Raw genomic sequence first — 55832 nt, 5'->3', positions numbered from 1 at the left:
GCGCCGACGACCCTCAAGTGGCCGTCCACGCGATCCGCAACCTGGCCCGCATCGGCTTCGGGCAGACGCGCGTCCGCTGGTCCCAACTCGGCTTCGGGCGGACGTCGTCCACGTCGAGGTCACAGGCCACCCCGCGGAACCTTTTCGGCTTCAAGGACGGCACCAACAACCTCAAGGCCGAGGACACCGCTTTGCTCGAGGAGCATGTGTGGGCAGGCCAGGGAACGCGCCCGGAAGAGGGCTGGATGGCCGGCGGCACGTACCTTGTGGCGCGCCGGGTCCGGATGCACATCGAAATCTGGGACCGCACCTCACTGCGGGAACAGGAGGCGTTGATCGGGCGCACCAAGGGCGCAGGGGCCCCGCTCTCCGGCGGCGAGGAATTCACCGCTCCCGACTTCCAGATCCAGGGTCACGGCGGGGAACCGCTGATCCCGATGGACGCCCACGTCAGGCTCGCGCACTCGAGCCAGAACGACGGCGTCAAGATGCTCCGGCGCGGCTACAACTACGCCGACGGCTCGGACGGCCTGGGGCACCTCGACGCCGGACTGTTCTTCATCGCGTTCGTCACGGACCCCAGGACCCACTATGTGCCCATGCAGCTGGCCATGGCCAAGGAGGACACGCTGGCCCTGGAATACCTCAAGCACACCGGCTCGGGCCTGTTCGCGGTTCCGCCTGGCATCCGGGCGGGAGGCTTCATCGGCGAAGGTCTCTTCGCATGATGGCGGCAGTCACCGGTGCCCGCAGGCCGCCGGGCCCAGCGGAACCCGGCGAACTCCACGGCCCGATCTTCCGGACCCCAGCACCAGCGGACCCGGCAGGCTGACAGGCAGCCAGAAAACTTGACCCGTAGGAAATATCCTACCTATTATTGGTCCGTGCCAGTCAGAACGAAGGATTCTCCCGCTGACCTTCTCTTCGGAGCGTTGGCTAACCCCACCAGGCGGGACATTCTGACGCTCCTGCTGGAGGGGCCACGAACCGCTGGCGAGATTGCCAAACGATATGACATGGCCCGACCAAGCGTGTCCGAGCATTTGAGGGTGCTGCTCGATCGGAACCTCGTCTCGGAGGAGCGGAGGGGACGGACAATTCGATATTTACTGACACCCGAGCCTCTTGCCGACGTTGCCTCGTGGCTGTCGCCTTTCGAGAAGTTCTGGCGCGCCCGCCTAAAAGACCTGAACCATACTCTCGAAAACCTGAAGGACACCTGATGTCATTGACGTTGACGGCCATAGAGCTCGACGAATTTCTCCCCCACCCGCCCGCAAAGGTGTGGAGGGCGCTCACGGAACCGGCCCTGATCGCGGCGTGGCTGATGGAAAACGACTTTGAACCCGTCATTGGGCACCGCTACACCATGCGCGGGACTCCTGTCCCGGCCGTAGGCTTCAGCGGTCTTGTCGCCAGTGAAGTTCTTGAAATTGACCCCGAACGGCTTCTGCGGATCTCCTGGCGGGACGCAGAAGCGGGCAACAACCTGAACAGCACAGTCACATGGACCCTGGTCCCCGAGGGGGCAGGGACACGACTGTTCCTCATCCACGAAGGATTCGACCCGGAAGAGCCGAGTCATGTGATCGCTCACCGCATTATGGGTGGCGGCTGGCGCGGACAGATCCTCAAGAAGCTGACGGAAACGTTGGCCCAGATCGGGGAGTAAAGAATCGGGGAGTAAAGAATCGGGGAGTAAAGACTCGTCAGGTTGAGGCGCTGGCTCTGAACACGGCGCTGGACGGGAGCCTGACGCCGGGGAGTCCTCGGCTAGCGCCCGGCGGGGAGGATCCGGCTGTGGCGCTTCTCGGCCACCGCCGGATCGAATCTCGTATCTTCCAGAGCCCCTCCGTCGTCGAGCCAACGGCGGTTGGTGTAGAAGCTGATAGCCCGATCGTTGCCCTTCTCCACCCAGAGAAATGCCCGTTCATAGCCGAGTTCGATCAACTGTTGTTCCGCGGCCGCGAACAGGACGGAACCTACGCCCTGCGCCCACCAGTCCGGATGCACGTTGATCGCGTGGAGCTGACCGGTTCCCGGGTCCGGGTCGCCGGCAGCAGGGCCGAGGATGGCGAACCCGGCAACCGCATCGGCGCTTTGGACGACGAGGTGAATGGTCCCTTGCCTGGGTTCAAGGATGTTTCGGCGCCAGGCGGATGCCGCGCGGTCGACGTCAAGGCCGTCCAGGTAATCATCGGTCAGGACGCCGCGGTAAGTGGCCCGCCAGGCCGCGATGTGGATCTCGGCCAGCCGTGCGGCGTCGTGCACGGTTGCGGCCCTGACACTGATGTCCGGAGTGGTCATGGTCCAGAATCTATCAACTGCGGTCACCGGGGCCGGGCGGCGCGCGCGAGGCGGCGGGCAAGGTAGCCGATGACGAGGACGCTGGCTGCGGCGAGGAGCCACGTGCCCGCGGATCCAAGGGCCGGGCCGCTCGTGCAGGTGCTGGCGGCGCCGGATTCCGCCGTGTAGTCGATGCACTCGCCTGTCCGAAAGCCGAGAAGCAAGGCGTCGACGGCGATCACCAACAAGATGGCACACACCCAGGGCCACATCGGACGCCGGCCGGGCCGAGGCGTTTCTTCCACGGCCCTCCTCCGCATCTCCGTAAATGGGCTAGCCCTTGGAACTCCTGGCAGACATCACACTAGGGTCGATTCCGTCAGCGCGGTACCCTGCATTAACACCGTGTCGGCCTCCACCGGCCACGTCGACCGCTGCGGACCGGGCCGGCCGAACGGAACCGTTTTCTGGAAAGGTCCACGCAATGTCAGAATCTGATCTTTCGGCACTCCGGGAGCGGGCTGCCCGCGGTGACAACGACGCCATCGGCGAGCTCATCGAGCTGGCCGCGGAGCGGGAAGATTTCGAGGAGCTGCGAAAACTTGCCGACGGCGGCAGCCGCGACGCTGAGGATCAGCTGGTTGAACTCGCAGCTGAGAAGGAAGATCTGGATGAGCTTCGGCGTCTGGCAGTTGCCGGCAATACGGACGCCGCAGAAGTGCTGGCCGAACTCACTGAGTAAGCACTCCCGTATTTCGGCCGGGTCACCACAGCTGAAGTTGACTACGTCAATAGTCGCTGCAGCCTCTATGCTGCGCTGAGTCGCAAACGCGTCATCAACTCTGGGGGTTTGAAATTGGACCTTGGTCTGCTTGTTGCGGTTCTTTACTGGGCCTTTCCGGTGGCGGCGGTATTCGTCCTGGCGCGAACCGTATTCCGGCTGAACACGTATCTGAGGCTGCGGATCGCACAGCTTCGCGCAGAGGCCCCGGCCATTGACGCGGCAGAGCCACGACCCCTCCGTCCACAGGATTGATCAAATGTCGTCGATGATTCAAGGGAAAGTGCCCACGTGACGCAGATAAGGCTGGTGGTGCGCGCAGCGAGGCCGGAAGACGCGGCCGAGGTGCGCCGGTTGTCCATTGCCTTCACTCCAGCCGCACAGGAGGTTCCGCCGGAGGTTTTCGATAGCCGTTTCGCCCGGTTCCTGGCCGACGCCTCATGGTGCCTCCCGGTGGCTCTGGCACGCACCAGGCTGCTCGGCTATGGCCTCGCTCAGGATTTCGGGCCAGGCCTGCGGGCTGACTTCACGACGGGCCGGGTCCATGACGTCTTTGTAGACCCAGACTCGCGGCTGGCCGGCACCGGCCGGGCCCTCATGAACTTCATCTTCGACTGGTCACGGGCCAGGCCACAGCCAATGATCCTGGACTGGCAGGCAAGTCCCTCCGAAAGCGCACGCCGGTGAGGCCTCAGGAGTTCAGACCGAGCGGTACCGGAGCGAGCCGGGAATCTCTCCCCGGGATCCGAGGCCTTCCCCGTAGGCGAACCGTGCCCACAGCGCCCGCATCGCCCGGCCGTGGGCATTGACCTCGTCCCACGTCGCCCCCGCCAGGAGTCCGGCACCTTCCCACGTGCGCTGGTGGCCGAAGAGCAGGGGCAGGTCAACGGTGTGCGCGGCGCCATAGAGATTTCCCGGTGCGCGCCAGGACAGCACGTAGCTGTGGGCCCGCCCGCCCGCCCGGACATGCCGCCTGGCAAATTGCCTGGCCGCTTTGCCGTACACCAATTCCGTAACCACCCATGTGACCGTCTTGAGCACTGCGCTGCCGACCACGGGAATCCTCGCCACCCGGCCCAGGCGCGGGCTGCGCGGCAGAAACAGCCGGGCTTCCTCCGCTGTGTAGCCGATCAGGATGTCGATCGCCGGGGCAGCGGCATTCCAGGCCCGGTCAAGCCCGGATTCCTCGGGCAGGGGTGAATGCCCGTACTGGATCCCGAACGGCATGGCAGCCATCAGACCGAACTTCCTCGCCGCCCGCGCCACGTCTTCTTCAATAGCGACGACGTCCATCGCCGGAGTCGCGGCGGTAACCGCCTCCGCGGCCACCCCCATGGCGGCGGTCATCCTTTCCCGCCCCCGGGTAATGCCCAGCGGCGCACTTTGAATGATGGCGCGCTGGAAGAGTGACGCCGCGTCAGGGGTCGCCATGAGGTGCGCGACGGCGTCTCCGCCCGCGGATTGCCCGAACGCGGTGACGCGGCCCGGATCGCCGCCGAAGGATGCGATGTTGCGCTGCACCCACCGGAACGCCTCGATCTGGTCGAGCAGGCCGAGGTTGGCGGGACGGCCGGTGCTGGTGGCCAGATATCCGAAGAGGCCCAGCCGGTAGGTCACCGAAACGACGATCACCCGGGTTTCGGCAACCAGCGCTGCGGGGTCGAAGATCGCCAGATCCCCGGAACCGGACGTGTAGGACCCGCCGTGCAGCCACACCATTACCGGCAGCCGTTCACCGTCGTGGAGATCGGCCGGCAGGGTGATGGTCAGGCGCTGGCAATCCTCGCTGCCCGGAAGTTCGCCGTAGCGGGTGCCGAGCACGTCATCCAGGAAGGGCACCGGCGCCTGCGGGCACGCCGGAGACAGGGATGTCGCCTCGAGCGTCTCGGACCAGTCGGGTGCCGGCGCGGGCGGCTGAAAGCGTTCCGCGGTGGCGTAGGGAATGCCGGCGGCACGCACGACGGCGCCGTCGCGCCATCCGGTGATCGGGCCACACGGCGGATCGAAGGAAAGGTTCACGTTTGTTCCGGTCTAGCTGTTCTTCAGGAGGGCAACGTCGGAGACAAGATCAATGTGCTCCAGCATCGCCGCCGCGGCGGCCGCCGAGTCCCCGGACCTGATCGCGTCGGCGATCTTGCGGTGGGAGGCGAGCGACTGCTCCGGCCGGCCGGGCTGTCCGAGCGATTCGAGGCGCGTTTCCAGGACCATGCCGGCAATGAAGGTCATGAGCTGGGCCAGGACCGCCGAGTGGGCCGCGGCGGTGACGGCCTGGTGGAACAGCTCGTCGCCGCGTGCGCCGCGGTCTCCCGAGGCGACCTCTGCCGCCATGGCTTCAAGGGCGTGATCGATCGCGTCCATGTCCTGCTCCGTGCGGCGGGCCGCGGCCAGTTCGGCCAGCTTGACCTCCAGCGTGCTCCGCGCCTCAACGATCTCGGGCAGACGGCTCCGGTGTTCGCGGAGGCCTTTGATCACGGATGGAACGTTCGGCCGGTAGACCAGCACCGCTCCGGTGCCGTGCTGGACGTCGATCACGCCAAGCACCTCGAGGGCCACCAGGGCCTGCGCCAGAGTGGCACGCGAAACACCCAACCGCTCGGCAAGTTCCCGTTCGGCCGGCAATGTGTCCCCGGGGCCCAGCTGGGCGGACTCGATGAAGTCCATGATCTGCTCCACCAGCTGCTCGTAAAGCCGGGGCCGCGAAACGCGGGAAATCTGATGCGTTGCCGCCTGCTTTGCCATGCGCGTCCTTCCAGCCTGTCCTGACCCCTAAGACTACCGGAGAACTATTGACAAAGACACCTAGTGTCTAGGAGGCTAGGCCACTAAGCCAGTAACGACCCACTTCGATCCGGAGGAACAACGATGTCCGCTCCCGYCCTGTCCATCATCATCCTGGCGGTGATGTTCCTTCTGGCCACGGTGCTGCCACTCAACATGGGTGCCTTGGCCTTCGTCGGCGCCTTCCTGCTGGGCTCCGTGGTGCTGGGGATGTCCACCAACGACATCCTGGCCAACTTCCCCGGCGGCCTGTTCCTGACCATCGTCGGGGTTACCTACCTGTTCGCCATCGCGCAAAACAACGGCACCATCGACCTGCTGGTCCGGGGCGCCGTCCGGCTGGTCGGCAGCAAGGTCGCCCTGATCCCGTGGGTCATGTTCGCCATCACCGCGGTGATTACCGCCGTCGGCGCCCTCTCCCCGGCCGCCGTGGCCATCATCGCGCCGATCGCCCTCAGCTTCGCCGCCAAACACAAAATCAATCCGCTCATGATGGGCATGATGGTGATCCACGGCGCGCAGGCCGGCGGCTTCTCCCCCATCGCCGTTTATGGCGTCACCGTCAACAGCATCATTGCCAGGACGGAGCTGGACGCCAACCCGATGGCGATCTTCCTGGCGAGTTTCCTCTTCAACCTGGCCATCGCGCTGGTGCTGTTTGTCGTCCTCGGCGGTGGCAAACTGCTGTCCACCCCGGGCGGGCGGCTGGTGGAACAGGCCGCAGAAAAGCGCCTGTCCGTCAGCGTGGGTGCCCGCGCGGCCGGCGTCACGCTGCAGGGATCCGGATCCGACATCTCCGCCGCCGGCGTCTCGGCCAAGGGCACCTCAGGCTCTGGAACATCCTCGGCCGCCGGTCCCGCCCCGGCCGGCGCACCTCCGGCCAGCGGCGCCCGTGCATCCATGCCCCAGCTCATCACCATCCTTGGCCTGATCGCCCTGGCCGTCATCTCGCTCGGATTCAAGGTGGACGTCGGCTTTGTTTCAATCACCATCGCGATCGTCCTCGCCCTGGTGTCTCCCGCAGCGCAGAAGGGCGCCGTCAACAAGATCAGCTGGTCCACGGTCCTGCTTATCTGCGGCATGCTCACGTTCGTGGGAGTCCTCGAAGAAGCCGGCACCATCGCATTCGTGTCCGGCGGAGTGGCGGATCTCGGCATGCCCCTGCTCGCCGCCCTGCTGATCTGCTACATCGGTGCCCTCGTCTCGGCCTTCGCCTCCTCCACTGCCATCCTCGCGGCCCTCATTCCATTGGCGGTGCCGTTTCTGGCCACCGGCGAGGTCGGCGCCGTCGGCGTGATCGCCGCCCTGGCCGTGGCCTCCACGATCGTGGATGTGTCACCGTTCTCCACCAACGGCGCCCTGGTCCTGGCCAACGCGCCCGAGGACGTGGACAAGGACAGGTTCTACAAGCAGATCCTGGCCTACAGCGGCATCGTAGTCGCCGTCGGACCGGCCGTCGCCTGGCTGGTCATGGTAGTCCCGGGCTGGATGTGACCGCTGGATGTAGCCGACAAATCAACCAACCCCGCAAGCCCACCGCGCGCCCGCCACGACCGACCAAAGAAGGAACACGTCCATGAGCACCGAACCCATGCCCGACGCCGAAGGCCCCCTCACCGGCTATCTCGTAGTGGACCTGAGCCGCGCCCTCGCCGGCCCGCATGCCGGGATGATGCTGGCTGACCTCGGCGCGCGGGTAATCAAGGTGGAGAACCCCGGCACCGGCGACGACACCCGCGGCTGGGGGCCGCCATTCGTGGGCCTCGAGGATGATCCGCAGGCCACGTATTTCCTGTCCTGCAACCGCAACAAGGAATCCATTGCCCTGGACTTGAAGAGCGACGACGGGCGGGCAGTGCTGCGGGAGCTGCTGGAACGCGCCGACGTGGTCATCGAGAACTTCCGTCCCGGCGTCCTGGACCGGCTCGGATTCTCCGCCGCGCAGATGCACACCCTGAATCCGGCACTGGTGGTCCTCTCCATCACAGGATTCGGGCACGACGGGCCCGAATCCCAGCGCAGCGGCTACGACCAGATCCTCCAGGGCGAGGCCGGGCTGATGTCCCTGACCGGATCCGGGCCGGACGATCCGCAGCGGGTCGGGGTCCCCATCGCCGACCTCCTCTCTGGCATGTACGGGGCGTTCGGCACCCTCGCGGCGCTGCTCCAGCGTGAGCGGTCCGGCCAGGGCCAGATCGTCCGCACCTCATTGCTCGCGGCCCTGATCGGGGTCCATGCCTTCCAGGGCACCCGGGCCACGGTTGCGGGCGAAGTGCCGCAGGCGCAGGGCAACCACCACCCGTCCATTGCCCCCTACGGACTGTTCCACTGCCGGCAGGGCAGGGTGCAGATCAGCGTGGGAAGCGAGAAGCTCTGGAAGACGTTCGCCTCGACGTTCGGGATCGACGCCGCGCGGCCGGAGTTCGCCACCAATGCGGACCGCGTGCGCAACCGCGAGAAAGTCATCGAAGAAGTGGAGCAGGTGTTCTCCGATTTCGAGGCCGAGCCGCTGCTCACCAAACTCAACGACGCCGGCATCCCGGCCGGCAAGGTCAGAACCCTGGACGAAGTCTACGAATGGGAACAGGTCCACTCGCAGGGTCTGGTGATCGACGTCGAGCATAAGATCCTCGGCACCGTGAGCCTGCCCGGCCCGCCGCTGCGGTTCTTCAGCGCCGCCGGTACCACCGAAACCACGCTGACGTCCCACACCGCACCGCCGCTGCTGGACCAGGATGGGGAGCAGGTCCGGCGGTGGCTGGGGCTGACACCCGGCACCCCAGCCGGCGCCCGAGCAGGCGCGGCCACAGTCGCCGGCCAGGAAGGCCCCCGGGCATGCTGACCCGGCAGAAGGTCCGGCACCTGGACGCCACCGAACTCATCGCCGCGGTCCTCGATCCCGGGTCCTACCGCAGCTGGGACGCGCCCGTGGTGGACCCCGATCCCGGCCCCGAGTACCGGCAGGAACTGGCCGCCGCCCGGGCCAGGACCGGCGTGGACGAATCCGTCCTTACCGGCGAAGGCCTGATCCGGGGCCGCCGGGTGGCCGTCATCGTCAGCGAGTTCCGGTTTCTCGCCGGCTCCATCGGCCAGGCCGCCGCGGAACGGATCGTCACCGCCGTCGAACGGGCCACCCGCGAAGGCCTGCCCCTCCTCGCCGGCCCCGCGTCGGGCGGGACCCGCATGCAGGAAGGGACCATCGCGTTCCTCTCCATGGTCAAGATCAGCGCCGCCGTCCGCACCCACCGCAAGGCCGGACTGCCCTACCTGGTCTACCTGCGTCATCCCACCACGGGAGGCGTCATGGCCTCGTGGGGGTCCCTCGGCCATATCACCGCCGCCGAGCCCGGCGCCCTGCTCGGCTTCCTCGGACCCCGGGTCTACGAGGCACTCCACGCCACACCGTTCCCGGAGAACGTTCAGACGGCCGAGAACCTTTTCGACAAAGGGCTGATTGACGCGGTGGTCCCTCCCTGGCAGCTGTCCGACGTCGTCGACCGCGCCTTGGGCATCCTGGTCACCGGCCCCCGCCCGCCGGTCGCCGCGCCCGCCACGCTGTCCGTGAAGCCGTCCGGCGCCGGCGCCTGGGAATCGATCGGTATTTCCCGCGACCCCCGCCGGCCGGATGTCCGGCAACTGCTGGCGCACGGGGCCCGGGACGTTCTGCCGCTCAACGGCACCGGCCAGGGCGAAAAGGAGCCCGGCCTCCAGCTGGCCCTGGCCCGTTTCGGCAGGGAATCCTGCGTCGTGATCGGCCACACCCGGCCCCGGGCGACGCGGCCGACGGGCATGGGACAGACCGCGGTGGGGCCGGCGTCCCTCCGGGAGGCCCGGCGTGGCATGCGCCTCGCCGAGGAACTCGGGCTCCCGCTGGTCACCATCATCGACACCGCCGGTGCCGCCCTGTCCCAGGAGGCCGAGGAAGGCGGCCTGGCCGGCGAGATCGCCCGCTCCCTGCACGACCTCATCGGACTCAACGCACCCACGGTGTCCGTACTGCTCGGACAAGGATCCGGCGGCGGGGCACTGGCCCTCTTGCCCGCGGACCGCACCATCGCCGCCCAGCACGCCTGGCTCTCTCCTTTGCCGCCGGAAGGCGCGAGCGCGATCGTCCACCGGAGCACGGGCTTCGCCGCGGCCATGTCCGAGGCCCAGGGCGTCAACGTCGCGTCGCTGCACGCCAACGGACTTGTGGAGCACATCGTGGACGAACGGCCCGATGCCGCCGACGAGGCGCAGGCCTTCTGCCAGCGCCTCGGCCGGGCCATTGAATACGAACTCGCCATGCTCTCCACCGCAGGAGTCGACGAACTGCTCCCCGGGCGTCTGGCGAAGTACCGCAATCTGGGCAGCGTCCTTGCGCCAGTGGCGGGACGCCGCCCGGCGGGGTCACCGCTGGATGAGGCTCAAAGCAGGCTCGAGAACTCCGCGTAGCTGAGCGGGGCGTAGCGTCCGTAGGCGGCGATCACCGCGGCCTCGACCGCATCGACGTCGAGGCCCGGCACCAGGTCATCGGCCGCGCCGGCCGTCGCGGGGTCCCATTCGAGGCCGAGGGCGGCGTAACTGGCCTCCAGGACCGCGCGGATCGGGGCGGAGTCCGCCACCACGATCACGGAGCTGAAGAGCCAGCCGCCGGCGACCACCCGCTGGGCGGTGCCGACCAGCTTGATTCGGTGTTCGGGGACCTCCGGGTCGCTGCCGTGCACGCTGAACTCCCCGGGGCAGTACTCCCCCGGGATCTCGCCGACGCCGGCATCCACGCCGGCGTCGCGCAGTGCCCCGGCGAGCAGTTCGCCGAACCGCGAAAACCTCCCCTTGGCCCCGGCAATCGCGTCCGCATCGGGTTCCAGGTGATCGATGACGAGCGTTCGTTCGTGGTAGGCCGCCGCGCGGCCTCCGGCCTTGCGGACCAGCGGCTCGAAGCCCAGCTGCCGGCAGGCGTTGGCGGCGGCCTCGAAGCCGGGCAGGTGCGTGTCGCGCTGGCCGAAGGCGACCGTGGGGACCGGCCGGTACAGCCGCAAGGTGGGACCGAGTGAGCCGGTCTTGACCTTCTGGAGGAGCCCGAGCGCGAAGTCGAGGTCGGCCGCGGCGCCAAGTGATTCCTGCTGCCGCACCACCGTCAGTGTCCGGGACCCGGCTGGCGCCTGCGGCATGTTGTTATGCTCCCTTATGGTCATTCTGCAATTCCTCGTCGTAGCCGCCGCATTCGCCGTCATCGACGCCATCTGGCTCAAGACGATGAACCCGTTCTACCGCCGCCAGATTGGTGACCTGATGGCCGACAAGCCCAATCTAGGTTACGCGGTGGTGTTCTACGTGATCTACATTGCCGGGATCGTGTTCTTTGCCCTGACGCCAGCGCTCGACGGCGGCAGCTGGCTCAGCGCTGTGGGCTACGGTGCCGCGCTGGGCGTGTTTGGCTACGCCACCTACGATCTGACAAATGCCGCCACGCTCAAGACGTGGCCGTGGCAGCTGATCGTCGTGGACATCCTGTGGGGTGCCGTGTTGACGGCGCTGGCCACGTTGGCCGGCTGGCTCGTCTTCCACTGAGCTAGGACCTGCGCAGCGTCAGTATCTGTTCCGCGCGTCCGAACGGGCCTGTGAGGTCATGCAGCACCGTGGAGGTGAGCCCGATCCCGTCCGTACCGAACGTGACTTCGTTGTCCAGCCCCAGCCACTCCCCCTCCGGCTGCCGGTACATGTGGATCTGCAGGTCCAGGTTGGGGAAGGCGTAGCTGCCCTTGCCCGGCGGGACCCGGGCGGCAATGCCGTTCGCCGTGTCCACGAGGCCGACCAGCCGGGCGAGGTCGCCGCTGTCCGCCCGGTCTGTCAGCGGGTAGTCGGTGCGCAGCCAGACGGTTCCCGAGCCCGCCCGGTGGCCCTCGGCGATCCGCATGTGCAGGGAGGCGATGTAGCCGCCGGGCCAGACGGCCGCGGCGTCGTACGGCTCGCAGTCCTCCGGCGCCGGAATCCTGGGATCCTCGAAGGCCGCGATGGCGGACGTGTCAGAGGTGATCATCCGCCAGGCCGTGGCGCGAATGGCCGTGCGCCCGCCGGAAACGAGCTCGGCCTGCACCAGTTCAATGGTCCGGCCCGGGCGCAGGGTGGAGGTCACGATCTCGAACTCACCGCCGGGGATCAGCCCGAGGATTTCGTAGCTGAGCCGCGCCATGCGCATATCTTCGCGGGGCTCATGCCGGGCCAGGCGGTCGGCCATGATGCCGGACGCGGGGGCCATGTGCTGCTCGTGTTCGTTCCAGGCGCCTTGGGCGTGGATGGTGGAGCGGAACCGCCCGTCCCCCAGGACCTCGTAGTAGAAATCGCCCTCGGCAAGTTCCGGTAGTGCAGCAGTCAACGTCCGCCCTTTCGCATGGCTGGTGATTCCAGAACACACTATCCTGCTGCGCTTTCCGTGTTCCCGGCCGCTGTGTTTCCGGCTCCGATCCGGCGCGGACCCCGGACGCGCGCTGCGCTTGTTCCCAACCGATCCGCTCGGACTGGGTAGACTCGGGTGAGGTTTTAACGACTATTCACCGAAGAGGTGCTCCCCCTGCTTAGAGTCATCAGCTACAACCTCCGCAAGCACGCGGCCAGCGGCGAGCTGGTCGATCTGGCACGTGATTTCGAGATTGATGCTTTGTGCCTCCAGGAGTGCGATACGGACGATCTGCCGGAGACCATCGGGGATCTGCACCTGGCCGATTCCACCAAGGGCAACCGGCTGGGCCTGGCGATCTATTACCGCATGAGCCGTTTCACGGCCTACGAGACCAAGACCTTCGCCCTTAAGAAGTCCATGCACGACCGTGTCCTCTCCCCCGCGCACGAGCGGCTCATCGGCACTCGTGTGACCGACAACGAGACCGACCACGAACTCGTCATCGCGTCCTTCCACGCGGCGCCGCTGACGGCGTCGAACTCTCTGCGGCGGAACCAGATCCATGCCGCCCACGCCGAGCTGCTCAGCATGGGTGGCGGGCTGATGTCACTGATGGTGGGCGACTTCAACTATCCGTTCTTCACCAAGTCCCTGACCGAGAAGATGAAGGACGCCGGCTACGACCTCACGATGAGTGACCGCCGGACCTATACCCGGTACAAGGTCTTCAAGGGCCATTTTGATTTTGCCACTTCCCAGGGGCTGGAGATCGAAAGCGTGGAGACGCTGCCCCGCGGCGCCTCGGACCACCTGCCCATCCTGATCTCGGCCGAATACGGCCAGGAGGCGCCCCCCAACGGTTCGGGACCTGCGGAGCATTAGCGGCCGGTCCTGCCGGGTCGGTGCTGACCGCCGGCGCTGCCGCTAGGAGATAGGTGACGCGCTAGGACCCCGCATTGAAGACGTCCCCGCCGAAACTGTCCAGGCCCGGCGCCCCGGCGTATCCGAGGCGCGGGAGCGAGAAGGCGTCTTCGATGCTGGCCAGGAGGCTGAAGTGGTTGTACGGCCGGTCCGACGTCGTGCCGCCCTTGGTGAGCGGCGAGAGGACCAGTGCACCAATCCTGCCGCCGGCCGTTCCTCCGGGCAGCAGCCCTGAGGGCCCAACTGTCTTGCCCTCGGACTCGTCGAAGGTGATCACCAGCATCCCGTCCTGTTTGAAGGCCGGGGAGTCCAGGATGGCCGGGACCTGCTGGCTCAGCCAAGTGTCGGCGGTGGCCAGTCCGCCTGCGCTGCCGTCGACGCAGGGGTTGTCGTGGCCGTCATTGCAAAGATTGGGTGAGATGTAGGACAGGTTGGGGGTGGTGGCTACGGACTGGAGGTCACCGCGGAGTTCGCTGAAGTCCACCACGTAGCTCTGGCAGTCCGGTGACGAGGTGATGGCCTGGAAATACACGAACGGGTTGTGCCGCGTTGCGTACTGGTCACCCACCTTGGCGCCCTGGCTGGTGTCCTGCCCGCCGAGGTCGGGATGACGGCACGGCGTGCCCATGTCTTCCATGTAGCCCTTCCAGGTCTTGCCTGCGGCACTGAGCTGCCCGGCGACCGTGGGGACCGAGGCCGGATAGACGCAGCCGGCGCCCTCCGCCAGGCCGAGCGCGCCCGTCCCCGTCAGCTCAAACGCGGCGTAGGTGGGGCAGTCCTCCCGCGTCATGGCGTTGGACGGCTGGCCGGAGATCTGGGCCAGGTAGTTCGGGTTCGAATTGTGGGCGATCCCGTAGTACTTGGAAAGCAGGACACCCTGGCTGCGGAGCGTCTGCGACAGGTAGGGGGCCTCCGAGCCTGCGCCCCACACCTTGTTGTAGCCCTTGTTCTCGAGATTGATGACGAACACGTGCCCGGGCTTCGACGCCGCCCCCGTGGTGGCAGTGCCCCCGGCAGTGGGACCCGGATTGCCGCCCGGCGGCCCCGGCTCGCACGCCGCCGCCGATGCCACCAGGACTGCTGCAACAAGCAGACGCGCGGCGATTCGTCGATGATTTTTCGTGGCAGTCCGGCTCATGGATTCCGGCTTTCTGATTGACCTGTCAGCGTGGCCTTGGCGGCTTCGGTGTCTGCACTCTTTCACACCGCGGTCAAGAATACCCGCGAGGACCCTGCACAGTTGCTGGGAATGAGTTCAGTAGTGAATGCTGTGGTGGTAGTTTGCACTCATGGGCGCACCATCGGATTCCATTCCGCTCCTGGACCTGAGTACCGCCAGGGGGCTGGGCGGCACGTTTGACCCGGCGTTTATTGATGCACTGCGCGACGCCACGCACCGGGTGGGCTTCTTCCAGCTGACGGGTTACGGGGCCCCTGCCGCCGAGGTGGATGAGCTCTTCGACGTCACGCGGCGCTTTTTCGAGCTTCCGCTTGAATCACGGCTGGAACTGGACAACCGGCTCTCGCCCCATTTCCGCGGTTACACGCGGCTGGGCCACGAAATCACCCAGGGGCGGCCGGACGCGCGGGAGCAGCTGGATTTTGGACCGGAGCGCCCCGCCGTCGAGGACTACCCGCCGGATCAGCCGTACTGGCTGGTCCAAGGGCCGAACCTGATGCCGGACCGGGCGTTGCCCGAGCTGCGCACCGTGTGCATGGCCTGGGCGGAACGGATGTCCGGCGTCGGGGCCGAATTGCTCAGCGCCATCGCCGTGTCGCTGGAACTGCCCGAAGGATACTTCGATGAACCCTTCCGGGACTCACCTGCCTGGATGGCCAAGTTGGTCCACTACGTCGGCGGCGTCGTCGCTGATGCCGGTCCGCAGGGTGTCGGCGCGCATGCGGACTACGGCTTCGTCACCTTGTTGCTCCAGGACCAGGTCGGAGGCCTGCAGGTACTCCCGCCGGGCACGGACAGCTGGATTCCGGTCGAACCCATTCCAGGGGCCCTGGTCATCAACCTGGGCGAAATGCTCGAAGTCGCGACTCAGGGTTACCTGGCCGCCACCATCCACCGCGTCGAGGCGCCCCCGGCCGGCGTCGACCGCTACACGGTCCCCTTCTTCTTCTCGCCCCGGCTCGACGCCGTCATTGAGCCAGTGCCCCTGCCTCCCGCACTCGCGGCCCGGTCCCGGGGGGTCACCGATGATCCGGACAATCCGATGCTCGCGTCCTACGGCGCAAACGTGCTCAAAGGCTGGCTGCGGGCCCACCCCGAGGTCGCCCGGATTCATCACCCGGAACTGGTCCGGACCACCGGGCATGCCTGAACGGCAGCAGCACACCGGCCAGCGTGCCGGGAATGACGAGCCGCCCGGCACGCCCGGCGGCGTCCCCCCCGTTCAGGCCTGTCGCTGTTTCACGGCGCCGGCCAGCGCGGCCAGGCCCTTTTCGAAGTCGGCGCCGACCATTTTGTCCATGTTCATGAACAGGGCGAACACTTTGCCGATGCCCTTGTTCTCCCCGGTCATCGTCCAGGTGACCTGGGTCCCGTCACCGGAGGGCGTGAACGTGAAGGAGGTGGGGTTGACCGCTTTGAAGGGCTTGGTGAATTCCAGACGGATCTTGATGTTGCGCGGCTCGGCCGTGTCCACGATTTCCATGGTGCCGGAGCCGGCCTTGCGGTTTCCGCTCCAGGTGTACTTGGCACCGACGCCGGAGTCGCTGCCGGAGTAGCTCCGTTCCATGGCCGGATCAACGGCCTCCCAAGGGGACCATTTGGTCCATTCGTGGAAGCTGTTGACCAGCGGAAAGATGTCCTGCGCCGGGGCTGGAATGACTGCGCTGCGGGTAACTTCATAAGTAGACATGCGGCAATCCTAGGCGGTGACCGGCCCAACCGGACGCGTGCCCTGCGGGTTCACCCCTTCTCAGCGGTTGCCTCCGTCAGATCGACCACCGGCGAGGCCGCGTTCTTCTTGACGGACTCGACCCCGCCCATGGCACTCGCCTTGGTCTTGTAGCTCTCCGAGGAGGCGATCACCTCGCCGTTGGAGGCCTTAAGCCGGAACCGGAATCCGCCGGACTTGTCTTTGTAGACCTCATACTTGCCAGCCATGGTGCATCCCTGATTTCTCCGTTGTTGTGGCCGGCCGGGGAGCCGGCACGGATCAGATTAGCGCCGCCGCAACCGGCTGACCAGAGTCCTTCGGTTGCCTGGCCCGACCAGGCTCAGGACAGGCCGGTCAGCCCTGCAGCGGGATGACGTCAATTCCCCCGTGCTGATCGGCAACGACCAGAACCCGGGGCGCCGCCACACCCTCCAGTGCGGCCGCCAACCGCTTCTCCTGGGCCCCGGCATGGCCCGCGACGTCCCCACCGGCAACACCAGCACCGGCAAAACCGGCGGCGCCGGCTCCGCCGTCGGCCCGTTTCCAGACCGTGACGCCGGCCCCGGTGACCTCGCCGATGACGCGCCGCAGCGGTGCGGGGTCCGATCCCGCCACGAGGAACACGTGGCCGATGGTTCGCGGACGGACCGGACCGGCCGCGGCGAGCACGGCGCGGTCCTGCCGCCACACGGCAAAGTGGTACCCGAACACGAGTCCCGTGGCGACCAGGAGCCCCAGGGGTGCGCGGATCCGGTCCACGAGGCTTCCCCCGCTGACCTCGCCCAGGACGAACTCGAACATCCGGAACCCGATCACCAGCAGCGTGACCACCGCCACCACCGCGCTCAGGCCGAACACGGCCACCAGGTAGATCCGGCGCGCGTTCAGGCCGGCGCCGGTCGCCGCCGCCTGCTCCACGCGCCGCCACGCAAGCCACCAGACCGGCCCGCCAACCAGGAGTGAGCTGATTCCCGCAAGGAGCAGCGTCCGCGCCCCGGCGCCGGCCAGCGGCGTCGCCGTCATGGCGAGGGCCGAGTTGACGATCACGCCTATCCCGGACGCTGCCGCGACCAGGGCGACGCCGGAGGTCACCAGCCTGCCGCCCTGAAGCGTGGCCTCTGAGCGGCCGCGCGCGACGTTGCGGTGGTAGACCCAGACGAGGCAGCCGATGGCGGCCGCGGACACAGCCGGCGCGAGGGGCTCCAGCAGGAGCTCCAGCGGTTCGGAACGGTCAAACAGCAGGCGAAGGACCACGAAGAGCGCCACGCCGGCTCCGCCCAACGTCAGAACGCCCGCGCCAAGCACCCCGACCGTGATGAGCGCGACGTCGGCCAGCCCGGTCCGCAGCCTCCGGCCGCCGTCGTGATTCCAATGCCACCACCAGATAATGGTTCCGCCGACGGCCCAGACCAGGGATTGCAGCGCCGACACCCACCACGGTTTGCCCACCGACACTTCCGTCGCGGCCCCCCGCAGGGCGGCATCCAGCAAGGTGGATAAGGCTGCGACGGCGCCGCCCACGCCCAGCACGAGCCCCAGCACCGAGCCGAGCACCGTAGGGACCCCGGAGAGGTCTGTCGGATTCTTCCGGGGGTCACGCCACATCCACCGGTGCCAGGCCCAGACCGCAGCCCACACCAGACCGGTGGCCAGGGACAGCCGCCACTGAAGGCCCTGCCCGCCGATCAGCGAGGACAGAGCGTTCAGCACGTTGGTGGCCGCGATGAGCAGGGCGAGCAGGTAGGCGCCTGCCAGGTAGAGACCCCAGCCGATGGCGGACCGCTCCTCCGGGTCCTCTAGCCGCCGCCAAACCGCCCACCACAAAAGGGCCGCGAGCGGCCCGCCAATCAGGGCGAACGCCAGCGAGCGCGCGAGCCCGGCGACGTCGTCCGGGGCCAGCTCTGTCCCCGCCACCAGCAGGCGGCCCAGCAGTCCGCTGAGCCCGACGGCGGTTGTCACCACCAGTGCGAACAGCAGCGCGTAGGTGATGAGCCGGCGCACTGTCCCTTGGGCGCTCATTGCTTCGCCTCGCCGGTGCACCCTGCCAGCGGCCAGGGCACGGTGTCGATCAGCCAGCCATTGCCCGCCCGAACGAGATCGAACGCGTCCTCCACCTGGTATTCGGCGCTGCCGAAGGGACCGCCCGGCTCGGACACAGTGATGAGCACCCTCACGTCCGCGGATTCCGGCCGCTCGGTGGTGGACACCAGCGAGACTCGCAGGTTCCGGGCCGAAGGGCGGGCCCCGGTTGTGCACTTGCTCCGGGCGGCCGGCGTCAGGTAGGCGGAGGCGGCCGTCTCATCCCCGGCAATGACGGCTGCGGCATAGCGCTGCGCGACGCCGGCGGGCGTTGACTCGGCCAGGGGCGCGGGCTCCCCGCGGGTGAAGACCACTGCCAGCGCGATGATCACGATCACCGCGATCGCGGCCATGATGGCCAGCAGGGTCCGGCCAGGCCTGGTGCGGCGCGGCTCCCCCGCCTCCCCCGGCTTTTCCGGGCCGGGCTCCTCCGGCGGTCCTTCAGGCGGCGGCCTCATGGCCAAAGTATGGACGCCGTCCAGCGCACGGTCACGATGCCTTTCGTCCCCTTTCCGCGGCGTCCGCGTCGACGCGGCCGAAGCCAGCCACTACGCTCGGAAAATGGGAATCATGCGCAACGCCCTCGCCGCTGCTGTTGTACTGATGGCCGGCCTTCTCGGCGGCGCCCCGGCCGCGCTCGCCACGACGCCGACCGCCGTCGTCGTCGAAGACCGCGCCGGGGTGTTGGACCAGCGGACGCTGCTGCCGGCGGTACAGGCCACCGACTTTTATGAGCCCACCAAAGTTGCGGTGTACACCTATAACGGCACTGCCGCCGACAATCTGAACGAAGAAGTCCTGCGGTTCGCCCGCACCGAACATCCCGAATGGATCAGTGCTGACGGGCAGAAGTGGGCAGACGGACTGTTCATCTTCGCCCTGGATCCGGTGGGCCGGCATGTGGGGACGTACATGGGTGAGGACCGGAAGGTCTCCCCCGAACAGCGCGAGGACATCCAGAACGCCGCCAAAGAGCTGCTTCGCGACGCGCAGTGGACCGAGGGCACCATTGCCGGGATCCGCCGCGGCGCCGAACTCATCAATCAGCCGTGGTACCGTTCCACAGCCTTCCTCGTCACAGCCTGGGCGGCGGTGGCCGCCGCGGTCTGCGCAGCCGCGGCGTGGCTGATCGTGCGGTGGCGGACCCGGGTGTCCAGCCGGAAGGAACTGGCCCGGGGCGACGCCAGCTACGCCAGTGTCAGCATGGACCTGCAGGTGACCGAGCTCAACGCCAGCACCATTCCCGAGTCCTCCCGGTACGGGAGCACGGTGCTGGAAAAACACCGCACGTTCGTGAACCGCTACGGCACGGCCACCGAACTTTCCAACCAGGTACACGCCCTTGGCAGCCGGGACCTGAGCCGCCGGCCCAACCTCAAACTGGTCCGGAGTTACGCCGATGCCGCGGCCGAACTCGACGCCCTGGACGACGTGATCGCCGATACCAATGCCCTGCTCAACCGGGGCTCGTCCTGGGCGGCCGCCTGGGACCGCCAGCTCGCGCCGTTCCGCAACGATCTGGACGGCGTAGAAGACCTGCTCAGCCAGCGCCGGGCCGAGGGAACCTCAGCGACAGCGGTGGCACTGCGGTCCTTCCGCGATGAAAGCCGGCGTAACATGGAGCGCTGGTCGACGGAACTGGCGGACGGCTCCATCACACCCGAAACGGCGCTGGACCGGTTGCGTGACGCCCGGACCCACCTCTCGGAGTTGTTGAAAAGTCACGCCGACACCCTGATCCAGGCCTTTGCCCGCAATGAGAAGGAAGCCGGGCTCATGCGCGAGGAAATGGACAGCGCGCAGGCGGGAACGAAGGCAAGATACGGCCGCACGTACGAGCCGAGCATCCTCGGAACGGTGTACCCGTCCTACTACTTCTTCTCGGTCCCGAGCTTCAACACCGGCTTCAGCAGCGGCGTCAGCAGTGTCAGCAGCGCGCGCGGCGGCGGCACCACCACCGGGTACGGGTCCAGCGGCGGAAGCTTTTCCGGGTCCGGAAGTTCGTCGAGTTTCTAGGGCGCGCTAACGGACTTAGGGCCCGCTCGCGGCCTTTTCGACGGCGAAATCTCCACCGGGGAACATGATCGTCTCGTGGCCGTCGTCGAACCGGACCAGGTACGGCGGCGCACCGTCGGCACCCTTCACTTCAAGGATCAGACCGTGCCGGTCCGTGGATTCGACCGTGGTCCCCCGGATGACGATGCGGTCCCCTGCGACTGCTTTCATGGCGATCACCTGTATCTCTATTGACGCCTGTGTGCCCGAAGATCATTATGGCTCTTATCGGCTGGGGGGCGCTATGGCCTGAGGTTGAGGAGCCGCGCCGTGAACCGTAAATGTGCAGTTGGCCAAGCAGGAAAAGCAGTCAGCACCCTTTTCCCGGTGATCGGTTTCGCGGCAGGACCGCTCCACGACCCGCTCCGTCCCTCCGCCCATCCCGACGGCCCGGGCTGCCGACGACGCCGAAGCTTCACCGACCTTGACGTGCACACTCCTGTGGGGCTTGCGGGGTACCGGCCATGATGCGGGCAATCGTGCGCTGGACGCTGCAGTTCAGGCTCCTGGTCCTGGCAGCAGCCGCGGGAATCCTGGCCTTCGGGCTCACCAGCCTGCCGAGCATGTCCGTGGACGCCTTCCCGGAATTTGCCCCGCCCCAGGTGGAGATCCAGACCGAAGCCCTGGGACTGTCGGCCGCCGAGGTTGAGCAGCTCATCACCTCACCCATGGAAGCCGACCTGCTGAACGGCGTCGCCTGGGTGGAGGCCATCAGGTCCAAATCCGTCCCTGGCCTGTCCTCGATCCAGATGGTCTTTAAGCCGGGGACCGACCTCCTCCGCGCACGCCAGCTGGTCTCGGAGCGGCTGACCCAGGCTCGCGCACTGCCCAATGTTTCGGCGGCGCCCGTGCTGATGCAACCGCTGTCCTCGACCAGCCGGGTCATGATGATCCGGCTGACCTCCAAGGACATGTCGGCCATCGACATGTCCGTCCTGGCCCGCTGGACCATGAAACCCGGGCTCCTGGCCGTGCCAGGCGTCGCCAACGTGGCGATCTGGGGCCAGCGCGACCAGCAACTCCAGGTCCTGGTGGACCCCGCGCAGCTCGAAGCCAAGGGCGTCACGCTGGATGAAATCATCAAGACGACCGGCAACTCCGTGTGGGTCTCGCCACTGAGCTACCTGGAGGCGTCCACACCCGGCACCGGCGGCTTCTTCGAGACGGGACACCAGCGGATCGGTGTCCAGCATGTCCTGCCGATCACCACGCCGGAGGACCTGGGCCAGGTCCCCGTCCAGGGTGCGCCAGGCAATCTCCTGCTCAAAGACGTGGCCACGGTGTCAACAGACCACCAGCCGCTGATCGGCGATGCCCTGCTGAGCAAGGAAGCCGAGTTGTTGCTGGTCATCGAGAAGTTCCCGGAGACCAACACGATGGACGTGACCCGGGGCGTTGACGAGGCCCTGCACGCACTCCAGCCCGGCCTGCCCGGGGTCGCGATAGATACAAGCGTCTACCGGCAGGCGTCCTTTATCGACGAAGAAATCGGGACGCTCGGCGCCGCCCTGCTCGTGACACTGCTGCTCATTGTTGCCCTGTTTGGGGCCTTCTTCCGCTCCTGGCGCACCGCCTTGATCAGCCTGATCACGATCCCGGTGTCGCTGACCGCGGCGGCCCTGGTGCTCGACTGGCGCGGCACCGGGATGAACACCATGGTCATGGCCGGCTTGGTGCTGGCACTGGCGGTCATCGTCGGAGACGTCGCGGAAGACCTCAGCGGCATCGCCCGGGCACGAAGGGCCGAGGCCAAGTCCCGCCGCGAAACGGCCGACGGCGGGACTGAGTCCACGCCGGCACAGGATGGGCAGCCACGTGATTCAGTGATCCCGGGCGCCCTGCGGGCAGCCCGCACGCCAATGCTCTACTCACTGCTGATCATGGCTTTGGCCCTCGCGCCCGCACTGTTCATCCCGGGTGAGAACGGCGCCCTGTTCGGACCCTTGGTGCAGAGCTACCTGATCGCCCTGGTTGTCTCGATGATCGTCGCCCTCACCGTCACGGCCGCCCTCGCGTTCGTCCTTCCCGCGGGTTCCAAGGCCCCGGAGAGGCGGTCCCTCAGGCGGCTTGAAGGCGCCTACGGCGGCTACGTGAAGCGACTGGCAGGGAAAACCCGGTGGGTGTTCGCCGCCGCCGCCGTTGTGGCGCTGGCCGGACTGGCACTCGCACCCCAGCTGGCCGGAACCCATCCCGTGGTGCCCGTCCTGGCGGACAAGACCCTGGTGGTGCACTGGAGCGCGATCGCCGGAACCTCGGACCAGGAAATGAGCCGGATCACCGAGGCGGCGGCCGACGAACTGCGCACGTTGCCGGGCGTGGCCAACGTTGGCGGACACATCGGGCGCGCAATCACCTCCGATCAGGTCGGCGACGTCAGCTCCGGCGAGCTGTGGGTGACCGTGGCCCCCGAGGCGGCCTACGCCGACACGGCCGCCGCCGTCGACCGCGTGATCGCCGGTTATGCGGGCCTGACCAGCAAGGTCTCCACCTACCCGCAGGAACGCATCGACCAGATCCGGGAAGAAGCCGACAGCGGCTTTGCCGTCCGGGTGTTCGGACTCGACCCGGCGATCCTGCGGCAGAAGGCGGCGGAGGTCAAAACAATCCTGGAGCACACGGCCGGGGTGGCTAATCCCCACGTCGACCTGCCCGCCGAACAGCCCATCGCCGAAGTCAAGGTGAACCTCGCCGCGGCCCAAAAGGCCGGCGTCGTCCCCGGCGACGTCCGGCGCGCGGCAGCCGCCCTCCTGCAGGGCATTGAAGTCGGCAACCTGTACGAAGAGCAGAAAGTCTTCTCCGTCATCGTCAAGGGCGCCGCGGCCACCCGCAGCAGCCTGGACAGCGTCCGCAACCTGATCATCGACACCCCCAACGGCGGGCACGCCCGCCTCGGCGACGTCGCGCAGGTGACCATGGTCGGGAATGAATCCGTGATCCTGCACGATGACACCTCGCGCCGCATTGACGTGAAGGCTGACATCCAGGGTCGCCCGCTGGGCGACATCCAGCGTGACATCAACGCGGCCCTGCAGCAGATGCAGTTCCCGATGTCCTACCACGCCGAGATCCTCACCCAGTACGCCCAGCAGCAAAGTAATTACCAGTGGCTCTGGCTGCTCGCGGCAGTCGCCGCAGCCGGCATCCTGGTGCTGCTGCAAACGGCGACGGGGAGTTGGCGGCTCGCCGCCCCGCTCTTCCTGGGCCTGATCCTGGCACTGTCCGGCGGCGTGCTGGCCGCCCAGGCCACCGGGGGCGTCAACGCCCTGGTCGCCCTGGTCGCCTTCGCCGCAGTCCTTGGTATCGCCGTCCGCGGCGCCCTCCTGCTGGCAAGCCACGTACGGGACCTGCGGGCAACCGATGCTGAAGCGCCCTGGCCCGCGCTGGTGGTCCGCGGAAGCAGGGAGAGGCTGGGACCCGTCCTGATGTCCACCGTGATCACGGCCCTGGTGCTGTTGCCCCTGGTCCTGCTGGGCGGCGTCGTCGGAGCGGAAATCATCCTGCCGCTGGCCGTGATCATCTGGGGAGGCCTGCTGACAACTTCCTTCTTCACCCTGTTTGTCGTGCCCGCTGTGCTGCTTCGGTTCGAGCCGCAGCAGGCACCCGGCGCGCCGGCCGGCCCGGGCACCGCTGCACCAACTGAAAGCCGGGATGGGTCATGAACTCCACACCTTCGCCGCGGGGCAACAAGGTCGCGGTTTTCATCACTGCATTGATCGTGACGGCGTTCACGGCGCTCTCCGCTACAGGTTGCGCCCAGGCACCGGAGGCCGCACCGTCCGAAGGCGAACCGGCGGCGATCGCTGAAGTCCCGGGCACGGACCTTCACCGGCTCACCCTCACCGACCACGCCGTCGAACGGGTTGGGATCGCGACAGCGGTGATTGCAGTGGATCCCAAGACCGGGAAGCTCACTGCCCCCTACGGGGCCATCCTGTACGACAGCTCGGGCAAGGCGTGGGTCTACACCAACCCTGAGCCCCGGGTCTATGTCCGCCAAGCGATCACGGTCCAGCGCATCAACGGCGACGTTGCCGTCCTGACGGACGGGCCGCCGGCAGGGACCGTCGTCGTCACGACAGGTGCCGAGGAACTTCTCGGGACCGAATTCGATACGGCCGAGTGACATGCGCTGGCTCATCGGGATCAGCCTCCGTTTCAAGACGGTTGTTGTCGCCCTCGCGTGCGCCGTGATGCTGCTCGGTTCCCTGCAGTTGGGCGCCGCATCCGTGGATGTCTTCCCGGAATTCGCCCCGCCGCGCGTCGAAATCCAGACCGCATGCCTCGGGTTGACCGCCCAGGAAGTCGAAGAGCTCGTCAGTGTGCCGATCGAGGCCGCCGTGAGCGGCATGCCGGGCCTGGACGAGATACGGTCCAAGTCCGTGCCCCAGCTGTCCTCGATCGTGCTGCTCTTCCATCAAGGCACTGACCTGCTCAACGCCCGTCAGCTCGTCTCGGAACGGATGGCGTCGGTGACCGCGGCGCTGCCGACGTGGGCGGCCCCGCCGGTGATGCTGCAGCCGCTGTCCGCGACCAGCCGCGTGATGAAGATCGGGATGACGTCGTCGGAACATTCGCTCATCGAAATGTCCATGCTGTCCTACTGGACCATCCGGGCCCGTCTGCTGCGGGTCCCCGGGGTGGCCAACGTGGCCATCTGGGGCGAGCGGCTCCAGATGCTGCAGGTCCAGGTGGAGCCTGACAAGCTCAAGGCCCAGAACGTCTCCCTCAACCAGGTCATGGAAGTCACCGCCGGCGCCCTCGACGCCGGGCTGCTGAAGTACTCGCCGGGACGCTTCATCGGCACCGGCGGCTTCATTGACAGTCCGACCCAGAGGATGGGCGTCCGCCACGTCCAGCCGATCCAGACGCCCGCGGATCTGGCCCAGGTGACGATTCGGGAAAAGGACGGCGTGGCGCTGCACCTGGGCGACGTTGCCCAGGTTGTCGAGGACCATCAGCCGCTGATTGGTGACGCCGTGATCAACAACGGTCACGGGCTCATGCTGATCGTCGAGAAGCTGCCTTGGGGCAACACACTGGACGTGACCAAAGGCGTGGAGGAGGCCCTCCACGAGCTGCAGCCGGGCCTGCGCGGCATCAACTTCGACACCACGATCTTCCGGCCCGCCAGCTTCGTCGAGGAGGCGATCTCCAACCTCAGCATCGCGCTGTTGCTGGGCTGCCTGCTGGTGGTCATGATCCTCGTCGCGTTCCTCTTCCAGTGGCGCACGGCCCTGATCAGCATCATCGCCATTCCGTTGTCCCTGCTTACAGCCGCACTGGTGCTTTACTTCACGTCCAGCTCCATCAACACGATGGTCCTTGCGGGGCTGGTCATTGCGGTGGGCGTCGTGGTCGATGACGCGATCATCGACGTCGAGAACATCATGCGCCGCCTGCGGCAGCGACGCGCCCGGGGCAGTGACGAATCTGCGGCATCGGTGGTCTTGAAAGCCTCCCTGGAGATGCGCAGCCCGATCGTTTACGCGACCCTGATCATTGTGGTCGCCGCCGTACCGATCTTCTTCCTGGACGGTCTGACCGGCGTCTTCTTCCGGCCGCTGGCCGTCTCCTACACCCTGGCTGTCCTGGCCTCGATGTTCGTGGCGCTGACAGTGACGCCGGCTCTTGCCCTGATTCTGCTGGGCAACGCCAAACTCGAAGAACGCGATGCGCCGCTGGTCCGGGTGCTCAAACGCGGCTACCACGCCGCCCTGTCCAAGGCCATGAACCGGCCCCGGTTCGGCTACGCGGGCTTTGGCGTGCTGGCGGTGGTGGGTTTGGTCCTCGCTCCCCTGATGGGTTCTTCCCTGTTCCCCACGTTCAAGGAACGGGACTTCCTGATGCACTGGATCTCCGAACCGGGTACGTCTGCCGCCGAAGAATTCAGGATTTCCCAGCGCGGCTGTGAGGAATTCCTCAAGGTCCCCGGCGTCCTGAACTGCGGCACGCACATCGGGCAGGCATTTGCCGCGGACGAGATCGTCGGTGTCAATGCCGGCGAACACTGGATCAGCATCGACCGCCACGCCGACTACGACGCGACAGTGGCCGCCGTGGAGGACGTGGTCAACGGCTACCCGGGGCTGCACCGTGACGTCCAGACTTATCTGAAGGAGCGGATTGAAGAGGTCATCACCGGCGCCAGCGAACCCATCCTGGTCCGGGTCTACGGAGACGACCTCAATGTGCTCCGGGAACAGGCGCAACGGGTCAAGACCATCATGGACTCGATTGAGGGCACCGAGGACCCGCATGTGTCCCTCGAGGTGGAAGTCCCCCAGATTGCCGTGACGGTTAATCTGGCCGCGGCGCAGAAGTACGGCCTCAAACCGGGCGATGTCCGGCGCGCGGCCGCGACACTCGTGGCAGGCGAGGAGGTCGGCGACGTCTTCCGGGACGGCCGGGCCTACGACGTCCAGGTCTGGAGCACCCCGGCCACCCGCTCCTCCGTCACCAGCATCGAGGATCTGCCCATCGATACGCCCAGCGGAGCGCGGGTGCGCCTCGCCGACGTCGCGGACGTGAGCCTGCAGGCTACGCCGAACCAGATCGACCGCACCAACGGATCCCGCCGCGTCGAGGTGGGATCCTTCCTGGCCAACGGTGCGGACATGGGAACAGTGGTCGGTGAGTTGAAATCGCGGCTGGAGAGCCTGGAGCTCCCCACCGGCTACAGCGTGCAGCTGCTCGGCGAATACACCGAACGCGAGGCGGCAACGAACCGCCTGATGATCTACTCCGCGGCGGCACTTGTCCTGATCCTCCTGCTGCTGCAGGCGTCCTTCCGCAGCTGGCGGCTGGCCGTCCTGTCGCTGCTGACGCTGCCGGTCGCCCTGGTGGGCGGGGTCATAGCCGCCTACATGACCGGCGGCGTCCTGTCCCTCGGGTCCCTCGTTGGCTTCCTCACGGTGATGGGGATCGCCGCGCGCAACGGCATCCTGCTGATCAACCACTGCCAGCATCTGGAAACCTTTGAAGGCCAAACCTTCGGCCGCGACCTGGTGATGCGCGGGGCGGCGGAGCGGCTCTCGCCCATCCTCATGACCACCCTGGCCACCGGGCTTGCCCTGGTACCCCTGGTTGTCATGGGCAACATCCCGGGCCATGAAATTGAACACCCCATGGCCGTGGTTATCCTGGGCGGCCTGGTCACCTCCACCTTGCTCAATCTGTTCATCGTGCCCTCGCTCTATCTCCGGTTCGCCAAGTCCAGGAAGACCAGGGAGAAGGAACGCGCTGCCGCCGGGCCGGTGTCCGTCTAGCCGGTGTCCGTCTAACAGCGGCTGGCGTCAGAACCTCAACCCATCAGAACAGGGCGGCGGTCACAGTCCGGGTGAGCTGCTGAATGATCTGGGTGCGGGGGCCCATATCGGAGTAATTCCTGCCGCGGGTGTACACGACGAACACGAAGGCCCGGCCGTCCTTGTCCAGGACGGCCGCGTCATGCAGGTTTCCGAACAGCAGTCCGTACTTGTGGTGAACCCCTACTCCGGGCGGAACCGCCGGCGGGATCAGTGTCTCAAAGTTGGTGTTCTGCATATAGGACAAGAGCTGGGCGGTGTTGCGGGCATTGAGCAGCTGTCCCGTGTAGAGCAACTGGAGGGTCCTCGCCATTTCTGCGGGCGTCAGAAGGTTGACCGTGCGGTCGTAGGTGATCCCGATCGAGGCGGCGTAATCCGTGATGCCCCGCGCGCCGACCGCCCGCAGGATCAGCGCCCACGAGTCGTTGTTGCTCTGCTGGACCATCCGGCGGATCTGGGTTCCGGCCGTCGAGTTGCCCATGGGGGCGGTCAGCGAGGCGCGGCCGGTCTCAACGAGGTGGTAATACGCCGACGCGGCCAGAATCTTTGCCGTGCTGGCGGCCACAAACTTGTCCTGGATCCCATAGCCGTGGACCACGCCGTCGGAGACATCGATCAAGGACACCCCCAGGGCATAGGCACTGTTGGCCGCGATGATCCCGTTGATCTGGCTGTCCAGTTCCGGGTCAATGGCCGGGACCGCGACGGCAGGCACGGCGGGGATCTCAGCGGGCTTCCCGGCGGCCGCCGAGACGGCGCCGGCCGCGGGCGAAGCAGTAGTTGGCGAAGCAGTTGCGGGCAGGTCAGACGCAGGCGGAACGGTCCGGCCGGCATCCGTGACCGGCGCCGGCGGCGTCGCTGCAGCGGCCGGCGGGTCAACGGGTAGCGCCGCCTGGACGCCTGCATAGACGCCGGCACCCACAAGGGCAAGTGCGACGGCGGCCGCCGTCAGATACTGTCGCCGGGTCCTTCCCGCACGCCGGGCGAGGGACCGCGGACCGGGCCGGGAACCGTCGTTGGCCCGGTGCCCGCCGGAGCGGTAGTGGCGCGGCGCCGGCTCAGGCTTCGGGACCGGCCCCGTGCTGTTGTTCGAATCGTTCGCAGGCATCATGCTTCCCCGAAGGTGACTGACCGCGGTGGGGCCATAGACTTCCAGCATTCTTCCCCCTGGCGGCTTCCCGCGCAAGGGTACGGCTCCGGGAAAAAGTGGGTCTGCCCTCCGAAGCAGCGGCGTACGCTGGTGAAAACGTAAGGAGCGGCGATGCGCAAAATCATCCTGGCCAGCAGGTGTCCCTCGACGGATTCTTCGAGGGCCTGGACCGCGACATTAGCTGGCACATGGTCGACGACGAGCTGCACCGCCATTTCAACCAACAGCTCAGCACCATGGGTGCCTTCCTTGACGGCCGCGTCACCTACGAGCTGATGGAAGAGTTCTGGCCCACCGCGGACCAGGACCCGGCCGCCGGCTCAGTGATGGCCGAGTTCGCCCGGATCTGGCGGGACATGCCCAAGATCGTCTACTCCCGGACGCTGACATCTGCCGCCTGGAACACCACCGTGGTCCGGGAGGTGGTGCCGGAAGAAGTGCTGGCCCTGAAAGAGCAGCCGGGCGGGGACCTGGCCCTGGGCGGGGCAGAACTGGCCGACACCTTCCGGCGGCTCGGGCTGATCGACGAATACTGGCTGTACGTCCATCCGGTCCTGATCGGACGGGGCCGGCCCCTGTTCAAGGCTGCGGACAGCATGGCCCAGCTCCGGCTGCTGGAGACGCGCGCCTTCGGCAACGGGGTGGCGCTGTTGCGCTACGCCGCGTAGCCGGCACGGAGCAGCCGGGCTTGCGGCACACCGCTGCGGCCGGCGACGCGTCACTTTCTTAAGCGTTTCTTAACGGGCTGGCGGAAGAGTGGGAGTCGTCGCCTGTCCGGGCGCCCTTGTCCCGAGCCGGAGGATCCCATGACTGGACCTGCCCCTGTTAAGAGCGATGCGCCGCTGGGCGGTGCTGGAGCACTCAGCCGAAGTGGAGCACCAAGCCGTCCCGACGCCGTGCGCCCCGCCGCGGGTCCCGGGCTGTGGGCCCTCCCCCAGGTCCGCCACTGGTTAGTGCTGGGCGTCCTGCTGTCGGCCGCCGTTGTGGCACTGGGCCTGGCGGCGCAGCTGACACCCGGCTTCAGCGCCGCCGAGATCGGGGTCGATCAGGACCTGAGCCAGCACCACGCCGCCGCCCTGACCGCCGTCGCGATGGCGCTGAATGTCGTGTTTGGCCCGGTGGCGGGTCTCGCGCTGATCGGCGCCGCGGCGCTGTACATCTGGCTGTTCCGCGGCGGCCTGGCCAAGGCGATTGCCTTCGGCCTCGTGGCATCATCCGGCTGGGTGGCAAGTGAATTCTTCAAGCTCCTCGTGGCCCGCCAGCGGCCCAGCCCTGCCCTGCTGTTCGATCCCCTGGCTCCGGAAACGGGTTCCAACAGCTTCCCGAGCGGCCACGTGTCCTTTGCTGTGGCACTGGGATTCGCGGTGTACTTCCTGGCCCGTGGAACCCGCTGGGCCAAGGTCACGGCCGTCGCGGCGTGGTTCCTGGCCCTCGTCGTAGCCTGGTCACGGCTTTACATCGGCGTCCACTACCCCACGGATGTCGCGGCGTCGTTCCTGGCCTCGAGCGCAGCCGTGGTCGTGCTCGCGGGACTGTGGAACCGTCTCGCGCCACGGATAGCGGAGCGGATCCGGGCCCGTTCGGGCAGCCGGCCGCTGGGCGCCGAGGAGAAATGAGAATGCCCGTCCTGGACGTTTTTGCCTCCCTTCCGGCCGTCCACGCCGCCGGAACATTGTCCCTGCTGGACCCGGCAAGCCTGCTCGCCGGGTTGGGCCCGGCCGCACTGGGTGTGATCGCCGTGATGGTCTTCATCGAATCGGGCGTGCTCTTTCCCTTCCTGCCCGGCGACTCCCTGTTGTTCACCGCAGGACTTCTGCACCAGCAGCTGCAACTGACGTTGCCAGTGCTGATCGGCGTCGTCACCGCGGCCGCGGTCGCCGGGGACCAGGTCGGCTACATGCTCGGACGGAAATTTGGCCGGCGATGGTTCAAGGACGACGCCCGGATCCTGAAGACAGCGCACCTGACCACCACGGAGGACTTCTTCCGCCGCCACGGCGGGGCCGCCGTCGTGCTGGCCCGCTTCGTCCCCATGGTCCGGACGTTTGCTCCGCTGACCGCCGGGACCGCGCGCTATGACTGCAAATCCTTCACCCTGTGGAATATCACCGGCGCCGTCGCCTGGGCGGCCTCCGTGACGATGCTTGGCACCTGGCTGGGGCATTTTGACATCATCGCCAGGAACATCGACGCCATCGTCGTGGCCATGGTGCTCGTCTCCGTCGTGCCGGGGGTGGTGCAGCTCCTCAAACGCCGCCGGAACTCCCGCCGCGCCGCCGCAGCCGCAGACAAAGCCGCCGGCGACACGGCAGAAGAACCTGGGGCCGGACTGCGGACTGAGGAAATGGCCGCGGAAGAATAGCTGACATGACCTCCACTGACCTTCCGTCCCTGCTGCTCGTCGAGGACGACGCCGTCCTGGGACCGCTCATCGCCGAGCTCCTGGACCCGGACTACCGGATCCAGTTGGTCACCAACGGCCGCGACGGCCTCCACCACGGGCTGACCGGGAGCTGGGACGTCATGGTGGTGGACCGCGGGCTGCCCGCCATGGACGGCATCGCCCTCATCACGGCTTTGCGGTCGAAAGGCATTGCCACGCCCATCCTGATCCTGACCGCGCTGGGCGATGCCGACGAAAAAGTCAGGGGCCTGGACGCCGGCGCCAACGATTACGTGACCAAGCCGTTCGACGCCGGCGAACTGGCAGCACGCCTGCGCGCACTGACGCGGACTTTCACTCCCCCGGCCCCGACACCGGTGGCGATCGGGGACTGGGAACTGGATCCAACGCAGCGCTCCGTCCGTTCTGTCTACGGGCAAACGGTGTCACTGACCGCAAAGGAAGGCCAGCTGCTGGCAGCCCTTGCCGCGGAACCGGACCGCGTCTTCACCCGGGATGAGCTCCTCGCGGCGTGCTTCCACGCCTCGGAACAGCCCGGCGTGATCGATACCTATGTTCATCACCTGCGCCGGAAGATCTCCAAAGCCGTGATCCGCACGGTGCACGGCCTCGGATACCAGATCGGCGAAGCCCATGAGTGACGGCTTGCCGGCCGGCGGAAATCCGGACCACTCCATCCTGCGCAAGGCTTCCCTCAAGGTCGCGGTGCGGATCAGTGCTGCGTGCGCGGTCATGGTTCTCGGGCTGCTCGCCGCCACGGCACTGTACCTCACGAACCAACTGGCCCATCCTGAAGTGCCGGGCTCGGCGACGGCCGGGACGGCCTACACCTACCTGGATTCCAAGGATGTCCTCGAAGCCATGATCATCGCCGGGGTAGCGGGAATCCTGCTGGCCGGCATCGTCGGGTGGCTCAGCGCGCGCAGCGCGATTCGTCCCCTCAGTGATGCCCTGGCAAGGGAGCGGCGTTTCGTCCAGGACGCCAGCCACGAATTGCGCACGCCATTGACCATCCTGGACACCAGGATCCAGCTGGCCCAGCGCAACACTGTGCCCGGCTCCAGGCAAAGCCACGACCTGGCCCGGATCCGGGAGGACGCCGCGACGCTGACAGGGATTGTCAACGAACTGCTCCTCGCGGCAACCGCGGAGGCCCCGGACCGCTCCGCGCCCCCTGCCGACCTCGCCGACGCTGCCGCCAGCGTCGCCGGCAGCCTCCAGCAGGTGGCAGAGCAGCGGCAGGTGCGCCTGGAATTCTCTGCCGCTGCCCGGCCGCTGGCCCGGATCGAGAAGAATGCGCTGCGGCGTGCCGTGCTGGCCCTGGCGGACAACGCGCTGGCCCACACGCCTCCGGGCGGCCGCGTGTCCATCACGACCTCAATCGAGCAGAAGCGCGCCGTGATCACGGTGGCGGACTCCGGGACCGGAATCACCGGCGTCGATCAGGCCCGGATCTTTGACCGGTTCGTGCGGACGGCCGGCACCGGCACCTCACAGGGACAGCGGAGCTTTGGCATCGGCCTGGCCCTGGTCCGGGAGATTGCCGTCGCGGCCGGGGGCACCGTCGAGGTGGCCGCGACGGGCGGCGAGGGAACCGTCATGAAATTGACGCTTCCGCTCATGGGCAGCGGGAATCCCTGAGGACCCTGCGCCGGGGAAAGCTATGCCATCGGGATCCCGGAGCCCCGAATGCGGAGACAGGAAAGACCGGCGGTCGAGTTGCCCCCAAGGGAACTCGAGCGCCGGTCTTTCCGGACTGTCTGGCCCCGGGTCGGGGCCGTGCGGCTTAGGCGCGGACGAACGTCACGCCGCCGGTCGCGGTGAGCCAGGACAGCGGGTGGACCATGGTCTGGTTCTTGCCGTTCATGCCGCCACTGACCACCTGGCCGTTGCCGGCGTAAATGCCGACGTGGCCGGACTGGACCACCATGTCACCGGGCTGCGGCGTCGCTACAACGGTTCCAAGGCCAAGGAACGCGCGGGGACCGATGTCGCCAACGGGCTTACCCGCGGCGCCAAGGGCCTTTTCCACCATGGCAGTGCAGTCCTGGGTGATGCCCACCTGGCTGTAGGCGGCCGAGAGCATGATGGCGTTGCGTCCGCCCGCGGGCGCCGCGGCCGGCGCTGCTGCCGGAGCTGCTGCCGGAGCGGCCTGCACCTGGATGACCGGCTTGGCCGGAGCCTTGGGCGCCGCCGCCGGGGCTGCAGTGGGAGCCGGAGCCGGCGCGACGGGCTGTTCGATGACCGGCGCGGCAACAGAATCCACTGCGGGGCGCTCGAAGCTGATCTTGACGTTTGAATCGGCACTGACGGGGGCACTGACCTGTCCGGCGATGTCGACGTTCGACGCCGGAGCAGAGTCACGCTGCACGGGGGCGGTGGCGGCGTTGGCCGCCATTCCGCTGGTCAGGACCAGGCCGGATGCGGCGGCGAGGACGGCGGCATGGCGCGCAAAAGTATTGACTGAAGTCATGAAAAATGTAGCCTCTCCCAATGCCTGCGAGGTGAGCTGTCGGATTCGGATGGGAGGCACCCGGCCRCACTCCCGGGCCCGTCGTTGCGGGCACTGTGCGGCTTCACCCCAAGACCTGCATATCAGCAGGTCAAAAGTGGTTTCCCCGTCTCTGCCGGACGTTGATGCGAGTTACCCCCGGGCCGCGGCAGAGTTAGGCAATCGGCTGGGGAGCGCCCGTATCGGAGACAACAGGCACTCATCAACCGTAGCGCGAACCGCACCCGAAAGTCACATTCAGGTAACGGAGCCATGATGCCGGGCCGCAATTTGCCCATAGGGCGGCGCCGTTTCCGAACATAGGATGATGCCATCAGCACCACCGGAAGCGGAGGCCCGAAAATGAACAGCCATTGTGTCGCCATCTGCCAGTTGAGCACTCAGCCCCAAGAGGATTTCGACGTCAACACCGAGCTGCTGATCCTCGACGGCGGGGACGTCCACGTGAGCACCTGGGACGCGGAACCGCGCGACGGGGGTTTCGACGAGCACATCCTCAATGACCGGGTGGACGCGCTCGGGTACATGGTTGTCAACGACTGGGCCTTCCTGGACGGCAAGGCCTACGCGGTGGTGGAACGGCGGTCAGGCCCGGCGCCGGCCGGCCGCCGCGAACCGTGACCTTCCTGTCCCTGGCGCTGATCGCCGTCATCGCCCTGGCTGGCCCCCTGCTGGCCCTGCCGGCGCGCTGGCACTTGCCTGTCATGCTGGGTGAGCTGCTGGCCGGCATCGCGATCGGGCGCTCAGGGCTGGCCCTGGTGGACCCCGCGGACCCGACGTTCACCCTGCTGGCCAATATCGGGTTTGCGCTGATGATGTTCGTGGCAGGCACCCACGTTCCCGTGCGGGATCCGCACATCCGTGGCGCCCTCGGCAAAGGCTCCCGCCGGGCGATGGTGGCCGCAGCGGCAGCGGTGGTGGTCGGAACCGGCATCGGACTGCTGTTCGGGACTGGACATGCTCCCCTCTACGTCGTGCTGCTGGCGTCCTCGTCGGCAGCCCTGGTGCTTCCAATCGTCGATTCCCTGCGCCTCGGCGGGCCAGATGTCGTCGCTATGACAGCGCAGGTGGCAATTGCCGACACAGCCTGCATTGTGGCGTTGCCGCTCCTGGTGGATCCGCCCCACGCAGTCCAGGCGGCGCTGGGTGTCCTCGCGGTGACCGGGTGCGCGGTAGTGCTCTTTGTCGGCTTGCGCTGGCTGGAGCGCCAAGGAATCCGTCGGCGCGTGCACCGGCTCTCGGAAAGCCGCAAGTTTGCCCTGGAGCTACGGATCCAGCTGGCCGTGCTCTTCACCCTGGCCGGTGTCGCGACGTGGAGCAATGTGTCTGTGATGATGGCAGGCTTTTCTTTCGGCCTGGTGATGGCTGCGGTCGGCGAACCGCGGCGGCTGGCCCGGCAACTGTTCGCGCTCAGCGACGGCTTCCTGGGTCCGCTCTTCTTCGTGTGGCTGGGTGCATCGCTGACGCTCAAGGACCTGGCCGGGCACCCGGACATGATGGCCCTCGGCCTGTTGCTGGGGGCCGGGGCCCTGCTGGCGCACGCCGACCTGGCTTTCCTGGGACTCCCGCTGTCGCTGGGGGTGTTGTCAGCGGCGCAGCTTGGCGTACCGGTGGCTGCGGCGAGCATCGGCACGCAGCTTCAGGTCCTGCTCCCAGGCGAGGCCGCGGCCCTGCTGGTGGGAGCGCTTGTCACCATAGCCGCGAGCGCAGTCGCCGGGTCACGGGCGGCGAGGACTTTCGCGGTCCCGGCAAATGCTGGCGGCAAGTCCGGAAATTCCGGCAGCGCCGTCGAGCAGGGCGATCCGGGGGGTCCGACGGCCTGACAGTCCGAATGTCTACATGCCCGGACCAAAGCCGAGCCGGCGGCGAAGGTTCGGATCGTCATTCTCCAACGGATGTGAATTGCAGCTCCGGCCTCCGCTTTGCCATCTCTGCCAGGACCCGGGAGACGGCATCCCGGACAGCCGTGCCGTCGGCGTCGAACATGCCGCCCGGTTCGCCGAGCACCGCGTTGGCGTGCCGGACGAACCTGTCCCAGTCCCCCGCGCCCGCGCGCAGCGCCAGCAACGGCGAGAGAAGCGCGGCCCGGCGCAGCCAGGCATCGGGCTCGCGCACCCACCGGTCCAGCACGCTGTCGGCCCGCACCCTGGCCAGAACATCGAGTCCGTCCACCAGGGGTCCGACGACGTCGACGGCGAGCGGATCCACAAGGTCCCGCACCCGCGCCTGCCGGATGAAGCCCTCCAGCCGGGTGAGGTCGGAGTTGGTCAGCAGCTTCACGTTGGCCTGGAGCAGGACCACGGCGGCCAGCCGGCGCTCGAAAACCGGCGCAGGCCCCCGGCCGGAGCCTCCGGGCCCGGAGCCCCACAGTTCGGAACTCAGCAAAGTGACCTCATCGCGGGACAGCCCGGGATAGCGGCGGCCGGCATCCCGGACCGTGCCGCGCACGGCGCCCACGGACGTGCCGTAGAACCGGAGGCCGCTGCCCGCCGGCTCCGTTTCCAGCCGCGCCTGAAGCTGCTCAGCGCGGCGCCCGGAAGCTTCGCGCTGCAGCGAGAGGTCGATGAATTCGCCGGCATCACTCACCTGCCCATTCTTTCCCCTCGCGGCTCCCGGCGGAAACGCGGTGCCAAGCCGTCCTGGGCGGCGGGCCCGGACCATCTGCCTAGACTGAACTGGCAAGCCTCCGATCGAAAGCGGTTTACGCAACCATGCACACCAAGCTGACACTCGCCATCGCACTTTCCGCCATGACGCTGGGGGTGGCAGGGTGCGCCGCCCCTGCGCCATCTACCGCACCGTCGCCTGAGTCACCTGCGGCATCCGCGGCGCCGGCCCCTGATTTTGCTTTAGACATCACGGGGGCGCCCGGCCGGATCACCCAGGCCGGCCTCACGGTGCTGACGGCGGAGGGCAACGTGGACCACTATCACGCACATCTGGACGTGCTGAAGGAAGGCAAGCCCATCGCGGTGCCGGCAAATATCGGCATCACCGCCGGAGCTGACCACAGGGCCAACGGCATCTCAGCACTGCACACCCACGACACCACGGGCGTGGTCCACATCGAGTCACCCACCGCCGGCCAGGCCTTCACCCTCGGGCAGCTCCTGACGGAGTGGGGCGTCCTCGGTGGCACCGGCGCCCCCGGCACCGGTGGGGGTTCGCTGGAAGGCTGGACCGTTTACGTGAACGGCCGGAAGTTCGACGCCGGGATCCGGGACCTCCCGTTCAAGGCGCACGACGAGATCGTCTTGTCCTACGGCACCGCGCCGGCGACGATCCACGCTTCCTACGATTTCCCGCCCGGAGAGTGAGGTGACCGGAGAGTGAGGTGGCCGGAGGCGACGGCGGGCGGCATGCCCGTACCTGCGACGCCACGGGCCCGGTGGCAGACTCAGCCCGTCAGCTCGCCCCGTTTGTCGAGAAGGTACTGGCCTCGACGGGTGCCAGGAAAGTTAATCTCGTGGGCCACAGCCAGGGCGGCATGATGCCGCGCTACTACCTCGGATTCCTTGGAGGCGCGGACAAGGTGAACCACCTTGTGGGCATCGCCCCGTCCAACCACGGAACCCGCGGGCTCATCACGCCGACACCGGACGCCGTTCCGCCGGCCACCTCAGTGGGAGGGTCGAATTGCCAGGCCTGCGCCGACCAGCAGGCTGGTTCTCCGTTCCTCACCGAGCTCAACTCCATTGGCGACACGGTTCCCGGTCCGGCCTACACGGTGATCTCCACAACGCACGACGAGGTGGTGACGCCCTACCCCAGCCAGTTCCTCGCCGGCCCGGCCCAGCAGGTCACCAATATCACCATCCAGGACAAGTGCCCGGCAGACGTGATTGACCACGACCAGGCGCCCAACGACCCCGTCACCCAGCGTCTCGTGTCCGACGCTCTTCGTCAGCCGGCCGGCCGCCCGGGCAACCCGGCATATCAGCCCAGCTGCGTGTAGCGCGGCACCCCGGGCGGAGGCGGCGTGCGGAACGTCATGCATCCGGGAGGTTTGCGGGCCGAGGTAACGGTCCGGTAACGTTGGCCGCTGGCCGCGAGGCCCGGCCCGAATGCAGGGCCCCGGACCGCCCCTTTGCAGGGCCCCGTTGCGCCGTTCGGCGTCTGCTCGCCCCTGCCTTGCGGCAGGGGCCGGATGAAACTTCCCGCATTATCCGCCGCCCTGGCAGCGTCGATTGTGCGTGCCAGCCACGAAAGCCCGGAGGGGTCCGTTGTTCAATAAAACACCGCTGTTCAATAAATCAACGTTCAAAGATGCACGGCCGAAGGCACGCTCCACGGCACCACAGCTGAACAAAGTAGCGATTGCTCTGAGCCTGGGCGCACTGTCCCTGACCGGCTGCAGCGCCGGACCCGCGACGGGCGCCGCAGCAGTTTCACCGGCCACCGGGGCCGCGCATTCCGCTGCGGACTCCACGTCCTCGGCGGCAACCCAGGCCGCGCATCCTGCCGCGAAGGCCACGGCCCCGGTGGCCGCAGCGCCGAAGCCGGCGGTCCCCTCGGCCCCCAAGCCTGCCACCGGTACCGCCGGCCCACCTGCGGCTCCCGGAGCCGATGCGGCACCTGCACGGGCCGCCGCGCCTGTTGCTTTGGCAGCTGGCGCCCAAGCGGCAGCCGCTCCGGCGCCGACGGCTGTAACGGCGCCCGTCGCTGCCCAGGCCGCCGTCGCCGCGACCGGCGACGGTTCCCAGGCCGCCACGGCACGGGGCTGGGGTGCGGTTGTCGCGGGTGACGAGTTCTCCAAGGCCGGCGCCCCCGACTCCACCAAGTGGAGCGTCTTCAAGGGATCCGGACATGCCGGCAACGGTGTCAGGAGCCCGCAGGCCTGGTCGGTTGCCAATGGCGTGGCCACGGTCAGCGGCGACTCGGCCGGCACCACGGGCGGCATGTCGGCCAAATTTGCCCAGCAGAAATACGGCAAGTGGGAGACGCGCATGCGGACCAACGCCCGGGACCCGGAGTACCACCCCGTGCTGATCCTGTGGCCCAACAACAACACCTCCCCCAACTGTGCCGAGATCGACTACGCCGAGGGCAGCACCAACACCGCACAGATCAAGTTCTTCCTGCACTATGCCTGCGGCGGCTCGAACTTCCAGACCACGGCGGCCAAGACGATCGACACGACGCAATGGCACAACTATGCAGTCGAGTGGACCCCGGCCGGCATCACCGGTTACATCGACGGCGTGAAGACCTTCTCGGACACGAACCCCGCGCACCTGCCCTCCGTGGGCATGCACCAGACACTGCAGCTGGACTGGTTCCCCGACGGGTCGGCCACCAAGCCTTCACAGATGCAGGTCGACTGGGTCCGCGTCTACAAGTAGGACCGGCAAATCGCCAGGCAGCCCCGCGCCGTATTGCGGCGCGGGGCTGCCTTGGTGTTGGCCGAGGACGCGCCGCTACAGGCGGCAGGACTCAAACCCCTTGAAGTTCCCGGGCGGCTACCGCTGAGACCAGCATTGACCCGGCCGCCGTCACGGCGTCGATCACCGGAACCCCGAGCCGGCGGCGGAGCACGTCCGCCATGCCGATGCTGCTCAGGCCCGTGCTGGCCTGGACGATCATGTCGGCGCCGGCGTCAACCAGCATGTGGGCCGCGGCGAGGGCGTCGAAAATCCCGGCAGGCATGAGGAACGCGTCGGGTGTTTCGATCCTTCCCTGCCCGTCAATGAGCAGCATGCGTTCGCCCAGTGCATCCGAGATCGGGCCCGGTACGTGTGCGCCGAGACCCAAAACTCCAATCCGGCCGCCGAAGGTCAGAGCCGCGGCCGCGGCTGCGGAGCCCGCCCCGATGACCGGGATATCCACGGCTGCCCGGGTGGCGGCCAGCCCGGGGTCGGAGGCGCAGCTGATAATCAGGGCGTCAGCATCCCCCGCCATGACCCTCGCCAGCCGGACAACCTTGGGGGCCGCAGATTCGAGCGACGCCTGGTCGTAGACGCCGGACGGCTGGTCCGGAATACAGCGGGATGTGACGGTAAATCCGAATGCTTCCTGGAGGAGTTTCCCGTGGGCGTGGAGCAGGCGTCGGTCCGACGTCGTCATCACCCGGATCAGTCCAACACGCATGGCGTACTACCTTTCGAACGGATTCGTTGGTTCGAGGCTACCCGGCGAGTATTTCCGCGTCTTTTCGGGCAGATGACCAACACAAGCGCTGCAGCGGATACGCCCCGTGGCGCCGGCCGCCGTTAGCATTCCGCGGGCAGCGGCACGGCGCCTTGTGCATGAAACTTGGCGAAAACTTCGCTTCCGTGTGGGGTTGGCGGCCCGGCGTCGTTGTACGTTTGTCACGGTGGCCCGTCTTAGGACCCGGGTACAGTACCCGGGGATTGGGGGAAGGCGGCAGGCCGGTTCCGGACTCAGCCGGAACGATGACCAAAGGAACAGCCATGTCGGTGGAGCCGTCGTCCACTCCAGGACGCCTCGAAGAACAGGATCCCGAGAACCTGGTATCCGGTGCGGAACATGCCGCATCTGCCGCCGGAATCCGACATCAGGCCGCCAGAATCATTGACGCCGTCCTCGACGACAGCGCCCCGGAACAAGCCCGCGCACGGGAACTGCTGCGCCAGCAGCTGGCTGCCCATCCCGGACATCCGGAACGGGCCCTGCTGGAGCACCTTGCGGCGTTGAAGGCATTGGACGGGCACCGCGAAGGGGCGTCGGAGGCTGGCGGCCCGTTCCGGCCGGAATTTGCCTCGGGCGAGTAAGCGCAACGCTTACTTGTAAACGCGGATCCAGTCGACCTGCATCTGGCTGGGTTTGGTGGGCGTCCCGTTGGGAAACCAGTCCAGTTGCACCGTTTGGTGCATGCCTACCGTGGGCTGATGCGTCGGGTTCGTGTCCACAAACCACAAGGACCCATCGAGGTATCCGGTAATTCCGGCGGGGGTCCACTCGACTGCATAGTTGTGCCATTGCGTCGTGTCGATCGTCTTGGCCGCGGTGGTCTGGAAGTTCGGGCCACCGCAGGCGTAGTGCAGGAAGAACTTGATTTGGGCGGTGTTAACGCTCCCCTCTGCGTAGTCAATCTCGGCGCACGTGGACGAGATGTTGTTGTTCGGCCACAGGATCAGGACAGGGTGATATTGCAGATCCCGCTGTCCAATTTTCATCCTGGCCTCCCAGCGGCCGTACCGCTGCTGGGCAAACCTGGCGGACATGCCGCCAGTGGTGCCCGCGGCGTCGCCGCTGACAGTCAAGACCCCGCCGCCTACACCCAGCGCATCCGGACTCCGGATCCCCTTGCCCGCGTGCCCAGGGCCCGCGTAGACAGTCCATTTCGCGGGGTCAGGCGGCCCTGCATAATTAAATTCGTCGCCCGCCACCACCGGTCCCCAGCCGTGGCCGACGGCGGCCTGCGTCCCGTCGGAGACGGCGGCCTGCGTCCCGGGGGTCACGGCGGCCGCACGGTCTATCGCCGGCGCCCGCTCCCTGGACGCTGGTGCGGCACCACACCCGGCAAGGGCCAAGGCGCCTGCAGCGCCCAACGCCGCGGTCCTGCGGTTTGCGAACATCGCGTCTCCATCCGGTCGGGAGGTGTCTCCGGCGGCCCCGCCCTTACACGTAATTGCCAAACCAGGCGAGCGTGTCGTTCCATGCGGCCGTGGCCTGCTCCTGGTTGTAGCGCGGCCCGGTGTCATTGTGGAAGGCGTGGTCCACGCCGGGATAGATCTTGAGCTCGTTCCGGACATCAGTTTTGGCCAAGGCATCTCGGAGCGCCGGCATGGCGCCGGTGATCCGCTGGTCAAGTTCGGCGTAGACGCCGAAGACGGCCGCCTTGATGGCCGGGACCTTGTCCAGGTCAGGCGCGGGTCCGTAGAACGCCGAGGTCGCCAACAGGCCCGGGATCGCCGTCGCCGACTGCCACGTGATGCCGCCACCGAAGCAGAAGCCGTTCATGGCGATCCGCCCGTGATCAACGAAGTCCTGGGCGTTCAGGTAGTCAAAGCCGGCCGTGAAGTCGGAAACGTGACGCTGCGCCCCGGCCTGGGTCAGTGCTCCCGGGACAGCGTCCGGATCCATACCTGCGGTACCGCCTTCCCTGCTCAGCAGGTCCAGGGCCAGTGCGGCGTATCCGGCTTTGGCGAAGCGGCGCGCCACATCCTGGATATGCGGTGTCAGCCCGCGGTTCTCGTGGCAGACCAGCACGGCCGGCCCGGCGGCCCCATGGTCGGGCCGTGCGAGATAGCCGCTGATGTCGGTGCCGCCCGAGGCGAATTGCACGGTCGCCGTCGTGAGTCCGGCCGCGCCCTCCGGGACCGACAACGGGCTCTTGGCCCCCGGCACCGCGCCCGCGGACGCGGTGCCGGACCCCGGCGCGGACGAAGTCGGCGTCGGCATGGGGTCGGTACTGCGGGGAACCTCCTCGGGCGTGCAGCCCACCAAGAGCATCGCTGCCGAGGCCGCCGCCATGCTGCCGGTGATGAACGCCACCCGGCGCGTGAACGTGTGCTGGCTCATGGCGCCGGAGCGGTAGTCGTCGAAGAATTCCTCAATCAGGTACTTCTCAAACTTGCCAAGCTGGGTCATGGCGGGCCTCCTCAGTGTGCCGATCATCCTCCTCCGAAGTCAGATGTCCGGCAAGGGGCCTGCACAGGCCGGCCCGACGGCGCCACTTGCCAACAATGACGACGACGCCTCGACGCAGCCCCGGCACGAGGCCACAACGGTCAAACGCGCGCGCAGCCTTCTCCCAGCCGCCTGAGGCCAGCCATTTCAGTCCTCGGGTTCCGGGGGCCGGGCAGGCCGGCGCCCCGACAGCGTCTGGACTGCCTCTGCGATGCCCTCATCCCCTCGTTCGATCTCTTGCATGTAGAGTCTTCCGCTCGTAATGAGGCCGTCCTCGATCTCGAAGATCGTCACCCCGCGCATGTCGAAGGGCCGCCCATCAGTCCGGGTGCCGGCCCAGGTCCATTCACTCCACGTGGTATTACCGTCGTCCACGGAGCGGAGCACTTCTGCGTGAAAATCGGGAACGCCAGCGAACATCGCTGCCCAGTTCGCGTGCATCTGCGCCCGTCCCACAAATGCCCTGCCCGGGTGGACCGGCTGCACGCTTTGGTACGACTCATGGAACAACGCGGCCGCTGCCTCAAGGTCGTGGTCATTGAACGCAGCAAGCAGGCGTTGGATATATTGGCTGACGTGATCACTCCTCGGTGTGGCGGAGCTCGTGCTCTGTTTCATGCACAGCCCCATTAACGGGCCCCCACTAGGGCCGGGATCCGGCCAGCCCGCATCGTCAATCTACGCCTCCGCCGTCGCCCGGTTCCAGACCGACTAGGTCTGGCCGCACAGGTCCGGACCGATCGGGCCCAGACCGGTGAGGTCCAGGCGCCAATCGGTCCGGGAATTCCTGAACTGACGCGGGCACCGCTAGCCAGTAACCTTGTAGGTGCTCGAATTCCATGTCAGGCGGCCGCGTTGAAAGTCCGAGGCCCGGCCGACAGAAACGGCATACTCGTCCCGGGTCGGATAGCCCAGCCGGCTCCTCTCCCAGCCGAGGGAGGCCCACCTCGCCCGGATCGCACCCAGCACATAGTGCGCCCCYGACTTCGGCGACCAGAAAATCGAGTTTCCACCTCCGCCGGAAAAGTGCTGGTACTGCCCCACGCCATCAGCGGCGCCCCTCTCGTCTGTGGTCGGGTAGCCCAGGCCCGTCTCCCAGCCCACGGCCGCCCACTTGGCCCGGATCGCACCGAGCACATAGTGCGCCCCGGTCTTCGGCGACCAGAAAATCGAGTTTCCACCTCCGCCGGAAAAGTGCTGGTACCTCCCCACGCCGTCAGAGGAGCCTCTTTCGTCTGTGGTCGGATAACCCAGGCCCGTCTCCGCGCCCACTGCCGCCCACTTGGCCCGGATCGCACCTACAATTGCGTGTGCCTGGGTCGATTTCGACCAGTAAATCGAGGACCCGCCCGAACCGGAGAAGTCGCTGTACCGCCCCACGCCGTCCGGACTGCGCTTCTCATCCGTGATCGGATAGCCCAGGGCCCCTGTCTCCGCGCCCAGCGCCGTCCATTTGGCTCGGATCGCACCGAGGACAAAGTGGGCCCCGGTCGTCGGGGTCCAGTAAATCGAGGACCCGCCCGCCCCGGAGAAGTGGTTGTACCTTCCCACTCCGTCCGTCGAGCCCTTCTCGTCGGTCGTCGGGAAGCCGAGCACGCCCGCGGCAGCGCCCGCAGCCTTGTAGCGTTTGTAAACCTCACCACGCACCGAATGTGCACCAGTCGCCGGGGACCAGCAGATCACACCTTTCACATAGTCCTGGCACTTCCCTCCAGCAACGGGATACTCCAAAGTCAGCGACCGGCCAAGGTTCGACCGCGGGTCGCCCGCGCCGATTTTCCACGCGTAGGCGGCGATGGGGTCGTCGGTGCCCTTCCCGGTGAGCATCACCTTCAACGCACCCTGGCCGTCGTCCGCCGTGATCAGGTAGTAGGTTTCCGACGTTCCGGCCTGCCCGAAGGCCGTCGGCGTGAAAGTTACGCTCTGGAAGGCGGATTCGCCAGCAGGAATCTTCAATCCCTCGGCAATGGGGGTGGTGGTTGAAAAGACCCCCAACGGCGCCTTCGCCTTGGTGATCGTCATGGGTACGTTACCGGTGTTGGTGATCTGGAATGCCCTGGTGGCGGAGGTCCCCACGGGGACGTCACCAAAGTCCAGGGTGCGTGGCATCTGCAGGTGCGCCGCGCCCGAGACGGCGGTCGCGGTCACCTTCACGGTTACCGACCCGCGGTCACTGGTGACGACGAGCGTATCGGTCACGGGACTCGTTGACGTGGGACTGAACGTCATGGACACTGCCACCGACGCGAGGGGCTGGATGGTCTGCCCCACCCCCGGCACCGTGGCGGGGTCGACGCGGAGCTGTGCGTTGGCCGGCAGCTTGACCCCGGTGATCTTGGCGACGGTTGTGCCGGTGTTGACGATGTTGACGGTCTGCCGGCTGATCGTTTTTGTCGGGACGTCGGTGAACTGCACCGTGGCCGGAGTCGCGCCCAGGCCCTCCTTCGTGCCGACGCCGTGGACGCCGAGGAGGTCGGTTTCGCCGTCAGCCGTTTTGACCGTCAGGGTGCCGTCCGCTTGGCCTGGAACGGTCGGCGAGAAGGTCACGGGTACCGTCATGCTTGCGCCCTTGGCCAGGTTCCGGGGCAGCGTGAGCGTGGTTCCGATCTTGAACGGGGCGCTTGTTGTGATGGAGCTCACCGTTACCGCCCGTGACGCGGTGATCGTCACGTTCCCGGTCACGGTCTTCCCCACCGCGACGTTGCCGAGGTCGGTGTTCTTTGCCCCTACCGCTGATGTTGTCGGGGCGCCGAAACCCAGGACCTGCCCGTCCCGGGTGCCCACGTAGACGCGGCCCTTATCAGTGGCCACCGAGGAGAACTTGGCCCCTATGCCCAGGGGGGCGCTGAACACTTCCTTGAGGTTCCCGGTGTTGTCCGGTATCGCGCGGTAGGCGCGCAGTTCGGCGCCGGCTCCGGTGCCTCCGCTGACATAAACCACCCAGACCAGGGCGGAGGACCCGTCCTTGCCGGAGGACGTCACCACCGGCGAACCGGAGCTGAACCCGAACGTGCCGGCGGAGGTCCCGACGGCGGCGAGGCTGACCCCGCCCGAAGCGCCTGGGACGATCTTGAAGGCGCGAAGGTACCCGTTGTTTTCGACGACATAGAGGTAGCCACCGTTGCTTGTCCCGAGAAACGCGGGCTTTCCCCACACTCCGCTGTACGGACCGGCCTTGTCCAGGACGGCGTCGGTTCCGCCAGGCCCCTGCGCCATGCCGCCCAGGTTGTCCCGGTCCAGAAGGTACATGTGGCCGTCTTTGCCGATTTGGGCCATCAGGTGCGGGTGCGCTGCGGTGCCATAACCGTCCGGGATCCCGACGGGRGCGCCGGACCCCAGATCGGCGTCGTTGCGGTTCAGTTTCGCGTTGTCGGCCGGGCTGAAGAAGTCGGTGGCTTTCAGGTTGCCGTCACTGCCGACCCGGAGCCGGACCACCGCCTCCGCCAAGGTGGTGGGCGGCTTCGATCCCGGGCCAGGATTGGGTGAAATTCCGTTTCCCGTGGTGAACAGGATTTGACCGGGACCGTCGGACACGAGTCCTCCGCCGGATTGCCAGATCCCACCCTCCGCATTGGCGTTGCCGGATTCGGTCGCCCACATTGTGGTCTGCCGGCCCGCGGTAGATACGCCGACGACGTAGCCGACGAAGGGCGTGTAGTCGCAATGGCTGGCAAATCCCGCATACACGACCCCGTTCATGAGCAGCAGCCCGGGGCGCTGCATCGCGGTCATGGCATTGAACGGGCGGCTGGGGTCGTTCGTCGGCGCGCCATCGATGACGACGGGGAAGCCGGGCTTCTCCACCCCGGTGGCCACATCGAGGGAATGCATGTACCAGTGCGGGAGCTGGGCCGTCGCCCCGTCGTTGGCCTTCGACAGCAGGAAGACACTCTTCGTAGCCGGGTCGTAAACGGGGGTGGACGTGATTCCGATGTTGGGCGTGAGGTCACTGCAGCGCACCGTCGACGCCGGCCACGACGGTCCGAGTTTGCGCGACCACTTGGCCGCCCCCGTCGCGCTGTCCAGACCGTAGACGGCATTGTTTTCCGTCGCGGCAATCACGGTCGTGCCAACCACGAGAGGCTGGGCGTAGACCTGCCCGTCCACTTTTGCGGAGAACAGTTTGCCGAAATTTGAGGATGCGACAGCCGACGGCGAGAGTCCGGCCTCGTCCTGGTCCCATCCGGTCCTCAACGAATCGTGGGCGATGGTCCCCACGTCCGCCACGGCGGTCCCACCGACGGACAGCCCGGCGAGGGCGAGCGTCGCCGTCAGCAGGGACGCCCACGCGCCGCGGGACCACCCGCGTCGTCGGGGCTCAGTGGCGTGGATCCCGGCCGCCTGCTGCCGCCGGAGATGCGGTGCCCCACCCGTATGTCCACCGCGCAGTCGGCCTTTTTGGAATTGGCCGGACGACACCCAAGATTCTGTTTGATCATGCATGGCTGAGACCCGTTTCTGACCACTACATTGACTTTATTAACCCAGTACTTTGGAGCCTAGAAGCGGGGTGTGATGAGCGCGCGAGTGGAGGCTACTCGACTTTTCGGCGGCGATTCCCGTTTTCTTCCGAGTGCTACTTGCACCGTCGGTGGGCGAGCCCGAGTGCCTACTTGCCGGCGCGCGGAATCGCCCCAGCACTCCGGCCCGGGCCGCGGACTGCCCCGGCGTCGCGTTAGGCTCCTCCCATGTCGCCCGATCGATTCCTGGCCGAACTGGCCCACTCCCTGGACCACCTCGGCACGCTCGCCCGGCAGCCGCGGGACACGCTTGCCGGCGCCGTTCCGGCGTGCCCCGCCTGGACGCTCGAGCAGCTCTTCGGGCATCTCGGCTCAATCGAGAGGTGGGCAGCCGGGGTGGTCCGGACGGACAGCTTTGTCCAGGAACCTGCACCGCCGGCCGAGGGCGCCGCGGCGTGGTTTCTGGCGGGCACTGCACCCTTCCTCGAGACGATGACGGGCCTTGATCCAGAGAGCGAATGCTGGACCTTTGGCCCGCCGCCGCGCACCGCCCGGTTCTGGCTTCGGCGACAGGCCCACGAACATGCCATCCACCTGGTCGACGCCTGCCAGGCGCTTGGCCTGGAGATCCCCGCGCTGGCCGACAACTTCATGCTCGACGGTGTCGACGAGGTCCTGGCGATGTTCGCGCCGCGGCAGCTGCGGCTGGACCGGATGCCGCCCCCGGACAAAGCTGTGACCTTCCAGGTGCCAGGGGCCGCCAGCTGGACACTGGGACCTGGCGCCGCCGTGGCCTTGATTTCCGCCCCGTTGCCGGTCATGTATCTGGGTCTTTGGGGTCGATCCAACCTGGCAGAGATCGCCGTCAGTGAAGGTGACGCCGCCGCGGCCCTGCGTGTGCTTCGGGGTCCGCTCACACCGTGAGTTCCGGCATCGGGATTAGGATACGAACACGTCCCGCGAAGCCGTGGACGCTCCACGAGCCGCACGATGCTTTCGTGACCGCATGGTCGAAGGGAACTCAAACGCATGTCAGAGCACGCCACACCCGGCACCGCAGGTCTCTCCACGCCCCGGGCCAGATGGGGAATTCTCGGCACCGGGTTCATCGCCGGGTTGCAAACGCCGGACCTGATCGACAACGGCTCAGTGGTCCAGGCCGTCGGCTCCAGGACCATGGCATCCGCGACCGATTTCGCGGCCCGGTTTCAGATCCCCACGTCCCATGGAAGCTACGCGGACCTCGTGGCCGACCCGGACGTCGACGTTGTCTACGTTTCGACGCCGCACCCGTTCCACCACGAGAATGCGCTGTTGGCCCTTGACGCCGGTAAACACGTGCTGATCGAAAAGCCCTTCGCCATGAACGCCTGGCAGGCCCGTGAGATCGTGGAGCTCGCCGAGACGAAAGGGCTGATCGCCCTTGAGGCCATGTGGACCCGCTACCTTCCGCACATGGTCCGCATCCGTGAGCTGATTCGGTCCGGCGCCCTGGGCGAGGTCCGCACAGTGATCGCTGACCACAACCAGAATCTGCCCAAGGATCCGACGCACCGCCTCAACGACCCGGCGCTGGGCGGCGGAGCGCTCCTGGACCTGGGCATCTACCCCGTCTCCTTCGCCTTCGACGTCTTCGGGGCGCCGACCGGGATTCGGGCAGCGGCCAGCATGACTGAAACCGGAGTTGACCGGCAGACCGCGATGATCTTCGAATACGGTGGCGGGCAGCAGGCCGTGCTGCACTGCGCGCTGGACACGGCAGGACCAAACCAGGCCTCGATCATCGGAACCGAAGGCCGGATCGAGATCCCGTCAGTCTGGTACACGCCGTCGGCCTTCACCAGATACGACGCCGACGGAAACGTCGTCGAGCGATTCGATGAACCCGTCACCGGCCGCGGCATGCAATACCAGGCGCAGGAAATGGAGCGGCTCATTGCGGCCGGCTCCATGGCCACCGACATCCTGCCGCCCCGGCAGAGCGTTCAGGTCATGGAGGCCATGGACGAAGTTCGGCGCCAGATCGGCCTCGCGTACGCCAGCGACGACAAGGACCACGGGCGCGCCTAGTACCGGTGCTGGGGCGGCCCCAGTTTCCATGAGAGGCACCGCCGCCGCTCACGCTCTCCCGATCAGCCCGGCCACGCGATCGAGTTCTTCATCCAGATTGTAGAAATGTACCGCCAGCCGGATTCTGCCCTCCCGGACCGATGCCACCACGTTGGCCTGGCGGAACCGCGCCAGGACCGCCTCGGTGTCTGTCACCGGCACGGAGAAGATCGTGGAGCGGTGCTGCTCGGCGAACGGCCTGAACGCGGAACCCTGCGCCGCCAGGGCATCCTGAAGACGCAGGGTGAGCCGGACGTTGCGATCGAGCAGGGCCCCGATGCCGAACCTGCGGAAGATGCCGAGCGCCGCCTGCTCGGCCAGGGCTGGAAACCAGGCCAAGGAGGCGTCGAGCTTCGAGGCCGTGGGTGAGAGGTCCATGGCCGGTCCGTAGAAGCTCTCGGCCGGGTTGCGCGCGGCCTTCCAGCCGGGACCGACGGGCTGGATCCGGTCAAGCAGCCCGCTGCGGACATAGAGGTAGCCCATGCCCCTGGAGCCGAGCAGGAACTTGTGGCTCGCGGCGGCCAGGAAATCCACGCCGTCGCGCACGACATCCAGGGGCACCGCGCCCGCGGCCTGGCAGGCGTCGACGAAGAACCAGGCGCCGGAGCGGGCCGCAACCTGGCTGAGTGCGGCCAGGTCCGCCCGGTAGCCGTTGGCCGAATGGACGGCACTCACTGCGATGAGACGGGTGCCGCCGTCGGCCGCCTGGCCAAATTCCTTGGCCGTCATGCCGTCACCGCCCGGTGCCACGGCCCGGACCTCGTAGCCGCGGTTGCGGAGCAGGAGCCAGGGGTAATAGTTCGAGGCGAATTCGTTCCCGGCAACCACGACGTTCTCGCCGCGCTTCGCCGGCGGCAGGTTGGCGGCTACTATCCCGGCGGCTGTGCTCACGGCCGGGACGATCGCGATCTCCCCCGCCGTTGCCCCGACGATCTCCGCGAATATGGTGCGTGCCTCCTCCCCTGCCCGCTCGGCATCCATCCAGTCGAACCTGCCGGCGGACCAGCGCGCGACGGCCAGTTCGTAGGCCTCGCGGGCGGGTGCACAGCCGACGTTCATCGAGGCGGTGTTGAGATAGATGGTCTCCTGCAGGCCCGGGAAGAGTCCGCGAATATCGGCCGCCTGCATGGCAGGGACCTCCTAGCCGTGCCCGCGCGCGGAGTCCAGGCCCTTTGCGTAGGCCGCCTGCCCCACGTGCTGGAGGCAGTCGGCAACCGTGCTGACCAGCCGCACCCCGAGGGTGACGGGCGGGTCCCAGCGGGTATCGACGATCCGGTCGAGGTCGTCGTCGCCGAGGTTCTCCAGGAAGTTCACGGTCTGCCGGTGGACGGCTTCGTAGTATTCGAGCAACAGTTCCGGCGGTGCCTGCACCGCGTCTACTTGGCCGCTCGTATGGCCGTAGCCGGTGTCCCGTTTGGAGAGCGGCAGGCCGAAGCGGGCGGCAAACCCCTCGGAGGTCCACACCTGGTCCAGGCCCGCGGCGGAGGCGACTTGCACGTCCTCGACCCTGCTGAGGTGCCAGATGAGCCAGGCCATTGAATTCCCGTTGCCTCCGGGCCGTCGGAGCAGGGTGGCATCATCCACCCCGGCCAGGGCCGCGTCCACCGTCTCACGGATCCGGCCGAAGGCATCCAGCAGCAGTTCATTGGATTTCATCGCGTCCCCTCCCTGTGCATGATCGGAGTGCTGTGCATGATCGGTGATCCCCATGCTTGCATGGAGGCCGCACCGGCGGATAGGGCCGGGCATCGCCGTGCCAACCGCGCAAGCGGAGGCGGTGCCGGGGGCAACACGGCCACGCGCAGTTCCGCAGTCCGCCAGGTCTTGGCAGCGGCGACCCCCGCGCCTACCCTTACGGATTATGAGCAACTTGTTGCCTGTAGCGCAGCCGGTTCGGGCGACGTCCAGTCGCTGGGAACGCCGGGACAAGTTCCATCTCGCCGGCATCACCGGCTTCGTCTTCCTGCTCAATGTGGTCGGCTGGAGTGTGCTGACCCTGGCCGTGGCTCCGCAGAACTTCGCGCTGGGCCGCTCCGGCGTGTACGGGGTGGGGCTGGGCGTTACCGCCTTTCTGCTGGGGGTGCGGCACGCGTTCGACGCCGACCACATCGCCGTCATCGACAACACCACCCGCAAGCTGGTCGGCGAGGGAAAGGCCGCGCTGGGGGTGGGCTTCTGGTTCTCGCTGGGCCACTCCACCGTGGTGTTCGGCGCGGCGCTGCTCCTGGCCCTCGGCGCGAGGGCCATGGCCGGCACCGTGCAGGACGGGGACTCGGCGCTGATGCAGACGCTTGGACTGGTGGGAAGCGTCGTGGCTGGAACGTTCCTGATCCTGATCGGCCTGATGAACCTCGTCTCGGTGGTCGGCATCGCCCGGGTGTTCCGCGGAATGCGGACCGGGGAACTGGACGAGGCTGAGCTTGAGCACCAGCTCAACAACCGGGGCTTCCTGGCAAGGCTCCTCGGCGGAACCATCCGGCGGATCACCAAGCCATGGCACATCTATCCCGTCGGTCTGCTGATGGGCCTGGGATTCGACACTGCCTCCCAGGTAGCCCTGCTCGTGCTCGCCGCCGGTTCCGCGGCTTTCTCCCTGCCCTGGTACGCCATCCTGGTCCTGCCGGTGCTGTTCGCCTCCGGAATGAGCATTTTCGACACCGCCGACGGCGTGTTCATGTCGAGGGCTTATGGGTGGGCGTTCCTGAAGCCGGTCCGCAAGGTCTTCTACAACCTCACAGTCACGGTGCTCTCGGTGATTGTGGCCCTGGTGGTCGGTGTCACCGTGCTGCTTGGGCTCGTGGCGGACAAGTTGGGACTCGAATCGGGGCCGGCGGCCGCCATCGGTTCGCTGGACCTCGAAAACGTCGGGTACATCATCGTCGGCCTCTTCGTCATCATCTGGCTGATCGCGCTCGCCGTCTGGAAATTTGGCCGGATCGAGCAGCGCTGGAGCCACGCCCGCACCAGCTGAGCCGATGCTGGCACAACGTAGGTCAGCAGCTGGGCGAGTCGAACTCGTAGGCCCCCGAATCGGCAGCGGCCGTCCCGTTGCAGTCCCCGTCCTGGGGCACGGGACTTCCGGCGAGGTCGACGGCGGACAGGCTCGTTCCGGCGCGGTCGATGGCCGGGCTGGTGCCGGGAGGCCCACCGCCAACCAGCCGGCCGTGAGGATYAGGGGCTTACGGCTGCGCGGACAGAATTGATTCTCATGGCGAGTGGGCGGGGGTTGTAAAAAGCTTGGGCATGATCAACCAGAGCTTTATCTCAAACAGCGCTGTATAATTTATTTTGGTCAACAAAAGTGCCTGACCGGACCGGTCCCAGCGCGGAGACGTCGCACCGCCTACCTCAGTTCCTTCGTTCTGGAGTCTTGCCATGATGCCGCGCCCTACCCGCCCAGCCCTGGACAATCCGCCCCGCAGGCGTCGGTGGAGGCGGGGCCTGCGCATGGCGGGGGTGGTGGCGCTGAGCGTTGCCGGCTTGCTCGCCGCCTCGACGTCGGCCAATATCATCCTGGAACAGATCGAAAAGTCCCACACGGTCGCATACGGCGAAAAGGTTCACCTCATTGAGGGAACCATCAATGTCATCCGCACCGGCGAGACCGGGCCGACGGTCGTGCTGCTCAGTGGACTCGGGACCCCTGCCCCGGGGCTCGATTTTGCCCCCTTGGTCCGGGAAATGCGCGGCTTCCGAACAGTGATTGTTGAGGGATTCGGCTACGGCTTAAGCGACATGACTGCCCGGCCAAGGACCGTAGAAAACATCGCCGAAGAACTTCATGAAGTGCTGTCAAAGCTCGGCATCAGGGCGCCCTACACTCTCATGGGCCACTCGATCGCCGGCTTTTCCACGCTGTACTACGCGAACAAGTATCCAGCGGAGGTGTCCGCCGTTATCGGCATCGACCCCACCGTCCCGGCCAGCAGGATGTCCACGGGCGGAACCACCGACCACGCCGAGGTGCCTGCAGCGGACTACTGGTGGGCGCATGCACCCTCGACCACAGGCCTGGTCCGCTGGGCCACGGCGCTGGGTTTTGGAGAACCCGGCGGCGGCAGCTTCACGGCAGCTGAACGCCAACAAATGCGTCAGATAGCGAGCTGGAACTTCGGCAACCCGGCAGTCACTGATGAAACTCTCCGGATGGGCGAGAATGCCGCCAAGCTCCAGGATCTCCGCTACCCCGACGCCCTTCCGGTGCTCTACTTCCTGTCACAGGACACGATGAACCAGCAGCCGGACTGGTACGGCGGGCACGAACGGCAGCTGGCCAACGTACGGCGCCACGAGCTGGTGGTCCTTGGGGGCGAGCACTACCTGCACTGGACGCAGTCCAAGGCCATGGCAACGAAGATCACCGAGTTCCTGCGCCACGGCGGCACCCAGTAGATCTAGTGGAGAGATTTATCGGTCGGCAGGTCCGGCGGGACCAGGAGGGCCCGGATCGTTGACGGAAGGATCTTTGCCGCCGCCACCTCATCCAGTCGTTCCGCCCGGATTTCGGCCGCCGCGCTGTGGAGGATGGCGTAGAAGCAGGCGGCCTGCCACGTGAGGGAATGATCGGTACGGAAGATCCCCTCACTCCTGCCCTTTTCCAGTACCGACACCACCCGGGCCAGCGGCTTGTCGTGGTGAGCCCTGATTTGGTCGGCTGAGAGGTATGGTTCGGCCGCCGCCAAAAGCGCGTTGAATTGATGGAGGACCCGCCAGGATGACTGGACGATCTCCTGCAGGGAGTTCCAGGTGTCTTGCTCGATGTCTACAGCGGCGAGTTCGGCCTCGGCGCGGTCCATGGCCCTCTCGAACACGGCGCCAACCAGGTCCTTCCGGTCTGCGAAGTGCCCGTAGAGGGTCACCCTGCCCACCCCCGCAACCCGAGCAATTTCAGCCATGCTTGCCCCGGGATTGTCACTGAGGCGTGTCAACGCGGCGTCAATGATGGCATCTTTGTTCCGGACGGCGTCCGCCCGCTTGGTGCGTTCTTTCTGCACTTCCGGCACCGGCACCCCAGCCCCTTCGACTACTCAAACAATGATGTTCAGGTTACCAGCGAGAACACTTCAGCGGCCCGGACCATCCGGTTCGGGTGAGGTGCCGGCCGGCGGAGCGGTCCTATGGTCAGGGCATGGGACTATTGCGGCACCGGCATGACGAACCCATGGGCGAGCGGTTTCAGATGCGCGAGAAACTGCTGTCGATCGGGGACGACTTCTGGATCGAAGACAGCCACGGCCAACGCGCCTACAAGGTCAACGGCAAGGCGGTCCGAATCCGGGACACGTTCGTTTTGGAGGACGCCTCGGGAAACGAGGTGGCGCGCATCCAGGAGCGCAAGCTCTCGGTCCGGGACAAGGTGGCCATCGAACGCGGCGGCGACACCGCCGCGACGGTGCACAAGGCCCTGGTAGGGTTCCGGGACCGCTTCTCGATCGACGTTCAAGGCGGCCCCGACATGAAGGCACACGGCAACATCGTCGACCACGAGTACGAGATCGAGCGCGACGGCCATACGGTCGCCACGATCTCCAAGAAGTGGTTCCGCGTGCGCGAGTCCTACGGCGTCGAAATCGCGGGCGGYGAGGACGTCCCACTCCTCCTGGCGATCACCGTCGCCATCGACTCCTTGACCTAGCCTGTCCAGGCACCATGTCGCCCAGGAAAAGCACCGGATCCCTAGTAGCCGCGACCCTGTGGAGGCTGTTCGGCTTCCTGACGGCGAGCGCGGTTTGCGGCGTCCTGGCCGCCAGCCTTCTGGTCCCCACGGTGGCCGCGACCGGCGTCGCCGTCAGCGACTCGATCAAATTGTTCAACAGCCTCCCCTCGGAACTGACAGTTGATCCGCCGTCGGAATCGACCAGGGTGCTCACCGCCGACGGGAAACCGATCGCCACCTTCTATGCTGAAAACCGCGTGAAGGTCCGGCTCGACCAGATGTCCCCGTACATCAAGGACGCGATCGTCGCGATCGAGGACCGCCGCTTCTACGAACATGCCGGCATTGACCCCCAGGGGATTCTCCGGGCGCTGGTGTCCAACCTGACCGACGGCGGCAGGCAGGGTGCCTCCACCCTGACCCAGCAGTACGTCACCAACGTGCTCAACGAATCCCTCGTGTCGGCGGACAAGGGCGACCAGATTGTCCTCAACGGGCAAAAGAGCATGGCCGACAAGATCCGCGAGATGAAGCTCGCCGTCGAACTGGAAAAGAAATACACCAAGGATCAGATCCTGGAGGGGTACCTGAACATCGTGTTTTTCGCCCGTGACGCCTACGGCATCGAAGCCGCGTCCCGCTACTTCTTCAACACCACTGCCAAGGATCTCACCCTGCCGCAGGCTGCCCTGCTGGCAGGCCTCGTGAACAGCCCCAGTTTCTACAATCCTGACGTCCATCCGGAAAGCGCCGTCCAGCGGCGCAACCAGGTTCTCGCCAAGATGCTCAGCTATGGCGCCATCACCCAAGCGCAGCACGATGCGGCCGTGGCCGCCCCGGTGGATCTCAAGATCACCCCCGGGAGGCAGGGGTGCGCCGGCGCGGAAATGGCACCGTACTTCTGCGACTACGTTTCCCACCTCATTCTCAACAACCCGGCCTACGGCGCGGATATTGGCGAACGCGAGCGGAAGCTGTTCCGCGGCGGCCTGACCATCACCACCACCCTGGACAGCCGGCTCCAATTGGCCGCGCAGGCGCAGGTCGATGCCACGGCCGGGGCGAACCCGGACAAATGGGGCGCCGCGATGGTCTCCATCGCACCCGGCACCGGCAAGATCCTGGCGATGGCGCAAAACACCGTGTTTCTCCCGGCACCTGGCAAATTCGACACGCAACTGAACTTCAACGTCGATTCCAAGGACGCCAACGGCAACGATCTCAACGGCGCCGGCGGATTCCAGCCCGGTTCCACCATGAAACCGTTCACGTTTGCCGAATGGCTCAACGAGGGCAAATCCCTGACCGCCATGGTGGACGCCTCCAGGCGGTCCTATCCCCTCGGGTTTCCATGGAGGTCCAGCTGCGGCAGGGTGCTCGGCGCCTACAGCACCAGCCAAAAACAGCTCGGCGCCGCGGATGACCTGCAGAACAACGACCCCGGGTACTACCGCAGGATGCCCGTCAACTAC

The 55832-nt window shown here is 67.0% G+C and carries 55 protein-coding genes and 1 riboswitch (1 of these 56 running past the window's edge); of the genes, 32 read left to right on the top strand and 23 right to left on the bottom strand.

Annotation, left to right across the window (positions count from 1 at the left end; translation table 11 throughout):
* The 3 genes in view from efeB to AC1D1W_RS09035 are tightly spaced (at most 15 nt apart) and all read left to right on the top strand, a layout consistent with a single transcriptional unit that may run on beyond the window.
* A protein-coding gene (efeB, locus tag AC1D1W_RS09045) for an iron uptake transporter deferrochelatase/peroxidase subunit (RefSeq protein ID WP_476943488.1) crosses the window boundary here: on the top strand, positions 1-728 show its 3' portion. It extends 685 nt beyond the left edge of the window; only the last 728 of its 1413 coding nucleotides appear in the window; its start codon lies off the left edge, out of view; it ends in the stop codon at positions 726-728.
* Between the two features lie 15 nt (positions 729-743).
* Positions 744-1223, top strand: a complete 480-nt coding sequence (locus tag AC1D1W_RS09040) for a metalloregulator ArsR/SmtB family transcription factor (RefSeq protein ID WP_476943487.1) — start codon at positions 744-746, stop codon at positions 1221-1223.
* Complete coding sequence (locus AC1D1W_RS09035) at positions 1223-1672, top strand: SRPBCC family protein (protein ID WP_243177326.1); 450 nt, start codon at positions 1223-1225, stop codon at positions 1670-1672. Before AC1D1W_RS09040 ends, AC1D1W_RS09035 begins: the two co-directional genes overlap by 1 nt.
* Positions 1673-1773: 101 nt before the next feature.
* On the opposite strand, the gene AC1D1W_RS09030 is transcribed toward AC1D1W_RS09035, so the two are convergent.
* Both AC1D1W_RS09030 and AC1D1W_RS09025 read right to left on the bottom strand, forming a co-directional pair.
* Positions 1774-2307, bottom strand: coding sequence for an N-acetyltransferase family protein (locus AC1D1W_RS09030; protein ID WP_476943486.1), 534 nt, complete (start codon positions 2305-2307; stop codon positions 1774-1776).
* A gap of 23 nt (positions 2308-2330) precedes the next feature.
* Positions 2331-2591: a hypothetical protein gene (locus tag AC1D1W_RS09025; protein WP_243177324.1), complete on the bottom strand. Its 261-nt coding sequence runs from the start codon at positions 2589-2591 to the stop codon at positions 2331-2333.
* Positions 2592-2770: 179 nt separating this feature from the next.
* Here AC1D1W_RS09025 and AC1D1W_RS09020 point away from each other — a divergent pair, with 179 nt between their 5' ends.
* Positions 2771-3028 carry a hypothetical protein gene (locus tag AC1D1W_RS09020; RefSeq protein ID WP_476943485.1) on the top strand — a complete coding sequence of 86 codons (258 nt, stop codon included), beginning with the start codon at positions 2771-2773 and terminating at the stop codon, positions 3026-3028.
* A 330-nt stretch (positions 3029-3358) separates the two neighbouring features.
* The gene (locus AC1D1W_RS09015) at positions 3359-3754 is read left to right on the top strand and encodes a GNAT family N-acetyltransferase (protein WP_243177322.1); all 396 of its coding nucleotides are present in this window, start codon (positions 3359-3361) and stop codon (positions 3752-3754) included.
* Between the two features lie 12 nt (positions 3755-3766).
* Here the strand turns inward: AC1D1W_RS09015 and AC1D1W_RS09010 are convergent, their stop codons facing one another.
* Both AC1D1W_RS09010 and AC1D1W_RS09005 read right to left on the bottom strand, forming a co-directional pair.
* The gene (locus AC1D1W_RS09010; RefSeq protein ID WP_476943484.1) at positions 3767-5086 is read right to left on the bottom strand and encodes a carboxylesterase family protein; all 1320 of its coding nucleotides are present in this window, start codon (positions 5084-5086) and stop codon (positions 3767-3769) included.
* 12 nt (positions 5087-5098) lie between these two features.
* Positions 5099-5806, bottom strand: coding sequence for a FadR/GntR family transcriptional regulator (locus AC1D1W_RS09005; RefSeq protein WP_028276186.1), 708 nt, complete (start codon positions 5804-5806; stop codon positions 5099-5101).
* Between the two features lie 123 nt (positions 5807-5929).
* On the opposite strand from AC1D1W_RS09005, the gene AC1D1W_RS09000 reads away from it, so the two are divergent.
* The 3 genes from AC1D1W_RS09000 to AC1D1W_RS08990 all read left to right on the top strand — a co-directional run bounded on the left by AC1D1W_RS09000 (position 5930) and on the right by AC1D1W_RS08990 (position 10279).
* Positions 5930-7339 carry an SLC13 family permease gene (locus tag AC1D1W_RS09000; RefSeq protein ID WP_476943483.1) on the top strand — a complete coding sequence of 470 codons (1410 nt, stop codon included), beginning with the start codon at positions 5930-5932 and terminating at the stop codon, positions 7337-7339.
* A gap of 82 nt (positions 7340-7421) precedes the next feature.
* Positions 7422-8687, top strand: coding sequence for a CaiB/BaiF CoA transferase family protein (locus tag AC1D1W_RS08995; RefSeq protein WP_476943482.1), 1266 nt, complete (start codon positions 7422-7424; stop codon positions 8685-8687).
* Positions 8681-10279, top strand: a complete 1599-nt coding sequence (locus AC1D1W_RS08990; protein WP_476943481.1) for a carboxyl transferase domain-containing protein — start codon at positions 8681-8683, stop codon at positions 10277-10279. The genes AC1D1W_RS08995 and AC1D1W_RS08990 overlap by 7 nt, the downstream gene beginning before the upstream one ends.
* Here the strand turns inward: AC1D1W_RS08990 and AC1D1W_RS08985 are convergent.
* Complete coding sequence (locus tag AC1D1W_RS08985; protein WP_476943480.1) at positions 10252-10998, bottom strand: lipoate--protein ligase family protein; 747 nt, start codon at positions 10996-10998, stop codon at positions 10252-10254. The genes AC1D1W_RS08990 and AC1D1W_RS08985 overlap by 28 nt on opposite strands.
* A 16-nt stretch (positions 10999-11014) precedes the next feature.
* Here AC1D1W_RS08985 and AC1D1W_RS08980 point away from each other — a divergent pair, with 16 nt between their 5' ends.
* Positions 11015-11398 (top strand): DUF2177 family protein, encoded by a 384-nt coding sequence (locus AC1D1W_RS08980; protein ID WP_028276183.1) that lies wholly within the window; start codon positions 11015-11017, stop codon positions 11396-11398.
* A 1-nt stretch (position 11399) separates the two neighbouring features.
* Here the strand turns inward: AC1D1W_RS08980 and AC1D1W_RS08975 are convergent, their stop codons facing one another.
* On the bottom strand, positions 11400-12203 hold the full coding sequence (locus tag AC1D1W_RS08975; protein ID WP_230010034.1) for a thioesterase family protein: 804 nt from the start codon (positions 12201-12203) through the stop codon (positions 11400-11402).
* A gap of 186 nt (positions 12204-12389) precedes the next feature.
* Between AC1D1W_RS08975 and AC1D1W_RS08970 the strand changes: the two genes are divergently transcribed.
* Positions 12390-13109 carry an endonuclease/exonuclease/phosphatase family protein gene (locus AC1D1W_RS08970; RefSeq protein ID WP_028276181.1) on the top strand — a complete coding sequence of 240 codons (720 nt, stop codon included), beginning with the start codon at positions 12390-12392 and terminating at the stop codon, positions 13107-13109.
* A gap of 61 nt (positions 13110-13170) precedes the next feature.
* Here the strand turns inward: AC1D1W_RS08970 and AC1D1W_RS08965 are convergent, their stop codons facing one another.
* On the bottom strand, positions 13171-14118 hold the full coding sequence (locus tag AC1D1W_RS08965; protein WP_476943479.1) for an alkaline phosphatase family protein: 948 nt from the start codon (positions 14116-14118) through the stop codon (positions 13171-13173).
* A gap of 319 nt (positions 14119-14437) precedes the next feature.
* On the opposite strand from AC1D1W_RS08965, the gene AC1D1W_RS08960 reads away from it, so the two are divergent.
* A complete protein-coding gene (locus AC1D1W_RS08960) occupies positions 14438-15478 on the top strand; it encodes an isopenicillin N synthase family dioxygenase (protein WP_476943478.1) in 1041 nt (346 codons plus the stop codon).
* A gap of 72 nt (positions 15479-15550) precedes the next feature.
* Here AC1D1W_RS08960 and AC1D1W_RS08955 read toward each other — a convergent pair whose 3' ends face one another.
* The 4 genes from AC1D1W_RS08955 to AC1D1W_RS08940 all read right to left on the bottom strand — a co-directional run bounded on the left by AC1D1W_RS08955 (position 15551) and on the right by AC1D1W_RS08940 (position 18576).
* The gene (locus AC1D1W_RS08955) at positions 15551-16018 is read right to left on the bottom strand and encodes an SRPBCC family protein (protein WP_079554290.1); all 468 of its coding nucleotides are present in this window, start codon (positions 16016-16018) and stop codon (positions 15551-15553) included.
* A gap of 50 nt (positions 16019-16068) precedes the next feature.
* Complete coding sequence (locus AC1D1W_RS08950; RefSeq protein ID WP_243177313.1) at positions 16069-16266, bottom strand: YegP family protein; 198 nt, start codon at positions 16264-16266, stop codon at positions 16069-16071.
* Positions 16267-16393: 127 nt separating this feature from the next.
* Entirely contained in the window at positions 16394-18058 is a 1665-nt protein-coding gene (locus tag AC1D1W_RS08945) for a DUF5671 domain-containing protein (protein ID WP_476943477.1), read from the bottom strand.
* Positions 18055-18576 (bottom strand): LpqB family beta-propeller domain-containing protein, encoded by a 522-nt coding sequence (locus tag AC1D1W_RS08940; protein ID WP_476943476.1) that lies wholly within the window; start codon positions 18574-18576, stop codon positions 18055-18057. The genes AC1D1W_RS08945 and AC1D1W_RS08940 overlap by 4 nt, the downstream gene beginning before the upstream one ends.
* A 103-nt stretch (positions 18577-18679) precedes the next feature.
* On the opposite strand from AC1D1W_RS08940, the gene AC1D1W_RS08935 reads away from it, so the two are divergent.
* Entirely contained in the window at positions 18680-20134 is a 1455-nt protein-coding gene (locus AC1D1W_RS08935) for a DUF5129 domain-containing protein (protein ID WP_476943475.1), read from the top strand.
* 15 nt (positions 20135-20149) lie between these two features.
* Here AC1D1W_RS08935 and AC1D1W_RS08930 read toward each other — a convergent pair whose 3' ends face one another.
* A complete protein-coding gene (locus AC1D1W_RS08930) occupies positions 20150-20344 on the bottom strand; it encodes a DUF1918 domain-containing protein (protein WP_243177309.1) in 195 nt (64 codons plus the stop codon).
* 293 nt (positions 20345-20637) lie between these two features.
* Here AC1D1W_RS08930 and AC1D1W_RS08925 point away from each other — a divergent pair, with 293 nt between their 5' ends.
* The 3 genes from AC1D1W_RS08925 to AC1D1W_RS08915 are packed head-to-tail and all read left to right on the top strand — an operon-like array spanning position 20638 to position 27438.
* Positions 20638-23832, top strand: a complete 3195-nt coding sequence (locus AC1D1W_RS08925; RefSeq protein ID WP_476943474.1) for an efflux RND transporter permease subunit — start codon at positions 20638-20640, stop codon at positions 23830-23832.
* Positions 23829-24296 (top strand): efflux RND transporter periplasmic adaptor subunit, encoded by a 468-nt coding sequence (locus tag AC1D1W_RS08920; protein ID WP_028276172.1) that lies wholly within the window; start codon positions 23829-23831, stop codon positions 24294-24296. The genes AC1D1W_RS08925 and AC1D1W_RS08920 overlap by 4 nt, the downstream gene beginning before the upstream one ends.
* Position 24297: 1 nt before the next feature.
* Positions 24298-27438: an efflux RND transporter permease subunit gene (locus AC1D1W_RS08915; protein WP_476943473.1), complete on the top strand. Its 3141-nt coding sequence runs from the start codon at positions 24298-24300 to the stop codon at positions 27436-27438.
* Between the two features lie 43 nt (positions 27439-27481).
* Here AC1D1W_RS08915 and AC1D1W_RS08910 read toward each other — a convergent pair whose 3' ends face one another.
* On the bottom strand, positions 27482-28588 hold the full coding sequence (locus tag AC1D1W_RS08910) for a serine hydrolase (RefSeq protein ID WP_476943472.1): 1107 nt from the start codon (positions 28586-28588) through the stop codon (positions 27482-27484).
* A gap of 176 nt (positions 28589-28764) precedes the next feature.
* Here AC1D1W_RS08910 and AC1D1W_RS08905 point away from each other — a divergent pair, with 176 nt between their 5' ends.
* The 5 genes from AC1D1W_RS08905 (at position 28765) to AC1D1W_RS08885 (ending at position 32672) form a co-directional block, all read left to right on the top strand.
* Positions 28765-29295: a dihydrofolate reductase family protein gene (locus AC1D1W_RS08905; protein WP_476943471.1), complete on the top strand. Its 531-nt coding sequence runs from the start codon at positions 28765-28767 to the stop codon at positions 29293-29295.
* A 138-nt stretch (positions 29296-29433) separates the two neighbouring features.
* Positions 29434-30243, top strand: a complete 810-nt coding sequence (locus AC1D1W_RS08900; protein WP_476943470.1) for a phosphatase PAP2 family protein — start codon at positions 29434-29436, stop codon at positions 30241-30243.
* Positions 30244-30245: 2 nt separating this feature from the next.
* Complete coding sequence (locus AC1D1W_RS08895) at positions 30246-30989, top strand: DedA family protein (RefSeq protein WP_476943491.1); 744 nt, start codon at positions 30246-30248, stop codon at positions 30987-30989.
* Between the two features lie 5 nt (positions 30990-30994).
* Positions 30995-31672 carry a response regulator transcription factor gene (locus AC1D1W_RS08890; protein ID WP_476943469.1) on the top strand — a complete coding sequence of 226 codons (678 nt, stop codon included), beginning with the start codon at positions 30995-30997 and terminating at the stop codon, positions 31670-31672.
* The gene (locus AC1D1W_RS08885) at positions 31665-32672 is read left to right on the top strand and encodes a sensor histidine kinase (RefSeq protein ID WP_476943468.1); all 1008 of its coding nucleotides are present in this window, start codon (positions 31665-31667) and stop codon (positions 32670-32672) included. The genes AC1D1W_RS08890 and AC1D1W_RS08885 overlap by 8 nt, the downstream gene beginning before the upstream one ends.
* Positions 32673-32817: 145 nt before the next feature.
* Here the strand turns inward: AC1D1W_RS08885 and AC1D1W_RS08880 are convergent, their stop codons facing one another.
* On the bottom strand, positions 32818-33504 hold the full coding sequence (locus AC1D1W_RS08880) for a hypothetical protein (protein ID WP_476943467.1): 687 nt from the start codon (positions 33502-33504) through the stop codon (positions 32818-32820).
* Positions 33505-33511: 7 nt separating this feature from the next.
* Positions 33512-33714: riboswitch (cyclic di-AMP (ydaO/yuaA leader) on the bottom strand.
* Between the two features lie 201 nt (positions 33715-33915).
* Between AC1D1W_RS08880 and AC1D1W_RS08875 the strand changes: the two genes are divergently transcribed.
* Together AC1D1W_RS08875 and AC1D1W_RS08870 are read left to right on the top strand one after the other, a co-directional pair.
* Complete coding sequence (locus tag AC1D1W_RS08875; RefSeq protein WP_223916806.1) at positions 33916-34164, top strand: hypothetical protein; 249 nt, start codon at positions 33916-33918, stop codon at positions 34162-34164.
* Positions 34161-35366: a cation:proton antiporter gene (locus AC1D1W_RS08870; RefSeq protein ID WP_243177301.1), complete on the top strand. Its 1206-nt coding sequence runs from the start codon at positions 34161-34163 to the stop codon at positions 35364-35366. The genes AC1D1W_RS08875 and AC1D1W_RS08870 overlap by 4 nt, the downstream gene beginning before the upstream one ends.
* A gap of 58 nt (positions 35367-35424) precedes the next feature.
* On the opposite strand, the gene AC1D1W_RS08865 is transcribed toward AC1D1W_RS08870, so the two are convergent.
* Positions 35425-36129, bottom strand: a complete 705-nt coding sequence (locus AC1D1W_RS08865) for a DNA alkylation repair protein (RefSeq protein ID WP_476943466.1) — start codon at positions 36127-36129, stop codon at positions 35425-35427.
* 125 nt (positions 36130-36254) lie between these two features.
* On the opposite strand from AC1D1W_RS08865, the gene AC1D1W_RS08860 reads away from it, so the two are divergent.
* The 3 genes from AC1D1W_RS08860 to AC1D1W_RS08850 all read left to right on the top strand — a co-directional run bounded on the left by AC1D1W_RS08860 (position 36255) and on the right by AC1D1W_RS08850 (position 38885).
* Positions 36255-36860: a hypothetical protein gene (locus AC1D1W_RS08860; RefSeq protein WP_243177299.1), complete on the top strand. Its 606-nt coding sequence runs from the start codon at positions 36255-36257 to the stop codon at positions 36858-36860.
* 17 nt (positions 36861-36877) lie between these two features.
* Positions 36878-37498 (top strand): lipase family alpha/beta hydrolase, encoded by a 621-nt coding sequence (locus AC1D1W_RS08855; RefSeq protein WP_476943465.1) that lies wholly within the window; start codon positions 36878-36880, stop codon positions 37496-37498.
* Positions 37499-37766: 268 nt separating this feature from the next.
* A complete protein-coding gene (locus AC1D1W_RS08850; protein ID WP_476943464.1) occupies positions 37767-38885 on the top strand; it encodes a glycoside hydrolase family 16 protein in 1119 nt (372 codons plus the stop codon).
* Between the two features lie 91 nt (positions 38886-38976).
* Here the strand turns inward: AC1D1W_RS08850 and AC1D1W_RS08845 are convergent, their stop codons facing one another.
* Positions 38977-39630: an aspartate/glutamate racemase family protein gene (locus AC1D1W_RS08845; RefSeq protein WP_476943463.1), complete on the bottom strand. Its 654-nt coding sequence runs from the start codon at positions 39628-39630 to the stop codon at positions 38977-38979.
* 305 nt (positions 39631-39935) lie between these two features.
* Here AC1D1W_RS08845 and AC1D1W_RS08840 point away from each other — a divergent pair, with 305 nt between their 5' ends.
* Entirely contained in the window at positions 39936-40274 is a 339-nt protein-coding gene (locus AC1D1W_RS08840; protein ID WP_243177296.1) for a hypothetical protein, read from the top strand.
* A 9-nt stretch (positions 40275-40283) separates the two neighbouring features.
* On the opposite strand, the gene AC1D1W_RS08835 is transcribed toward AC1D1W_RS08840, so the two are convergent.
* The 4 genes from AC1D1W_RS08835 to AC1D1W_RS08820 form a co-directional block, all read right to left on the bottom strand.
* Positions 40284-41081, bottom strand: a complete 798-nt coding sequence (locus AC1D1W_RS08835; protein WP_243177295.1) for a glycoside hydrolase family 16 protein — start codon at positions 41079-41081, stop codon at positions 40284-40286.
* 43 nt (positions 41082-41124) lie between these two features.
* Positions 41125-42096, bottom strand: a complete 972-nt coding sequence (locus AC1D1W_RS08830) for a dienelactone hydrolase family protein (protein ID WP_243177294.1) — start codon at positions 42094-42096, stop codon at positions 41125-41127.
* A 186-nt stretch (positions 42097-42282) separates the two neighbouring features.
* Positions 42283-42753: a nuclear transport factor 2 family protein gene (locus AC1D1W_RS08825; protein WP_476943462.1), complete on the bottom strand. Its 471-nt coding sequence runs from the start codon at positions 42751-42753 to the stop codon at positions 42283-42285.
* Positions 42754-42942: 189 nt separating this feature from the next.
* Complete coding sequence (locus AC1D1W_RS08820; protein ID WP_476943461.1) at positions 42943-46554, bottom strand: choice-of-anchor D domain-containing protein; 3612 nt, start codon at positions 46552-46554, stop codon at positions 42943-42945.
* Between the two features lie 269 nt (positions 46555-46823).
* On the opposite strand from AC1D1W_RS08820, the gene AC1D1W_RS08815 reads away from it, so the two are divergent.
* Positions 46824-47519, top strand: coding sequence for a maleylpyruvate isomerase family mycothiol-dependent enzyme (locus tag AC1D1W_RS08815; RefSeq protein WP_476943460.1), 696 nt, complete (start codon positions 46824-46826; stop codon positions 47517-47519).
* Between the two features lie 105 nt (positions 47520-47624).
* A complete protein-coding gene (locus tag AC1D1W_RS08810; protein ID WP_476943459.1) occupies positions 47625-48665 on the top strand; it encodes a Gfo/Idh/MocA family protein in 1041 nt (346 codons plus the stop codon).
* Positions 48666-48713: 48 nt separating this feature from the next.
* Here the strand turns inward: AC1D1W_RS08810 and AC1D1W_RS08805 are convergent, their stop codons facing one another.
* Both AC1D1W_RS08805 and AC1D1W_RS08800 read right to left on the bottom strand, forming a co-directional pair.
* On the bottom strand, positions 48714-49832 hold the full coding sequence (locus AC1D1W_RS08805) for an aminotransferase class V-fold PLP-dependent enzyme (protein ID WP_476943458.1): 1119 nt from the start codon (positions 49830-49832) through the stop codon (positions 48714-48716).
* Between the two features lie 12 nt (positions 49833-49844).
* Positions 49845-50360 (bottom strand): mycothiol transferase, encoded by a 516-nt coding sequence (locus AC1D1W_RS08800; RefSeq protein ID WP_476943457.1) that lies wholly within the window; start codon positions 50358-50360, stop codon positions 49845-49847.
* A gap of 205 nt (positions 50361-50565) precedes the next feature.
* Between AC1D1W_RS08800 and nicT the strand changes: the two genes are divergently transcribed.
* Together nicT and AC1D1W_RS08790 are read left to right on the top strand one after the other, a co-directional pair.
* Complete coding sequence (gene nicT, locus AC1D1W_RS08795; protein WP_476943456.1) at positions 50566-51675, top strand: Nickel transporter NicT; 1110 nt, start codon at positions 50566-50568, stop codon at positions 51673-51675.
* A gap of 488 nt (positions 51676-52163) precedes the next feature.
* Positions 52164-53096 (top strand): alpha/beta fold hydrolase, encoded by a 933-nt coding sequence (locus AC1D1W_RS08790; protein WP_476943455.1) that lies wholly within the window; start codon positions 52164-52166, stop codon positions 53094-53096.
* A 2-nt stretch (positions 53097-53098) separates the two neighbouring features.
* On the opposite strand, the gene AC1D1W_RS08785 is transcribed toward AC1D1W_RS08790, so the two are convergent.
* A complete protein-coding gene (locus AC1D1W_RS08785; protein ID WP_243177285.1) occupies positions 53099-53599 on the bottom strand; it encodes a TetR/AcrR family transcriptional regulator in 501 nt (166 codons plus the stop codon).
* Positions 53600-53832: 233 nt separating this feature from the next.
* Here AC1D1W_RS08785 and AC1D1W_RS08780 point away from each other — a divergent pair, with 233 nt between their 5' ends.
* Together AC1D1W_RS08780 and AC1D1W_RS08775 are read left to right on the top strand one after the other, a co-directional pair.
* Positions 53833-54339: an LURP-one-related/scramblase family protein gene (locus tag AC1D1W_RS08780; RefSeq protein WP_243177284.1), complete on the top strand. Its 507-nt coding sequence runs from the start codon at positions 53833-53835 to the stop codon at positions 54337-54339.
* Positions 54340-54353: 14 nt separating this feature from the next.
* Positions 54354-55832, top strand: a 1479-nt coding sequence (locus tag AC1D1W_RS08775; protein WP_476943454.1) for a transglycosylase domain-containing protein, incomplete at its 3' end; no start/stop codon positions are given.

It is taken from the genome of Arthrobacter sp. P1_B4, assembly GCF_056406555.1.
Note: the sequence above shows the minus strand (reverse complement) of the source record. Positions and strands in the feature narration are given on the sequence as shown.

What these genes read in the sequence shown, in the direction of transcription:
- AC1D1W_RS08895 (WP_476943491.1), top strand. Translation starts at nt 30,246, where the DNA reads ATGCCCGTCCTGGACGTTTTTGCCTCCCTTCCGGCCGTCCACGCCGCC.
- AC1D1W_RS08985 (WP_476943480.1), bottom strand. Translation starts at nt 10,998, where the DNA reads ATGCCGCAGGCGCCAGCCGGGTCCCGGACACTGACGGTGGTGCGGCAG.
- AC1D1W_RS08920 (WP_028276172.1), top strand. Translation starts at nt 23,829, where the DNA reads ATGAACTCCACACCTTCGCCGCGGGGCAACAAGGTCGCGGTTTTCATC.
- AC1D1W_RS08860 (WP_243177299.1), top strand. Translation starts at nt 36,255, where the DNA reads ATGCACACCAAGCTGACACTCGCCATCGCACTTTCCGCCATGACGCTG.
- AC1D1W_RS08990 (WP_476943481.1), top strand. Translation starts at nt 8,681, where the DNA reads ATGCTGACCCGGCAGAAGGTCCGGCACCTGGACGCCACCGAACTCATC.
- AC1D1W_RS08785 (WP_243177285.1), bottom strand. Translation starts at nt 53,599, where the DNA reads ATGGCTGAAATTGCTCGGGTTGCGGGGGTGGGCAGGGTGACCCTCTAC.
- AC1D1W_RS08910 (WP_476943472.1), bottom strand. Translation starts at nt 28,588, where the DNA reads ATGATGCCTGCGAACGATTCGAACAACAGCACGGGGCCGGTCCCGAAG.
- AC1D1W_RS08915 (WP_476943473.1), top strand. Translation starts at nt 24,298, where the DNA reads ATGCGCTGGCTCATCGGGATCAGCCTCCGTTTCAAGACGGTTGTTGTC.
- nicT (WP_476943456.1), top strand. Translation starts at nt 50,566, where the DNA reads ATGAGCAACTTGTTGCCTGTAGCGCAGCCGGTTCGGGCGACGTCCAGT.
- AC1D1W_RS08900 (WP_476943470.1), top strand. Translation starts at nt 29,434, where the DNA reads ATGACTGGACCTGCCCCTGTTAAGAGCGATGCGCCGCTGGGCGGTGCT.
- AC1D1W_RS08995 (WP_476943482.1), top strand. Translation starts at nt 7,422, where the DNA reads ATGAGCACCGAACCCATGCCCGACGCCGAAGGCCCCCTCACCGGCTAT.
- AC1D1W_RS09035 (WP_243177326.1), top strand. Translation starts at nt 1,223, where the DNA reads ATGTCATTGACGTTGACGGCCATAGAGCTCGACGAATTTCTCCCCCAC.
- AC1D1W_RS08955 (WP_079554290.1), bottom strand. Translation starts at nt 16,018, where the DNA reads ATGTCTACTTATGAAGTTACCCGCAGCGCAGTCATTCCAGCCCCGGCG.
- AC1D1W_RS08885 (WP_476943468.1), top strand. Translation starts at nt 31,665, where the DNA reads ATGAGTGACGGCTTGCCGGCCGGCGGAAATCCGGACCACTCCATCCTG.
- AC1D1W_RS08800 (WP_476943457.1), bottom strand. Translation starts at nt 50,360, where the DNA reads ATGAAATCCAATGAACTGCTGCTGGATGCCTTCGGCCGGATCCGTGAG.
- AC1D1W_RS08950 (WP_243177313.1), bottom strand. Translation starts at nt 16,266, where the DNA reads ATGGCTGGCAAGTATGAGGTCTACAAAGACAAGTCCGGCGGATTCCGG.
- AC1D1W_RS09005 (WP_028276186.1), bottom strand. Translation starts at nt 5,806, where the DNA reads ATGGCAAAGCAGGCGGCAACGCATCAGATTTCCCGCGTTTCGCGGCCC.
- AC1D1W_RS08830 (WP_243177294.1), bottom strand. Translation starts at nt 42,096, where the DNA reads ATGACCCAGCTTGGCAAGTTTGAGAAGTACCTGATTGAGGAATTCTTC.
- AC1D1W_RS08810 (WP_476943459.1), top strand. Translation starts at nt 47,625, where the DNA reads ATGTCAGAGCACGCCACACCCGGCACCGCAGGTCTCTCCACGCCCCGG.
- AC1D1W_RS08840 (WP_243177296.1), top strand. Translation starts at nt 39,936, where the DNA reads ATGACCAAAGGAACAGCCATGTCGGTGGAGCCGTCGTCCACTCCAGGA.
- AC1D1W_RS08945 (WP_476943477.1), bottom strand. Translation starts at nt 18,058, where the DNA reads ATGAGCGCCCAAGGGACAGTGCGCCGGCTCATCACCTACGCGCTGCTG.
- AC1D1W_RS08980 (WP_028276183.1), top strand. Translation starts at nt 11,015, where the DNA reads ATGGTCATTCTGCAATTCCTCGTCGTAGCCGCCGCATTCGCCGTCATC.
- AC1D1W_RS08935 (WP_476943475.1), top strand. Translation starts at nt 18,680, where the DNA reads ATGGGAATCATGCGCAACGCCCTCGCCGCTGCTGTTGTACTGATGGCC.
- AC1D1W_RS08825 (WP_476943462.1), bottom strand. Translation starts at nt 42,753, where the DNA reads ATGAAACAGAGCACGAGCTCCGCCACACCGAGGAGTGATCACGTCAGC.
- AC1D1W_RS09030 (WP_476943486.1), bottom strand. Translation starts at nt 2,307, where the DNA reads ATGACCACTCCGGACATCAGTGTCAGGGCCGCAACCGTGCACGACGCC.
- AC1D1W_RS08845 (WP_476943463.1), bottom strand. Translation starts at nt 39,630, where the DNA reads ATGCGTGTTGGACTGATCCGGGTGATGACGACGTCGGACCGACGCCTG.
- AC1D1W_RS08815 (WP_476943460.1), top strand. Translation starts at nt 46,824, where the DNA reads ATGTCGCCCGATCGATTCCTGGCCGAACTGGCCCACTCCCTGGACCAC.
- AC1D1W_RS08940 (WP_476943476.1), bottom strand. Translation starts at nt 18,576, where the DNA reads ATGAGGCCGCCGCCTGAAGGACCGCCGGAGGAGCCCGGCCCGGAAAAG.
- AC1D1W_RS08890 (WP_476943469.1), top strand. Translation starts at nt 30,995, where the DNA reads ATGACCTCCACTGACCTTCCGTCCCTGCTGCTCGTCGAGGACGACGCC.
- AC1D1W_RS09020 (WP_476943485.1), top strand. Translation starts at nt 2,771, where the DNA reads ATGTCAGAATCTGATCTTTCGGCACTCCGGGAGCGGGCTGCCCGCGGT.
- AC1D1W_RS08960 (WP_476943478.1), top strand. Translation starts at nt 14,438, where the DNA reads ATGGGCGCACCATCGGATTCCATTCCGCTCCTGGACCTGAGTACCGCC.
- AC1D1W_RS08805 (WP_476943458.1), bottom strand. Translation starts at nt 49,832, where the DNA reads ATGCAGGCGGCCGATATTCGCGGACTCTTCCCGGGCCTGCAGGAGACC.
- AC1D1W_RS08930 (WP_243177309.1), bottom strand. Translation starts at nt 20,344, where the DNA reads ATGAAAGCAGTCGCAGGGGACCGCATCGTCATCCGGGGGACCACGGTC.
- AC1D1W_RS08835 (WP_243177295.1), bottom strand. Translation starts at nt 41,081, where the DNA reads ATGTTCGCAAACCGCAGGACCGCGGCGTTGGGCGCTGCAGGCGCCTTG.
- AC1D1W_RS08880 (WP_476943467.1), bottom strand. Translation starts at nt 33,504, where the DNA reads ATGACTTCAGTCAATACTTTTGCGCGCCATGCCGCCGTCCTCGCCGCC.
- AC1D1W_RS08925 (WP_476943474.1), top strand. Translation starts at nt 20,638, where the DNA reads ATGATGCGGGCAATCGTGCGCTGGACGCTGCAGTTCAGGCTCCTGGTC.